At 64.8% G+C, this 54,932-nt stretch carries 61 protein-coding genes (2 of these 61 cut by a window edge); 33 read left to right on the top strand and 28 right to left on the bottom strand.

The window, feature by feature from the left end:
- From AB0362_RS09015 to AB0362_RS09005, 3 genes are all read left to right on the top strand, one after another.
- On the top strand, positions 1 to 373 hold the end of the coding sequence (locus tag AB0362_RS09015) for a diiron oxygenase (protein WP_366235624.1). The gene continues 560 nt to the left of window position 1, outside the view; the window shows 373 of its 933 coding nt (coding positions 561-933); the start codon falls outside the window, past its left edge; its stop codon occupies positions 371 to 373.
- Positions 370 to 1,233, top strand: coding sequence for a diiron oxygenase (locus tag AB0362_RS09010; protein WP_317784516.1), 864 nt, complete (start codon positions 370 to 372; stop codon positions 1,231 to 1,233). The genes AB0362_RS09015 and AB0362_RS09010 overlap by 4 nt, the downstream gene beginning before the upstream one ends.
- Before the next feature lie 103 nt (positions 1,234 to 1,336).
- Complete coding sequence (locus AB0362_RS09005) at positions 1,337 to 2,182, top strand: SDR family NAD(P)-dependent oxidoreductase (protein WP_317810312.1); 846 nt, start codon at positions 1,337 to 1,339, stop codon at positions 2,180 to 2,182.
- A 46-nt stretch (positions 2,183 to 2,228) separates the two neighbouring features.
- Here AB0362_RS09005 and AB0362_RS09000 read toward each other — a convergent pair whose 3' ends face one another.
- Both AB0362_RS09000 and AB0362_RS08995 read right to left on the bottom strand, forming a co-directional pair.
- Entirely contained in the window at positions 2,229 to 2,993 is a 765-nt protein-coding gene (locus tag AB0362_RS09000) for a methyltransferase domain-containing protein (RefSeq protein WP_317810311.1), read from the bottom strand.
- Entirely contained in the window at positions 2,990 to 3,550 is a 561-nt protein-coding gene (locus tag AB0362_RS08995) for a carboxymuconolactone decarboxylase family protein (protein ID WP_317810310.1), read from the bottom strand. The genes AB0362_RS09000 and AB0362_RS08995 overlap by 4 nt, the downstream gene beginning before the upstream one ends.
- A 90-nt stretch (positions 3,551 to 3,640) precedes the next feature.
- On the opposite strand from AB0362_RS08995, the gene AB0362_RS08990 reads away from it, so the two are divergent.
- Positions 3,641 to 4,570 (top strand): iron-siderophore ABC transporter substrate-binding protein, encoded by a 930-nt coding sequence (locus tag AB0362_RS08990; RefSeq protein ID WP_317810308.1) that lies wholly within the window; start codon positions 3,641 to 3,643, stop codon positions 4,568 to 4,570.
- 4 nt (positions 4,571 to 4,574) lie between these two features.
- Here AB0362_RS08990 and AB0362_RS08985 read toward each other — a convergent pair whose 3' ends face one another.
- The 6 genes from AB0362_RS08985 to urtA all read right to left on the bottom strand — a co-directional run bounded on the left by AB0362_RS08985 (position 4,575) and on the right by urtA (position 10,089).
- Entirely contained in the window at positions 4,575 to 5,243 is a 669-nt protein-coding gene (locus AB0362_RS08985; protein ID WP_317784520.1) for a GntR family transcriptional regulator, read from the bottom strand.
- Between the two features lie 11 nt (positions 5,244 to 5,254).
- A complete protein-coding gene (urtE, locus tag AB0362_RS08980) occupies positions 5,255 to 5,947 on the bottom strand; it encodes an urea ABC transporter ATP-binding subunit UrtE (RefSeq protein ID WP_317548368.1) in 693 nt (230 codons plus the stop codon).
- On the bottom strand, positions 5,940 to 6,770 hold the full coding sequence (gene urtD / locus AB0362_RS08975; RefSeq protein ID WP_094613984.1) for an urea ABC transporter ATP-binding protein UrtD: 831 nt from the start codon (positions 6,768 to 6,770) through the stop codon (positions 5,940 to 5,942). The genes urtE and urtD overlap by 8 nt, the downstream gene beginning before the upstream one ends.
- Positions 6,767 to 7,858: an urea ABC transporter permease subunit UrtC gene (gene urtC, locus AB0362_RS08970; protein ID WP_094687888.1), complete on the bottom strand. Its 1,092-nt coding sequence runs from the start codon at positions 7,856 to 7,858 to the stop codon at positions 6,767 to 6,769. The genes urtD and urtC overlap by 4 nt, the downstream gene beginning before the upstream one ends.
- Positions 7,855 to 8,739, bottom strand: a complete 885-nt coding sequence (gene urtB, locus AB0362_RS08965; protein ID WP_037186827.1) for an urea ABC transporter permease subunit UrtB — start codon at positions 8,737 to 8,739, stop codon at positions 7,855 to 7,857. Before urtB ends, urtC begins: the two co-directional genes overlap by 4 nt.
- Positions 8,740 to 8,811: 72 nt before the next feature.
- Positions 8,812 to 10,089: an urea ABC transporter substrate-binding protein gene (gene urtA / locus AB0362_RS08960; protein WP_149406616.1), complete on the bottom strand. Its 1,278-nt coding sequence runs from the start codon at positions 10,087 to 10,089 to the stop codon at positions 8,812 to 8,814.
- Positions 10,090 to 10,270: 181 nt separating this feature from the next.
- Here urtA and AB0362_RS08955 point away from each other — a divergent pair, with 181 nt between their 5' ends.
- The 3 genes from AB0362_RS08955 to AB0362_RS08945 all read left to right on the top strand — a co-directional run bounded on the left by AB0362_RS08955 (position 10,271) and on the right by AB0362_RS08945 (position 11,658).
- Complete coding sequence (locus tag AB0362_RS08955) at positions 10,271 to 10,483, top strand: helix-turn-helix transcriptional regulator (protein WP_068046235.1); 213 nt, start codon at positions 10,271 to 10,273, stop codon at positions 10,481 to 10,483.
- Positions 10,480 to 10,998 (top strand): hypothetical protein, encoded by a 519-nt coding sequence (locus AB0362_RS08950; RefSeq protein WP_317810307.1) that lies wholly within the window; start codon positions 10,480 to 10,482, stop codon positions 10,996 to 10,998. The genes AB0362_RS08955 and AB0362_RS08950 overlap by 4 nt, the downstream gene beginning before the upstream one ends.
- 333 nt (positions 10,999 to 11,331) lie before the next feature.
- On the top strand, positions 11,332 to 11,658 hold the full coding sequence (locus AB0362_RS08945; protein WP_366235466.1) for a hypothetical protein: 327 nt from the start codon (positions 11,332 to 11,334) through the stop codon (positions 11,656 to 11,658).
- 11 nt (positions 11,659 to 11,669) lie between these two features.
- Here the strand turns inward: AB0362_RS08945 and AB0362_RS08940 are convergent, their stop codons facing one another.
- Both AB0362_RS08940 and AB0362_RS08935 read right to left on the bottom strand, forming a co-directional pair.
- A complete protein-coding gene (locus AB0362_RS08940) occupies positions 11,670 to 12,716 on the bottom strand; it encodes an agmatine deiminase family protein (protein ID WP_317810304.1) in 1,047 nt (348 codons plus the stop codon).
- Positions 12,713 to 13,699: a nitrilase-related carbon-nitrogen hydrolase gene (locus AB0362_RS08935; RefSeq protein ID WP_317533384.1), complete on the bottom strand. Its 987-nt coding sequence runs from the start codon at positions 13,697 to 13,699 to the stop codon at positions 12,713 to 12,715. The genes AB0362_RS08940 and AB0362_RS08935 overlap by 4 nt, the downstream gene beginning before the upstream one ends.
- A gap of 82 nt (positions 13,700 to 13,781) precedes the next feature.
- Here AB0362_RS08935 and AB0362_RS08930 point away from each other — a divergent pair, with 82 nt between their 5' ends.
- From AB0362_RS08930 to AB0362_RS08920, 3 genes are all read left to right on the top strand, one after another.
- Positions 13,782 to 14,399, top strand: coding sequence for a TetR/AcrR family transcriptional regulator C-terminal domain-containing protein (locus AB0362_RS08930; protein ID WP_317533385.1), 618 nt, complete (start codon positions 13,782 to 13,784; stop codon positions 14,397 to 14,399).
- Positions 14,400 to 14,463: 64 nt separating this feature from the next.
- Positions 14,464 to 15,675, top strand: a complete 1,212-nt coding sequence (locus tag AB0362_RS08925) for an MFS transporter (RefSeq protein ID WP_317533386.1) — start codon at positions 14,464 to 14,466, stop codon at positions 15,673 to 15,675.
- An 18-nt stretch (positions 15,676 to 15,693) separates the two neighbouring features.
- Positions 15,694 to 16,461 carry a MerR family transcriptional regulator gene (locus AB0362_RS08920; RefSeq protein WP_317533387.1) on the top strand — a complete coding sequence of 256 codons (768 nt, stop codon included), beginning with the start codon at positions 15,694 to 15,696 and terminating at the stop codon, positions 16,459 to 16,461.
- Between the two features lie 17 nt (positions 16,462 to 16,478).
- On the opposite strand, the gene AB0362_RS08915 is transcribed toward AB0362_RS08920, so the two are convergent.
- The 4 genes from AB0362_RS08915 to AB0362_RS08900 are packed head-to-tail and all read right to left on the bottom strand — an operon-like array spanning position 16,479 to position 22,245.
- On the bottom strand, positions 16,479 to 17,996 hold the full coding sequence (locus AB0362_RS08915; RefSeq protein ID WP_068046212.1) for an APC family permease: 1,518 nt from the start codon (positions 17,994 to 17,996) through the stop codon (positions 16,479 to 16,481).
- Positions 17,989 to 18,843: a universal stress protein gene (locus AB0362_RS08910; protein ID WP_317533388.1), complete on the bottom strand. Its 855-nt coding sequence runs from the start codon at positions 18,841 to 18,843 to the stop codon at positions 17,989 to 17,991. Before AB0362_RS08910 ends, AB0362_RS08915 begins: the two co-directional genes overlap by 8 nt.
- Positions 18,844 to 18,871: 28 nt before the next feature.
- Entirely contained in the window at positions 18,872 to 20,809 is a 1,938-nt protein-coding gene (locus AB0362_RS08905; RefSeq protein WP_317533389.1) for a primary-amine oxidase, read from the bottom strand.
- Positions 20,806 to 22,245: a gamma-aminobutyraldehyde dehydrogenase gene (locus AB0362_RS08900; RefSeq protein ID WP_317533390.1), complete on the bottom strand. Its 1,440-nt coding sequence runs from the start codon at positions 22,243 to 22,245 to the stop codon at positions 20,806 to 20,808. Before AB0362_RS08900 ends, AB0362_RS08905 begins: the two co-directional genes overlap by 4 nt.
- 160 nt (positions 22,246 to 22,405) lie before the next feature.
- Between AB0362_RS08900 and AB0362_RS08895 the strand changes: the two genes are divergently transcribed.
- Positions 22,406 to 23,401: an MBL fold metallo-hydrolase gene (locus AB0362_RS08895; protein ID WP_317810300.1), complete on the top strand. Its 996-nt coding sequence runs from the start codon at positions 22,406 to 22,408 to the stop codon at positions 23,399 to 23,401.
- A 6-nt stretch (positions 23,402 to 23,407) separates the two neighbouring features.
- Here the strand turns inward: AB0362_RS08895 and AB0362_RS08890 are convergent, their stop codons facing one another.
- Complete coding sequence (locus AB0362_RS08890) at positions 23,408 to 24,196, bottom strand: LLM class flavin-dependent oxidoreductase (protein ID WP_317810298.1); 789 nt, start codon at positions 24,194 to 24,196, stop codon at positions 23,408 to 23,410.
- A gap of 18 nt (positions 24,197 to 24,214) precedes the next feature.
- Positions 24,215 to 25,627, bottom strand: a complete 1,413-nt coding sequence (gene ramB / locus AB0362_RS08885; RefSeq protein WP_068046182.1) for an acetate metabolism transcriptional regulator RamB — start codon at positions 25,625 to 25,627, stop codon at positions 24,215 to 24,217.
- A gap of 147 nt (positions 25,628 to 25,774) precedes the next feature.
- On the opposite strand from ramB, the gene AB0362_RS08880 reads away from it, so the two are divergent.
- Entirely contained in the window at positions 25,775 to 26,179 is a 405-nt protein-coding gene (locus tag AB0362_RS08880; RefSeq protein WP_068046179.1) for a hypothetical protein, read from the top strand.
- 173 nt (positions 26,180 to 26,352) lie between these two features.
- Here AB0362_RS08880 and AB0362_RS08875 read toward each other — a convergent pair whose 3' ends face one another.
- The gene (locus AB0362_RS08875) at positions 26,353 to 27,309 is read right to left on the bottom strand and encodes a DUF559 domain-containing protein (RefSeq protein ID WP_317810297.1); all 957 of its coding nucleotides are present in this window, start codon (positions 27,307 to 27,309) and stop codon (positions 26,353 to 26,355) included.
- Between the two features lie 531 nt (positions 27,310 to 27,840).
- Here AB0362_RS08875 and aceA point away from each other — a divergent pair.
- The 4 genes from aceA to AB0362_RS08855 all read left to right on the top strand — a co-directional run bounded on the left by aceA (position 27,841) and on the right by AB0362_RS08855 (position 31,668).
- A complete protein-coding gene (gene aceA / locus AB0362_RS08870) occupies positions 27,841 to 29,130 on the top strand; it encodes an isocitrate lyase (RefSeq protein ID WP_317533394.1) in 1,290 nt (429 codons plus the stop codon).
- Positions 29,131 to 29,289: 159 nt separating this feature from the next.
- Complete coding sequence (locus tag AB0362_RS08865) at positions 29,290 to 30,165, top strand: 3-hydroxybutyryl-CoA dehydrogenase (RefSeq protein ID WP_149406627.1); 876 nt, start codon at positions 29,290 to 29,292, stop codon at positions 30,163 to 30,165.
- Between the two features lie 90 nt (positions 30,166 to 30,255).
- Positions 30,256 to 30,531, top strand: a complete 276-nt coding sequence (locus tag AB0362_RS08860) for a hypothetical protein (RefSeq protein WP_068046176.1) — start codon at positions 30,256 to 30,258, stop codon at positions 30,529 to 30,531.
- Between the two features lie 96 nt (positions 30,532 to 30,627).
- Positions 30,628 to 31,668, top strand: coding sequence for an NAD(P)-dependent alcohol dehydrogenase (locus AB0362_RS08855; protein WP_068046175.1), 1,041 nt, complete (start codon positions 30,628 to 30,630; stop codon positions 31,666 to 31,668).
- Positions 31,669 to 31,747: 79 nt separating this feature from the next.
- On the opposite strand, the gene AB0362_RS08850 is transcribed toward AB0362_RS08855, so the two are convergent.
- Positions 31,748 to 32,605 (bottom strand): PPK2 family polyphosphate kinase, encoded by an 858-nt coding sequence (locus AB0362_RS08850; protein ID WP_317533395.1) that lies wholly within the window; start codon positions 32,603 to 32,605, stop codon positions 31,748 to 31,750.
- 33 nt (positions 32,606 to 32,638) lie between these two features.
- Between AB0362_RS08850 and AB0362_RS08845 the strand changes: the two genes are divergently transcribed.
- Entirely contained in the window at positions 32,639 to 33,100 is a 462-nt protein-coding gene (locus AB0362_RS08845; protein WP_068046196.1) for a PPOX class F420-dependent oxidoreductase, read from the top strand.
- Between the two features lie 68 nt (positions 33,101 to 33,168).
- Here AB0362_RS08845 and AB0362_RS08840 read toward each other — a convergent pair whose 3' ends face one another.
- On the bottom strand, positions 33,169 to 34,164 hold the full coding sequence (locus AB0362_RS08840) for an iron-siderophore ABC transporter substrate-binding protein (RefSeq protein ID WP_317533396.1): 996 nt from the start codon (positions 34,162 to 34,164) through the stop codon (positions 33,169 to 33,171).
- A 16-nt stretch (positions 34,165 to 34,180) separates the two neighbouring features.
- Entirely contained in the window at positions 34,181 to 34,726 is a 546-nt protein-coding gene (locus tag AB0362_RS08835; protein ID WP_317533397.1) for a type 1 glutamine amidotransferase domain-containing protein, read from the bottom strand.
- 62 nt (positions 34,727 to 34,788) lie between these two features.
- Between AB0362_RS08835 and AB0362_RS08830 the strand changes: the two genes are divergently transcribed.
- Complete coding sequence (locus AB0362_RS08830; protein ID WP_156516042.1) at positions 34,789 to 34,965, top strand: hypothetical protein; 177 nt, start codon at positions 34,789 to 34,791, stop codon at positions 34,963 to 34,965.
- Here AB0362_RS08830 and AB0362_RS08825 read toward each other — a convergent pair.
- A complete protein-coding gene (locus AB0362_RS08825) occupies positions 34,962 to 35,675 on the bottom strand; it encodes a TetR/AcrR family transcriptional regulator (protein ID WP_231893698.1) in 714 nt (237 codons plus the stop codon). The two genes, AB0362_RS08830 and AB0362_RS08825, sit on opposite strands and share 4 nt — an antisense overlap.
- Before the next feature lie 100 nt (positions 35,676 to 35,775).
- Between AB0362_RS08825 and AB0362_RS08820 the strand changes: the two genes are divergently transcribed.
- The 5 genes from AB0362_RS08820 (at position 35,776) to AB0362_RS08800 (ending at position 39,842) form a co-directional block, all read left to right on the top strand.
- Positions 35,776 to 37,050, top strand: coding sequence for a DUF445 family protein (locus tag AB0362_RS08820; protein ID WP_188078706.1), 1,275 nt, complete (start codon positions 35,776 to 35,778; stop codon positions 37,048 to 37,050).
- A 73-nt stretch (positions 37,051 to 37,123) separates the two neighbouring features.
- A complete protein-coding gene (locus AB0362_RS08815; protein ID WP_052047273.1) occupies positions 37,124 to 37,591 on the top strand; it encodes a helix-turn-helix transcriptional regulator in 468 nt (155 codons plus the stop codon).
- Complete coding sequence (locus AB0362_RS08810; protein WP_149406630.1) at positions 37,584 to 38,372, top strand: heparin-binding hemagglutinin; 789 nt, start codon at positions 37,584 to 37,586, stop codon at positions 38,370 to 38,372. The genes AB0362_RS08815 and AB0362_RS08810 overlap by 8 nt, the downstream gene beginning before the upstream one ends.
- A 67-nt stretch (positions 38,373 to 38,439) precedes the next feature.
- Positions 38,440 to 38,733, top strand: a complete 294-nt coding sequence (locus AB0362_RS08805) for a DUF2516 family protein (protein ID WP_068046153.1) — start codon at positions 38,440 to 38,442, stop codon at positions 38,731 to 38,733.
- A gap of 77 nt (positions 38,734 to 38,810) precedes the next feature.
- Complete coding sequence (locus AB0362_RS08800; RefSeq protein ID WP_188078707.1) at positions 38,811 to 39,842, top strand: alpha/beta hydrolase; 1,032 nt, start codon at positions 38,811 to 38,813, stop codon at positions 39,840 to 39,842.
- Positions 39,843 to 39,845: 3 nt separating this feature from the next.
- Here the strand turns inward: AB0362_RS08800 and purU are convergent, their stop codons facing one another.
- Both purU and AB0362_RS08790 read right to left on the bottom strand, forming a co-directional pair.
- Complete coding sequence (gene purU / locus AB0362_RS08795; RefSeq protein WP_094641049.1) at positions 39,846 to 40,730, bottom strand: formyltetrahydrofolate deformylase; 885 nt, start codon at positions 40,728 to 40,730, stop codon at positions 39,846 to 39,848.
- A 13-nt stretch (positions 40,731 to 40,743) separates the two neighbouring features.
- Positions 40,744 to 41,586, bottom strand: a complete 843-nt coding sequence (locus AB0362_RS08790) for a class I SAM-dependent methyltransferase (RefSeq protein ID WP_317533398.1) — start codon at positions 41,584 to 41,586, stop codon at positions 40,744 to 40,746.
- Positions 41,587 to 41,636: 50 nt separating this feature from the next.
- Here AB0362_RS08790 and deoC point away from each other — a divergent pair, with 50 nt between their 5' ends.
- Positions 41,637 to 42,299, top strand: coding sequence for a deoxyribose-phosphate aldolase (deoC, locus tag AB0362_RS08785; protein ID WP_317533449.1), 663 nt, complete (start codon positions 41,637 to 41,639; stop codon positions 42,297 to 42,299).
- A 61-nt stretch (positions 42,300 to 42,360) separates the two neighbouring features.
- On the opposite strand, the gene AB0362_RS08780 is transcribed toward deoC, so the two are convergent.
- Entirely contained in the window at positions 42,361 to 43,107 is a 747-nt protein-coding gene (locus AB0362_RS08780) for a DUF2993 domain-containing protein (RefSeq protein WP_317533399.1), read from the bottom strand.
- A gap of 110 nt (positions 43,108 to 43,217) precedes the next feature.
- On the opposite strand from AB0362_RS08780, the gene AB0362_RS08775 reads away from it, so the two are divergent.
- The gene (locus tag AB0362_RS08775) at positions 43,218 to 43,805 is read left to right on the top strand and encodes a hypothetical protein (RefSeq protein WP_317533400.1); all 588 of its coding nucleotides are present in this window, start codon (positions 43,218 to 43,220) and stop codon (positions 43,803 to 43,805) included.
- Positions 43,806 to 43,857: 52 nt separating this feature from the next.
- Here the strand turns inward: AB0362_RS08775 and AB0362_RS08770 are convergent, their stop codons facing one another.
- The 3 genes from AB0362_RS08770 to AB0362_RS08760 form a co-directional block, all read right to left on the bottom strand.
- Complete coding sequence (locus tag AB0362_RS08770; protein ID WP_317533401.1) at positions 43,858 to 44,556, bottom strand: class I SAM-dependent methyltransferase; 699 nt, start codon at positions 44,554 to 44,556, stop codon at positions 43,858 to 43,860.
- Between the two features lie 143 nt (positions 44,557 to 44,699).
- Entirely contained in the window at positions 44,700 to 45,203 is a 504-nt protein-coding gene (locus AB0362_RS08765) for a DUF2505 domain-containing protein (RefSeq protein ID WP_032380350.1), read from the bottom strand.
- Between the two features lie 11 nt (positions 45,204 to 45,214).
- Positions 45,215 to 45,724 carry a DUF2505 domain-containing protein gene (locus tag AB0362_RS08760; RefSeq protein WP_317533402.1) on the bottom strand — a complete coding sequence of 170 codons (510 nt, stop codon included), beginning with the start codon at positions 45,722 to 45,724 and terminating at the stop codon, positions 45,215 to 45,217.
- A gap of 57 nt (positions 45,725 to 45,781) precedes the next feature.
- Between AB0362_RS08760 and AB0362_RS08755 the strand changes: the two genes are divergently transcribed.
- The 3 genes from AB0362_RS08755 to AB0362_RS08745 all read left to right on the top strand — a co-directional run bounded on the left by AB0362_RS08755 (position 45,782) and on the right by AB0362_RS08745 (position 49,692).
- Positions 45,782 to 46,798, top strand: coding sequence for a UDP-N-acetylmuramate dehydrogenase (locus tag AB0362_RS08755; protein WP_317533403.1), 1,017 nt, complete (start codon positions 45,782 to 45,784; stop codon positions 46,796 to 46,798).
- 62 nt (positions 46,799 to 46,860) lie between these two features.
- The gene (locus AB0362_RS08750; protein WP_317533404.1) at positions 46,861 to 48,411 is read left to right on the top strand and encodes an MBL fold metallo-hydrolase; all 1,551 of its coding nucleotides are present in this window, start codon (positions 46,861 to 46,863) and stop codon (positions 48,409 to 48,411) included.
- A gap of 84 nt (positions 48,412 to 48,495) precedes the next feature.
- Positions 48,496 to 49,692 (top strand): Ig-like domain-containing protein, encoded by a 1,197-nt coding sequence (locus AB0362_RS08745; RefSeq protein ID WP_366235465.1) that lies wholly within the window; start codon positions 48,496 to 48,498, stop codon positions 49,690 to 49,692.
- A 67-nt stretch (positions 49,693 to 49,759) separates the two neighbouring features.
- Here AB0362_RS08745 and AB0362_RS08740 read toward each other — a convergent pair whose 3' ends face one another.
- Positions 49,760 to 50,515 carry an SDR family oxidoreductase gene (locus tag AB0362_RS08740; RefSeq protein WP_366235464.1) on the bottom strand — a complete coding sequence of 252 codons (756 nt, stop codon included), beginning with the start codon at positions 50,513 to 50,515 and terminating at the stop codon, positions 49,760 to 49,762.
- Positions 50,516 to 50,845: 330 nt separating this feature from the next.
- Here AB0362_RS08740 and AB0362_RS08735 point away from each other — a divergent pair, with 330 nt between their 5' ends.
- The 5 genes in view from AB0362_RS08735 to AB0362_RS08715 are tightly spaced (at most 57 nt apart) and all read left to right on the top strand, a layout consistent with a single transcriptional unit that may run on beyond the window.
- Positions 50,846 to 52,120 carry an ROK family protein gene (locus tag AB0362_RS08735; RefSeq protein ID WP_366235463.1) on the top strand — a complete coding sequence of 425 codons (1,275 nt, stop codon included), beginning with the start codon at positions 50,846 to 50,848 and terminating at the stop codon, positions 52,118 to 52,120.
- Between the two features lie 11 nt (positions 52,121 to 52,131).
- Positions 52,132 to 53,010: an alpha/beta hydrolase gene (locus AB0362_RS08730; RefSeq protein ID WP_366235462.1), complete on the top strand. Its 879-nt coding sequence runs from the start codon at positions 52,132 to 52,134 to the stop codon at positions 53,008 to 53,010.
- A gap of 48 nt (positions 53,011 to 53,058) precedes the next feature.
- A complete protein-coding gene (gene mshA, locus AB0362_RS08725) occupies positions 53,059 to 54,387 on the top strand; it encodes a D-inositol-3-phosphate glycosyltransferase (protein ID WP_176460405.1) in 1,329 nt (442 codons plus the stop codon).
- Positions 54,384 to 54,872 carry a YbjN domain-containing protein gene (locus AB0362_RS08720; protein WP_366235461.1) on the top strand — a complete coding sequence of 163 codons (489 nt, stop codon included), beginning with the start codon at positions 54,384 to 54,386 and terminating at the stop codon, positions 54,870 to 54,872. The genes mshA and AB0362_RS08720 overlap by 4 nt, the downstream gene beginning before the upstream one ends.
- Before the next feature lie 57 nt (positions 54,873 to 54,929).
- Positions 54,930 to 54,932 carry the beginning of a nucleobase:cation symporter-2 family protein gene (locus AB0362_RS08715; protein ID WP_366235460.1) on the top strand. Its footprint extends 1,446 nt past the window's final position, so 3 of the gene's 1,449 nt are visible here — the first part of the coding sequence; the start codon lies at positions 54,930 to 54,932; its stop codon lies beyond the right edge, outside the window.

The following is a 54,932-nucleotide window of genomic DNA, read 5'->3' as shown; positions in this document are numbered from 1 at the left end:
GCAGCCGCACCTACGCCAGATGATGCGAATCCACGTCATCGAAGAATCACGTCACATCACTTACGCGCGTGAGGAAATGGTGCGCGCGATGAACGCGACGAACCGGGTGAACCGTGCCGTCCACCGCGTCATCCTCGCGACGATCGCCAATTTCACGTACTTGGCCCTCATCAACCCCAAGGTGTACAGATCCGTCGGTATCAACCCGATTCGCGGAATCGTCACCGCGATGGCCAGCCCCACCTACAAGACCAACATGCAGTTCTTCTCCGAGCCCATGATCCGCTTCTTCGCCGACGCCGGAATGTGCGACGGTGTCGTCACCCGTCGCCTGTGGAAGATGACCCGCGCCATGCCGGACGATCTGGCATGAGTCCGAGATCGTCGGCGGTGCAGTACGATCCCCATGTCGATATCGACTGGGAATCCCCCTGGCAGAGTGATGATTTCGCACTTCCCCTCGATTCGGTGACGTTGCACGGCACTCGGCTGTGGGCGAGGCTGGCCCAGCAGGACAAGCGCACCCTGGCCCTGCACGAGGCGGTGAGCAGATGGAGCACGGTGGCGTACCTGACGGCGATGCTGACCGGTAACCAACTCAGGCGGGCAGCGGAGGAGGGGCTCAACAGCGCTGCGTCTCGCAATGCATTCGACGAGGTCGCGGGCAGTTCACGAACCACGATCACCTTCGGACGGCTGGTGCGCGCCACGGACCTGGCTCCCTACAAACCGCCACGGGGCACGACCACTGCCGTCAAACTGTTGGGCTTCCTGCCGCTCGGTGCGGCGTCGCACGCATCCACCCTGCTGGTCGAGGAGACCTTCTCCCGGTCGATGGCCGCTGCGGTGACGGATCCCGGCATCGAACCCCACGTTCGGCAGGCGGTGAAGATCCACCGGCTCGAGAGTGCCGACCGTTTTGCCTTCGCCCGCTCGGAAGTGGTTGCAGCTCAGAGCAAGTCGAATGCAGTGGCGCGCGCGTACAACCGCGTCCTCCTGGCCGTCCTGGCCAACGTGATTCTCCGTCTCGGTGTGTCGTTCGAGGTGTACCGCTCCATCGGCATCGGCCCCGTTCGGGGCGCGTTCGCGTCGCGGCGTCGACGAGTGGAGATCCGACGACGGGACTCCGCGAACACCGTCGCCTTCCTGCAGTCGGCCGGCATGCTCGACGGCACCGTCACCGCGGCGCTGTGGAGGCTGACCGGAGTCGTGCCGCCGAACGATCGGCGATGAGGAGTCACTGGCTCGGCACGGAGAAGTTCGACCCGGCCGAGTATCAATCCCTGCTCCCGACCGGAGCCGGTACCGACAAGCAGAACGCGGAAGAAGTGCGGACATGAAGAATTTCGAGAACAAGGTAGCCGTCGTATCCGGTGCAGGTTCGGGGATCGGTCGGGCGCTCGCGCTGAATCTGGCGAACCGTGGAGCACAACTCGCGCTGTCCGATATCGACGGAGAAGGACTGGGCGAGACCGTGGTCCTGTGCGAGAAGATCGGGGCCAGGACGGTGCCGTACCAGTTGGACGTATCGGACCGGGCTGCGGTCTACTCGCATGCCGACGCCGTCATCGCAGATTTCGGTCGGGTCAACTTCGTCGCCAACAATGCCGGTGTCGCATTGGGTGCCGACGTGGTGGACATGACCTGGGACGATTTCGAGTGGGTCATGAACATCGACTTCTGGGGAGTGGCCAACGGCACCAAAGCTTTTCTGCCGGCGTTGATCGATTCCGGTAACGGCCACCTCGTCAACGTCTCGAGCGTGTTCGGCCTGATGGGTATTCCCGGCCAGAGCGCGTACAACTCGGCGAAGTTCGCCGTTCGAGGCTTCACCGAGGCGTTGCGTCAGGAGATGAAGGTCGCCCGACATCCCGTCGGAGTGACGTGCGTTCACCCGGGCGGCATCAAGACCAACATCGTGGCCAACGCCCGCGGAATGGACGATCTCGGCACCCCGGACGAGGCCTCGCGCCGCTTCCAGCAAATCGCGCTCACCACCCCGACGCGAGCCGCCAAGGTGATACTCGCAGGCGTCGAGCGAAACAAGCCCCGGGTGCTGATCGGCCCCGATGCCCGTGTGTTCGACGCGATTCCGCGCGTCTTCGGTCCGCGGTACCAGGACTTGGTCGCACCGCTCAATCGCCTCGGGGCGGCAGCCGGCAAGAAGGCCGCGAGAAGATGACCCCACCGGCCGGCTGAATTGGGGTCGTCCGGTTCGTCTCTGCCCGTTACTGTTTCGTGGCACTGACGAACTGGGCCAGCCCCCGGACGTCCTGCTGGACTTCGGTCAGTCCCGACGCCTCGAATACGTCGACGAACAGGTTCTTCGGGAACATCCTCACACCGGCCAGGCCGGTTCCGAAGCCGACGACGGTACCCAGCGGTGCCGGGCGAGGCTCACAGCTGGTCATGATCGCGATGCGTCCACCCGGGCGCACGACGCGAATCAGCTCGTCCAGCACCGTCATCGGCTGCGGAACGAGATACAGGGCGGCGTAGCAGCACACGGCGTCGAACGCGCCGTCGGCATAGGGCAGTCGGGCGGCATCTCCCCGCACGTACGCTGCGCGGGGGCCACGGTTGTCTCGCACGGCGCGGGCGATCATCGCCTCGGAGATGTCGAACCCGACGGCGAGCCCGTCACCGGTGAGAGCCCCCGAGAGGAACCTGGTGAAATTGCCCGGCCCGCATGCGACATCGAGTACCCGTTGCGGGCCGTTCAATCGAAGGTCGGCAACGGCTTTCGCGCGCTCTTCCGACATGGACATGCCGGCGACGCCCATCATCGATACACCGAACGGGCGCCACACCTGCTCGTAGATCGCCGCCACCACGCGGTTGTTCATCGCAATGCTGGCCGGCGACGGATTCGGTGCGGGCACGTTCGGTAAGAGTTCGACGTACCCGCCGTCGGTGCGCGCCAGCCCCCGCAGCACCTCGGGCTCGATCATCTCTAGTGCGCGGTGCAATGCGGTCTCGGCAGAGTCGATCATGGTCGCGGAGGCCGGTCGCCGTAGTCCCGCTCCACCCGCAGAACGCCGAGAGTGGTTGCCAGGCCGTCGTATTGAGTGACCAGCAGGACGAATTCGATGAGTCGTCGCTCGTCGAACTGGGTGGCGAGTTGATTCCAGGTCGCGTCGGAGAGAATTTTGGTGGCGATGAGTTCGTCGACCGCAGCGAGGATGGTCCGATACCGCGTCGACAGTCCCGGTGCGTCCGGTCCGGTCTTGATCAGCTCGAGCAGATCCCGGTCGATGCCCGCCCGCTTGCCCAGCCGGATGTGATGGTCCATCTCGTACGCGGAATCGCGCAGGTGCGCCACGCGCAGGATCACCATTTCGGTTTCCTTGCGTGAGATCTTCCCGCCGGGCATCAGGTGGCCGCTGTAGAACAGCCATGCCCGATACAGCCCACCGGTGCGCCCGAGGGTGGTGAACAAGTGAGGATTGGGCACCCCCGCACCCTTGGCGATCACCTTGCAGATGACCCAGTTGATGGGCCCGAGGGTTCTGGCGGTACCGGACGGAATGCGTGGTGTGGTCACAGCCACACCGTACCGACTGCCCGGCCGCACGTCACCGGGGCGTAGAAGGCTAGGCTACCCTTTTGTCATCCAGCACAAATCTTCCTCGGAGGACCCTTGACGAAGTCCCATGCCCGCATCACGGCCCTCGCGCTCACCATCGCCGCCCTCGGAGTGACTGCGACGGCGTGCTCGTCCACCGACGCCGCCCCCGACAGCGCAGGCGGCGCCACGAGATCGATCGAGACCGTCCGGGGAACGGTCGACGTTCCCGAGACCCCGCTGCGCATCGTCACCCTCGAGCCGGTCGAGCTCGACACCACCGTCGCCCTCGGCGTAATGCCCGTCGGCACCGCCGTGCTCAGCGAGACCAGCGGCGTGCCGTCGTACCTCGGTACCGAAGCGGCGAACATCGCGACCGTCGGTACGGTTGCCGAACCGACCATCGAGGACATCGCGGCCCTGCAACCAGATCTGATCCTGGGCACGCAGACTCGGCACGCCGAGTACTACGACCAACTCGCCGCCATTGCACCGACGGTGTTCATGGCATCCCAGTCCGATCCGTGGCGCGAGAACGTCAGGTTCGTCGGGCGCACTCTCGGCAAGGAGAACGACGCCGAGGAACTGCTCACCGCCTACGACGACCGGTGTGCGGAGATCGCCGAGGAATTCGATACTGCCGGGCAGACGGCACAACTCATCAGGCCGCGCAACGGTGAGCTGACCCTGTACGGGCCGTCGTCGTTCGCCGGGAGCACCCTCGAATGTGCCGGCTTCACCACTCCGCCGCGGCCGGAATGGGCGGACGAGATCTCGGTCGACCTCTCGCCCGAGCTGGCTGCCCAGGCGGCAGCGGATCTGATCGTCGTCACCGCCACCGACCCGTCGGACCCCGCGGCAATTCCGGCGTCGATCACCGCAAACGCAGCGATCCTGCCGAACCCACACGCGGTGGACATGTCCTACTGGATCACCGGGGTCGGGCCGATGGGTGGGCAGACCGTGCTCGACGACATCGATCGGATTCTCTCGGGTCGCGGCTGACGCATCAGATCCGGACCGCGCCGGCCAGCGCCGCCGCCTGCTGCGCCCGCGCGACCACTCGATCGCGTGAGGAATCGATATGGGCGAGTAGCAGTTCCAGTGCCGAGTCCAGGGTCCCGGCGAGCACGCGTTCGACGATGTCGATGTGTTGATCGATCGCCGAGACCACGGCTGCGGCGTCGAGTCCGCCGAGTATCCGAACCGGACGTACCTTGGCGTTCACGGTGCACAGCGCCTCGGTCAGAGCCGGATTACCCGACGCGGCCAGCAAGGTGACGTGAAAGTTCTCGTCCAGGGACACCAGATCGTCGGTGGTGCCGGGAGGGTCGTCCCGCAAACCGATCCAGGTGTCCAACAGGTTCGACAGCGACGCCCGGTCGACGGACTGGGATGTCGAGCGCGTGATGCCGCGAGCCTCGAGAGTGGAGCGAAGCTCGTACAGATCGGGCAGGTCGCTCAGTCGCGGACGATAGGCGTGCAGCCCGGCGTCGTCGCGAGTGACGAGACCATCGGCCTGCAATCTGGCCAAGGCCTCACGCACCGGAGTGCGCGAGACACCGTACAGCTCGGCGAGACGCTCCTCGCCGAGCCGTTCGGTGGAACTGATGGCACCGGAGATCAGATCCCGGCGCAGTGACGAATAGACCTTCTCGCGAAGGTCCTTGCGCGGCACGATGTGTCCGGTCAGATCGCCATGGCTGCGCGGACGTCCGCCTCGGACTCGGCTCCGCCCACGCCGGTGGACGTGATGCGGCCGGCCTCGAGGATGTAATAGTTCTGCGCCGACTCCAGAGCGAAGCCGATGTGCTGCTCCACCAACAACACTCCGAGACCGCCGCGTCGAGTGAGTTCGATGACGGTGCGTTCGATCTCGGCAACCACCGACGGCTGGATACCCTCGGTGGGCTCGTCCAGGATCAACATTCGCGGTTCGGTGATCAGGGCCCTCGCGATCGCCAGCTGCTGGCGCTGCCCACCCGAGAGCAATCCCGCTCTGCGACCGAGCAATTCCTTCAATGCCGGAAACAGATCGAGTGCCTCGTCGATCAGCGCCTTGCCGCGCTTGCGGCCGTCGGCGACCACCTGCAGATTCTCGGCCGTCGTCAGCTGGCCGAACGACTGCTGGCCCTGCGGCACATAGGCGAGCCCGCGGGCGACCCGGGCGCTGGGGCGCAGCGCGCTCACGTCCTCGCCGTCGAACATGACCTTGCCGGAATTGACCTTGAGCAACCCGACCGCTGCCCGCAGCAGGGTGGTCTTGCCTGCACCGTTGTGTCCCATCACCGCCGCGACACCGTCGGCCGGAACCGTCAGCGACGCACCGTGAATCACTTCGCTGCGGCCGTAACCGGTACGCACATCGACCAATTCAAGCATGACCGGCTCCCTCTTCTGCGATTTGATCGAGTTCCTCGCCCGCAGCCGCGGTACCGAGATAGACCTCCTGGACCTTCGGATCCGCCTGCACCTCGGCCACCGTGCCCTCGGCCAGGACCCGTCCGGCTGCCAACACCGTCACCGAGGTGGCGAACATGCGCATGAAGTCCATGTCGTGCTCGACCACCACCACCGTCCGCTCGCCGCCGATGCGCTGCAGCAGCTGTCCCGTCTCTTCACGTTCCTCGTGACTCATGCCGGCGACCGGCTCGTCGAGCAGCAGCACGTCGGCGTTCTGCACCAACAGCATTCCGATCTCGAGCCACTGCTTCTGACCGTGCGCGAGAATTCCTGCCGGCTTGTCGCGCTCGGCCGTCAGGCCGATGGTCTCGAGAGCCTCCTCGATCTGCGGCAGTACCGATCCTCGACGACGCAACATCGTCAGCACCGATCGACCGGACCCGGCGGCGATGTCCAGGTTCTGCAATACCGTCAGATTCTCGAAGATGCTGGCCGTCTGGAAGGTTCGGCCGATGCCCAGGCGGGCGATCTGATGCACCTTCTTGCCGAGCAGTTCCACGCCGGATTTGGTGACCGAGCCGGTCGCCGGGACGAGGCCGGTGATGGCGTCGATCAGCGTGGTCTTGCCTGCGCCGTTGGGCCCGATGAGGAAACGCAGATCGCCCTGCATCAGCGTCAGATCGACGTTGGTGTTGGCCTTGAAGCCGTCGAAACTGACTGTCAGGTCTCGGACTTCGAGGTACTGACTCGACATGCCGGCGTTGCCGCCGAACGTGGGTTGTGGACCTTCGACGTGGATCATCGTGCGAGTTCCTTCTCTGGCTCGTCGCTCGACTCGGGTTGGGGATCGGGTTGCTTCTTGCGTTTGCGCAGCGCGAACACACCGGCGACACCCGCCGGGAAGAACCCGACGACCACCACGAACAGCAGCCCCTGCGCGTACGTCCAGCCGGACGGGAACTGCTCGGACAGCGTGGTCTGAGCCCAGGCGACGCCGAGCGCGCCGAGAACCGGGCCGAGCAGGGTGGTACGACCGCCGATCGCGACACCGATGAGGAACGCGATGGACGGGACGATGCCGACGTCGTTGGGGGAGATGATGCCGACGATCGGAACGAACAGCGCGCCTGCGAGACCCGCGAAGAACGCCGCCGCCACGTAGGCCACGATCTTGACGTTGGCGGGGTCGTAGCCGAGGAACCGCACCCGCTCCTCCTGGTCGCGTACCGCCACCAACAGTTCGCCGTAGCGCGAGTACATCAGCTGGCGGGTGATAGCGACGACAACGAGGAGTACGCCTGCAGCGATGAAGAACAGCATCTGCTTGTTGGCCGGGTCGTTGAGGTTGAACCCGAAGAAGGTGCGGAACCTGTTGAGGCCGTTGGATCCACCGGTGGTCTGCTGGCCGATGAGCAGAATCGCGAACGCTGCGGCCAGTGCCTGGCTGAGGATCGCGAAGTACGCGCCCTTGACCCGACGCTTGAACACGCCGAGACCGAGCACCAGCGCCACCAGGGCCGGCACGAACAGAATGCCCAGGATCGTGGTGATCGGCGAGGTGAACGGCACCCAGTACGAGGGCAGTTCACGGATACCGGCGATCGACATGAAGTCCGGTACGTCGTCGCCGCGGAGATCGGCGTCGGAGATCTTCAGGTGCATGGCCATGATGTAGGCACCGATACCGAAGAAGACACCCTGACCGAGGGTGAGCATTCCGCCTCGGCCCCATGCCAATCCGATTCCGACGGCCACGATGGCGTAGCAGATGAACTTGCCCAGCAGGTTCAGCCGGAAGTCGCTGAGGACGGCCGGAGCGACGGCGAACAACAGAATCGCGGCGAGCGCGAATCCCAGTAGAGCGCCGCGCTTGGCGATGAACTCGCTCATACCAGGCTCCTTGTCTTGACGGCGAACAAGCCCTGCGGTCGGGCCTGCAGGAAGATCACGATGAGCACGAACACGATGACCTTGGCGATCGACGCCGTGGTGCTGTACTCGATGAACGAGTTGAGAATTCCCAGAGCGAAGGCCGCGATGACCGCGCCCTTGATCTGGCCGAGGCCGCCGACGACGACCACCAGGAAAGCGTCGATCAGATAGCTCTGTCCCACAGTGGAACTGGTGGAACCGATCAGGGTGAGTGCGACACCGGCGACGCCGGCGAGACCGGAGCCGAGGAAGAACGTCGAGATGTCGGTCCTGCGGCTCGAGATACCCGAGGTCTCTGCGAGATCGCGGTTCTGCACCACCGCGCGGATGCGTCGACCCATCGCGGTCTTCTTCAGCGCGATCGACAGCGCAACAACGGCGACCACCGCGAGGACGAGGATGAAGATTCTGGTCTTGGGCACCACGGCACCGAGGATGTCGACGCCGCCGGTCAGCCAACCCGGGGACACGACGTTGACCGCCGGTGCCCCGAAGATGTCGCGAGCGAGCTGCTGCAGGATGAGCCCGACGCCGAACGTGACGAGCAGAGTGTCGAGTGGTCGGTGGTACATGCGCTGAATCAGCGTGACCTCCAACAACACTCCCATGGCGCCGCCGACGAGGAAGCCGACGATCAGAGAGATGAACAGTGATGCGCCGCCGGTGGAGACGATCTGCTGCACCACGTAGGCCGTGTACGAACCGGCCATGATGAACTCGCCGTGCGCCATGTTGATGACGCCCATCTGACCGAACGTCAGTGAGAGCCCGAGGGCGGCGAGCAAGAGAATGGATCCGATCGACAGGCCGGTGAACAACTGTCCGATCACGACGTCCATAGGGGAGCTCCTTCGGAGCATGTGAGTGGAACTTCGTAGCAGGCTACGAAGTTCCACTCACATGGGTGGTGGTCAGTTGAGGTCGGAGGCCCAGTCGTAGGTCTCGAGGAACGGGTCGGGTGCGATGGGCTCGGGGGACTCCCACACCGTGTAGATCAGTCCGTCGGCGCGGATCTCACCGATGCGGGCGGTCTTGGAGATGTGGTGGTTGTCGCCGTCGATGACGACCTCGCCCTCGGGAGCGGCGAAGCTGACTCCGTCGGCCGCGGCCTGAACGTCCGCCACGGCAAAGGAATCGGCCTTCTCGACGGTGTTCTTCCACAGGTAGACCGAGGTGTACGCGGCTTCCATCGGGTCCGAGGTGGGCTTGTCGGCACCGTACTTCGCCTTGTAGTCGGCGACGAACTTGGTGTTCTCGGGGCTGTCGACGGTCTGGTAGTAGTTCCAGGCGGTCAGCTGGCCCTCGATGTTGGCCGCACCGATGCCGGCGACTTCTTCCTCGGCGATGGAGACCGAGATGACCGGCATGTCAGCAGCTTTGAGGCCGGCGTTGGTGTACTCGCGGAAGAACGCGACGTTGGAATCGCCGTTGAGGGTGTTGAACACCGCGTCCGCGTCGGCCGAGCGGACCTTGTTGACGATGGTGGAGAAGTCCGTCGAGCCGAGCGGGGTGTAGTCCTCGCCCTTGATCTCGATGTCGTTCGCGGCCGCGTAGGCCTTGATCTCGCGGTTGGCGGTCTGCGGGAAGACGTAGTCGCTACCGACGAGGTAGAGGGACTTGACGCCCTGTTCCTTGAGGTAGTCCAGGGCCGGAATGATCTGCTGGTTGGTGGTGGCTCCGGTGTAGAAGATGTTGTCCGACGCCTCGAGTCCCTCGTACTGCACGGGGTAGTAGAGGAGAGCGTCGTTGTCCTCGAACACGGGCAGCATCGCCTTGCGGCTCGACGAGGTCCATCCACCGAAAACCGCTGCGACACAGTCGCTGCTGATGAGCTTCTCGGCCTTCTCGGCGAACACCGTCGGCTCGGACGCGCCGTCCTCGGCGACGACCTCGATCTGCTTGCCGTTGACGCCGCCCGCTGCGTTGATCTGCTCGACGGCCAGTGCGATCGAATCACGCACCGTCACTTCGCTGATCGCCATGGTGCCGGACAGGGAGTTGAGCGAGCCGACCTTGATGGTGTCACCGGAGGTGTCGACACACGAGGCGGCAGAACTGCCGCCGCCGTCGGCAGAGGCGGTATCGCTCGCCTTGCTTCCGCAGGCGGTGGCAACGAGGCTCAATGCAGCCAGCGCTGCGGGAACGACCATGACGCGCTTGAAGGACATGCGCTTCGAGACAGCAGGCATCTACGGCCCTTTCGGAGGTTTTGTATACGGAGTTGTATTCGCGATTGCGAACAGTAAAGGGAAGTTATTGCGTCGGTATGTTCTGCGGTCACGAGTCTGTTTCCCGCGTTACGTGGACGTAAATGCCGCAGGATGACAACTCCTCTTGACATTTTATGACAAGCAGAGTTGACTTTCCGGCATGTCCGGAACGAACAACGTTCGCGCACATCGCAAACAGGCACGGATCACCCAGGCCGAACTCGGCAAAATCTGCGGGGTGAGCCGACAGAGCATCGTCTCCGTCGAGGGCGGCGACTATGCGCCGAGCGTCTACCTGGCGCTGCGATTGGCCCGTGCACTCGATACGACGGTGGAAACACTGTTCGGAAACGAAGGAGAGGCAGAATCATGAACGCATTCGTCAGAGCAGCCCGATTCGTCGGCGACCTCGACGACGAGTTCTACGCCGACGAGCTGCAACGCGACATATGGAACGAGGCCTCGGCCGTCGGATTCCAGTCGCTGCTGTGGATCGGGCTGATCGTAGGCGCAGTCTTGCCCTATGCGGCAGGCGTGACCGGAGCATGGGTGGCGTTGGGGATTCTGCTCGCGTTGATCGTCGCGTCGACGGTAGTGCAGGGATATGCCCGATCGAGGGGCGTCGAGGTGTATTCCGCGCAGGAGTTTCGCCGCCCGCGCCTCGCGATAGCCGTCATTCTTTACCTCGTCGGTAGTCTCGGTGCAATCGTTCGACTGTTCGACACGTTCGGTGACGGGAGTCTGGCGACGTGGGTGGGTCTGGCAACCGGTGCGGCCGCAGGAGCCTGCGTGTCCATCGTGATCGTCAAGCTGAGGCAGCGTCGGGTACGCAAAGCAGAGCTCGCCGCCGAGAAGGCCGAACTACAGGGCTTCGAGGAAACGGACTGACTCTCGTGTCCTTGATCACTCGCGCCGAGTATTACAGGGCGCAAGGATACGTAAAGATATCGTTTCGAACAGTCCGCTCGCAGATCGGAGGAGCGAGAGGTATGTTCTGACCGATGACATCGAGATTCCCTGGATGTTCGCGGCTGTGGGTGGGCTGGTCGGAGGCGGGTTCGTAACGCGGACGATTGCGCCCCCGATGTAAAGAGAGGCTCGGGGTCGAGGCCGATGACGACGTGTGAAACCAATCCGTCTTCCATCGCGCCACGAAGCACCAACGAGACCACGTCGGACGTCCACCTTCTGGTGGAGCACGCTAACAGGGAAGTCGAGGCCGTGCGCAGAGACAAGAGTTACCTCAGACTCGTCGGGTCGAGCACGCCGCAGCCCACCATCGAGGTTCTCGGCGGACCGAAGACCATCACGGTTCACGTGGACAACGTGCTGCCGGGTCAGATGTGCGAGGTTCTGCACAACGGAATGCTGTCGTTGAGTCACCGCGTGATCGTGGACGAGAACGCCACCAGCATCACCATCACCACGTTCAACCTCAAGCCGGGCGAATACAACGTCTCACTGCGTCTCGACGGACGGCTGGACTGCGTGACCGAATCGCTCACCGTCACCGTCGGCGAGGAGCTCGAGGTTCGTCGCAGCTCGTAGGACCCCACGTCTCACTGAAGATTCTTCGCCGCAGGCTGGTGCTGGGTGATGCAGTGGATCCCGCCGCCTCGCTCGAACAGTGGCCTCGCATCCACGGTCACCACATCCCGGCCCGGGTACGCGTCGCGCAGGATCGCTGCCGCTTCGGCGTCGGACGGGTCGTCGTAACTGCAGGCGATCACGCAGCCGTTGACGACCAGATGATTGATGTAGCTGTAGTCGACGAATCCGTCGGCATCACGCAGTGTCTGCGGAGCCGGCACCTCGACGATGTTCCAGTCCGCACCCGAGCCGTCGTGGGTGGCCCGCAAGGTGTCGACGATCAATGAACTGACCTCGTAGTCGGGGTGAGCCCGGTCGTGTTGCCGATGCACCAGCACGGTTCCCGGTGACGGAATGGCCGCGACGATGTCGACGTGTCCTCGGGTACCGAAACGCATGGAATCGCGCGTCAGTCCGCGCGGCAGCCAGATGACGTGCTGCGCACCGATGGTTCGTGCCAGTTCTGCTTCGATGTCGGCTTTCGACAGTCCGGGGTTGCGCCCAGGATCGAGCTGTACGGTCTCGGTCACCAGCACGGTGCCTGCGCCGTCGACCGCGATGCCGCCGCCCTCGTTGACTATCGGCGACGTGATTCGCGGTACCGCAGCCTGATTCGCGACGAACTCGCCGATACGACTGTCCTTGTCCCACTGCGCCCAGTCCTGCGCACCCCAGCCGTTGAAGACCCAGTCGACGGCGGCGACCGAACCGTCCTGTGCGTGAACGAATGTCGGACCGATGTCGCGCATCCAGGCGTCGTTCAACGGTGCTTCGACGATGTCGATGTCGCGCGAGAGGTACGTCGCAGCCACGGCGCGTTCGGCCGGATCGACGACGACGGTCACCGGCTCGAACGCGGCAACAGCGTGTGCGACGGCCGCCCACGTGGAGCGGGCCTCGTGCTTGGCCGCCGGGTCGTCTCCGAGGGAGTAGCCCTCGCACGGGAACGCCATCCACACCTTGTCCTGCGGAGCGGTCTCGGACGGCATCGTGAATGTCGCTGCAGTGGTTGTCATTTGATCACCGGAGTCGCGGGATGTCCGTCACCGTACGGGGCGTCGGTGTTCACCGGCTCGGTGAGGCGGCCGTACGTGTCGGGTCTGCGTGTCAGTAGGAACGGAAAGAGCTCCAACCATTCTCGACGCTGATCGAGGTCGAGATCCGCGACGAGGACGGCCGATTCGTCTCGGGGTGCCTGAACCAGGATGCGGCCGAACGGATCGGAGATGAACGACGAACCGTAGAAGGTGATCTCGCCTTCGTTTCCGCAGCGGTTGGGTACCACCATGAACAGGCCGTTCGAGATGCCGTGGCCGACGATGACGTGTTGCCACAGCGGTTGGGTGTCGAAGGCCGGGAACGACGGCTCGGACCCGATGGCCGTCGGATACGCGAGAATCTCTGCGCCGCCGAGCGCGTAACTGCGCGCGACCTCGGGGAACCACTCGTCCCAGCACGTGGGTAGGCCCACTCTCGCTCCGCCGAGTTCCGCGGGGGAGTACACGGGATACGGGTCCTCGGCCGGACCGGCCCGGAAGTAGGTGTCCTCGTAATAGCCGGCCGAGATGGGGATGTGCAACTTGCGGGTTCTCGCCAGCAGTTCTCCCGTCGGCGAGACCATGATGGCGCTGTTGAACCCCAATCCGTCTGGGGCTTCGGACTTCTCGTACAGCGAGGCATGAACCACGATGCCGTTCGCGGCTGCGGCCTCGGCAGCGAGAGTGAACGTTGGCCCGGTCAGCAGATCCTCGGCTTCACTGCCCGGGTTGGCTCCGGCGCGGGTGTCGGCGGGGTAGCGCAACAGGGTGATCTCGGGCAGGAAGACGACCTTCGCCCCGAGGTCCGCGGCAGCGGCGATGGCGTCGAGCAGTTCGGCCTTCAACGCTGCGGCATCGGGATTCCAACGATGCTGCACCAGTCCGACGCGGAGCGGCGCGCGATCGGTCGGGGTGGTTCGGGTCAGGGCCTCGGGGGCCGAGAGATTGGTGAGTGTCAGCATGCTGATCTCCTGTTAAAACGAATGTGATTCGTTAAGTATCGTGGATGTCTGCCTCGAACGCAACAGATACGGGAGAAATGCTGTGGGACGACCGTCGGCACCCCTTCTCGACCTCGATCGCATCACTACGGCGGCCCTGACTCTCGTCGAAGAATCGGGTGGATTCACCATGCCTCAGCTGGCCAAGAAGCTGAAGGTCAGTCCGTCCTCGCTCTACAACCACGTGTCCGGACGTGACGAGATCATCGAGTTGCTGCGGGGCCGGGCGATGTCCGAGGTGGCGATGCCGGAGGTCGGTATGCCGTGGCGTGAGGCGCTCGCCTGGATCGCACGCGGCTACCGAAACAGCTACGGACGCTACCCGCGGCTGATTCCACTGCTGACGGCTCAGGCCGTGAACAGTAGCGCTGCGTTCGGGATGTACAACACGCTGGCGCGGGTGCTGACAGACGCCGGCTTCGTGCCCGCCGACGTGCTCCGCATCATCACCGTGCTCGACAGTTACGTGTTGGGTTCGGCGTTGGATCTGGCAGCTCCCGAGGCACCGTGGCTCAGCAGTCGCGACGTGGAACCGGAACTGAGAGCTGCCCTGGACACCGCGGGAGATCTGCGCGAGCGATCCGAGGATGCCTTCGAGTACGGACTCCGAGCGCTGCTGGCCGGATTCGATCCCACGCCTGCGGACATGCTCGACGGTTAGGTCATCGGCAACAACTGCAGGCGCACCTTGACCTTGACGCAACGTCAATGCCGATCATCGAAGCATGAGTCGAATCCGTCTTGCTGTCCCTCTGTACATCGGTGGCGCTTCGTTGTCGCTTTTCGGCAACTCGGCGATCACGATCGTCCTGCCCTGGTTGGTGCTGGCCACGACCGGAAGTCTGTCGTCGGCAGGTCTGATCGCTGCGGCAGCGGGCATTGCGGCGGTACCGGCAACATTCGCCGGTGGTCGTCTGATCGATCGATTCGGGGCACGCAACGTGGCCGTAGTCTCCGATCTCGGTAGTGCGACTGCGGTTCTCGGCTTGATCGTGGTGAGTGCGACGGTGGGGTTGTCGGTGCCGTGGTTCGTGGTGCTGGGTGTTGCAGGCGCGGTCTTCGATGTTCCGGGGATGACGGCTCGTCAAGCGATGCTCGCCGACGTCGCGTCGATCTCGGGAACGTCGGTCACCGCGGTGGCCGGGTTCTTTCAGACCGGGTTCTCGCTGGCGTTCCTGGCCGGACCGGCTCTGGCGGGCCTGCTGTTGAGCGTGCTGAATCCGATCGACGTCGTTGCCGTCACGGCCGCATCGTCGGCGGCCGCAGCGGTGCTGACCGCGTTGGTACCGGTCATGGGGCAGGCATTCCCGACTGCCGCCACGGGCTCCGGGAGTGCCCTCGACCTGATCCGTGCCACGCCCGCACTGCGGGCGATGCTGATCTTCGCGTTCCTCGCGAGCCTGGTCACCCCGCCGATGATCAGCCTGCTGCTGCCCGGCCACTTCAACGAGATCGGCGAACCCGGGCAGCTGGGCCTGGCGATGTCGGCGTTCGCGATCGGTGCGCTGGCGGGGTCGGCACTGTTCGCTGTGTTGGCCGCCCGATCGCGACGGGCCACCTTCGTGACGGGAATGGGGGCGATGACGGCCGGCATCTGGCTGTTCGCACAATTGCAAGGGTTCTGGATCGGCGCAGCGGGGATGCTGGTCATGGGTCTCGGATCCGGGCTGTTCGGTCCGATCTGGAACGTCTACGTCGCCGAGCGTGTCCCCGCAGACGTTCGGGGGCGCGTCCTCGGCTGGCTGAACATGGGCGGGCTCGTGGCGGGTCCGATGGGGTTGGGGCTGATGTCGGTGGTGCTCGTCGGCGGAGATCTCGGTCTCGGGGCTGTCGTCATGGGCGTCGGATGGACCGCTGTCGCCGCCTATGCGGTCCTGAGTCCGGGTGCACGTGAGCTGACCGAACCGCTGCCGCAGTCTGCCCGGGTGGACGATTGATCGGCCAGAATGGTTGCCATGCTGCGCATCGGTGAGCTGGCTTCCTACGTGGGAGTGACAACCCGAACCGTGCGGTTCTATCACCAGCAGGGTCTGTTGGACGAGCCGCAGCGCACTACATCGGGCTACCGCCTCTACGACGGGGAGGCCGTCCTGAGGCTGTCACGCGTCGTTGCTCTTGCCTCCGCCGGCGTGCCACTGGCGCGCGTTCACGAGCTACTCGACGCCTCGCAGCAATCGCTCGACCTCGCCTTGGCCGAGATCGACGCCGACCTGAGCAACAGGATCGAACGTCTGGAAAAGGATCGCGACAGACTCCGGCTGTTGCGTGCGGGCGACGCGCTTGTCCTTCCAGATGTGATCGTCGGCCTGATCGAGCACCTGCGCGAAGCGGGTATCGACCCCGACGTTGTCGATCACTATCGCGATGCCTGGGTGCTGACGTATGCCGTCTACCGGCCCAGACTTGATCCCTGGCTGAAATCGGTAGGCGGCGTCATGCTCCGGGACCCGGGCTATCTGGAACTCATGGTGCGCTCTTTCCGAGCAGCCGAGCTCGAACCCGAGGACCCACAGATCCAGCAGCTCGCGGACGACACGGTCGAGTGGATGGTGAACGCCTGGGACAGTGACGCCCTCGAGTGGTCGTTCGAGCGCGGTCTCGACGACCCGGCGGCCAACTCGCTGCTCGAGGCGCAGTGGGCCGATCGGCCCGCCTGGGTGCGCGTCACCGAACTGATCGTGCAAGGGCTGCAGGAGCGCGGCATCGAACACCCTCGACCCTGACGAGGGCCGAGGGGCGGTCAGTCTTCGACGATCAGCGACGGAGTATCACGGCGGAGAATGTTGCCCTTGAAGAATTCCGGCTTGCGCAGTGCAACCACTGCCATGACGACCATGCCGAGAACGATGATGCCGACGCCGATGAGGAACACCATACCGATGCCGAACAGTGATGAGCCACTGCCGAATTCGGGGTCCCAAGCATCGACCGAGGTCTGTACGAACACCACTGCCATGCCGACGCCACCGAGCAGCGGAGCCAAGAACTTGAAGAACACGTTGCGTGTGCTGGTGAACAGCTCTTCGCGGAAGTACCAGACACAGGCGAATGCAGTGATGCCGTAGTAGAAGCAGATCATCAGTCCGAGCGCGGCGATGGTGTCGGTGAGAACGTTGTCGCTCACCACCCGCATCACGGCGTAGAAGCCTGCGGACGCTCCTCCTGCCACCAGCGTCGCGAAGCCCGGGGTGCTGAATCTCGGTGTGATGGAAGCGAACCGCTTCGGTAGGGCCTGGTAGTGCCCCATCGCCAGCAACGTGCGGGCCGGCGAGATGAACGTGGCCTGCAGCGAGCTGGCGGAGCTGCTCAACACGGCCAGGGACAGCAGGATCGCGAACGGACCCATCACCGGCCCGGCGAGGGCGGCGAACACGTTGTCGGTGGTGTCGGGATTCTGCAGTCCGTTTCCGGTGTCACCGGTGCCGGCGAAGAGCAAGGTGGCCACTGCGGTGAGCAAGTACAGCACGATGATGAAGAACACTGTGACCAGCGCAGCGCGTCCGGGAATCTTTGCGCTGCCGGAGGTTTCCTCGTTGACGGTCAGACAGACGTCCCAACCCCAGTACATGAAGATCGACAGCGACAGGCCGGCCGTGAACGCCGAGAAGCTCGGAATGCCGAACGGATCGAACCAGTCCAGGCTGAACGAGATGTCCTCGGCCCCGTCGCCTGCACCGACCTTGACGAACGCGGCCACGATGAACCACGCCATGACCAGCAGTTGGAAGCCGAGCATCGTGTATTGGACACGCTTGGTCTCCTGCATGCCGCGATAGCAGAGCCACGCTGCCAGCGCCATGAACACCAGGCAGGTGACGATGTTGACGAGCTTGTTGCCGGTCAGGTCGGCCAGTGAGTCGTTGCTGGTGACCTGGGCGAGAAAGAGGTAGAAGAAGTCGACGGCCACTCCCGCCAGGTTCGAGAGCACGATGATGGTGGCCGCGATCAGGCCCCATCCGCCCATCCAGCCGACGTACGGGCCGAAGGCCTTCGACGCCCACGTGAACGACGTGCCGCTGTCGGGCTCGGCCGCGTTGAGTTCTCGATAGCCCAACGCCACCAACAACATCGGGATGAAGCCGACGATGAAGATCGCGGGCAGGTGCACCCCCACCTCGGTGACCGTCGGCCCGAGCGAGGCGGTGAGCGCGTACGCGGGTGCGATGGTCGAGATGCCCAGGACCACACTCGCGAGCAACCCGAGCTGGCCGGCCGACAGGCCCTTGGACTCGACGTCCACTACCTTGTGCTCATTCATCGCCGGCCTCTCTCGGAACAACGATCATCGGAACGGGAACGACCCGAAGCATCTTGGCGGCAACAGATCCCAAGAACAGGCGGTGAGGTTGGGCCAGTCGCGACGACCCCACCATCAACACGTCGCCGTCGTGCCAGTCGAGCGAGGAGGCGGCCTTCTCGATGCCGGAGCCCTCCGCCACTCGCAGCTGCACGTCCGATCCCGCGGGCATTTCCGCTTGCACGGTGCGCAGCACTTCCTCGGCCTTGGCGAGACCACTCTGTCCCCGTGCCGATTGGTCTTCGGCGGACACGAGGGAGAGCAGGCGCAGCGGCAACTCTGCGGTGACGGACAGGTCGGTGGCTGCCTCGATGAGCTCCGCTGCCCCTGGACGATTTCCGATGGCGCAGGTGATCTCGCGAATGCGTTGCGGCGGAGAATGTCGATACCCCCGCGGAGCCAGCGCGAGCGGCACATGAGCCACGTGCAGCAGATCGCTGGTGACGGTACCGATCGAATGGCGTCCGAGCAGACCGTCACCGGCCGCACCGACCACGATCATGTACGCGTCGAACTCACGGACGGCGTCGAGCAGGCCCTGAGCGAAGGACTCGTCGAACAACAGGTGCGCGCGTGCCTGCACGTCCTCGGGTACGAGGGTGAGTGCCTCGTCGAGCCAGCCGGTGGCCCGATCGATCAGGATGTCGTCGTATCCGGCCTCGACCGGCGCTTTGGACGGCACCGGACGCTCCTGCGGCAGCACCAGACAGATGTCCAGCGACGCCTGCAGCGAACGCGCAAGCGTTGCCCCCAGGGCGATTCCGTCAGCGCCACTCGGTGTTGCCTGGTACCCCACGATCAGACGCATGGGCGGACCTTCCCTGAGGTTGGGCGAGCTAATGGCAGGTGCTACCGGGATCGGTGTGGCACGACTTCGGTTCCGACGGTGCGACGTCGAGCGAGGGGTTGCGATCGAAGAACCCGAACGGCTTGAGCCAGAACGAGACCGTGTCCGCGGGCATCACCGGCCAGTCCTCCGGCCGAGTGATGTGGTGGATGCCGAAGGTGTACCAGACGACGACATCGGTGTTCTCGATGCTGCGATCCTTCTCGGTCCACTCCGGAAGCCCGTGGTCGACGCCGCTCTGATTGACGAACTCGCCGCTGGGCCAACGCTCGTCGGGTGAGTTCGGGGTGACCCAGACGGTGTGGCCGATCACCTGGGCGCGCTGGAAGATCGGCGACGCGGGATCGAACATCGACGGAATCGCCGCTCCCGGAACCAACTTGTAGGCGGGCCGGGTGCCGAGGCCGTTGGTGACGTTGTCGTTGACGACCTTCCACGCCTTCTGGGTGTTCCAGTCGTAATCCTGCTTGCCCTCGGACTCGGTGGTCAGGGGAGTGTTGACCTGAGTCAGTGCGAGACCGTAAGGATTGTCCGGACCCATCGGAACTCGTTGCGTCTCACTGGCATACACGGTGTTCTCGGTGCCGTCGATGTCCAGATCGAGTCGGGCGACCAGGAAGTGCTGGTGGTAGGGCGCGTAGGTCCGGTTGTCGACCAGAGTTCCCGACGGATGCGTGCCGCCCTCGGCAAAGTGCGTGACGACCATGATGCCCGTAGCACGAACCTCGCACTCGATGTTGCCGTCCTGATAGAACCGCCAGTAGACGAGGTACTCGTAATTCGCCACGGTGGCATGGAAGCTGACCGTGAGGCGACGCATCCGCCGCACCTCGGCTCCGGCGTCGTGATCGACGTGCTTCCACAGCACGGCGTTGTCTTCCTCGTGGATGCAGATCGCGTTGGTGATCGTGTACGGCTCACCCTTGCTGTTGTGCAGCACCGCGTCGAGGTAGCGGATCTCGCCGAGGCAGTCGCACCCGAGCTCGAGGGAGGTGGTCATGAAACCGAGACCCCACTCGCCGATGTCGAACGCGGTGCGTCGATAGTGATCCTCGGTGTGATCGCGATAGGGAACCACCATCTCCGCGAACGACATTCGATTGGCGACGGACCGCACGTTCCCGTTGTCGTTGTAGCTGACGGCGTGCAGCGTCATGCCCTCGCGGTAGTTGAAGCCGACTCGCAGCGACCAGTTCTGCCACGTCAACTTGTTGCCGTCGAGCTCGAACGATGGCCCGTCGGACTGAGTGATCTCGAGGCGCTTCAAGGGCGGGCGTGTACTCGCGTTCCTGATTCGCTCCGGAATATGGCGAGGGACGTACTCGCCCATGATCTCCGGCCGCTCGACGCGATACGTGTCCTCGATCTCGAGCAGTTCCATCGTGTTCACGTCGATCACGCAGTGGAATCCGCCCACCGGTCCGGCGTAGGGATTGGCACCCTCGGCAGCTTTGACCCACGTGTCGGACCAGCCGAGGCGTCGACCCTTGTACTTCTCGGGCGTCACCGCCTCGCCGTAGGTCCAGGTGTCCATGAACACCAGATCCAGATCGGTGATACCGCGATCGGCAAGGGCGGCAATCACATCGGGGTGGGCACGGAGGGCCGCATCGGCCTCCTCCCACTCGTCGACGGTGAAGTTGGGCTGCACATCCGGGATGTGCGTCCACGATTCGGTGGTGCGATCGTCCAGCGACACGACGGCCTTGAAGGTCGTGTTCTCGGTGCGGTTCAACACCACCGAGACAGCTCGACGCGCAGGCACTGTTCCGTCTGCGTCGAACGCGGCGATCTCGGACTTCGCGGGTTCGATCATCTCGATCGAGGCGTAGCGCCAACCGTCGCCGACGCCGTGATCGCGGCCGAGAACCTCGGCTACGGCGGCGAATTCGTCGCTGGACAGGGGATCGAGGGGATGAAAGGTCATCGAAGAGTCTCCGTCGAGCTCATGACGTGCTTGATGCGGGTGTAGTCCTCGACGCCGTACGCCGAGAGGTCCTTGCCGTAGCCGGAGTACTTGAATCCTCCGTGCGGCATCTCCGCCACCAGTGGAATGTGACAGTTGACCCAGACGGCACCGAAGTCCAGCGCTGCCGAGATGCGCAGTGTGCGTCCGTGATCGGAGGTCCAGACGCTCGACGCGAGACCGAAGTCGACGTCGTTGGCGAGCGCGATGGCCTCCGCCTCGTCGCTGAATTTCTGCACCGTGAGCACCGGGCCGAAGGTCTCCTCCTGCACGATGGGATCGGACTGCTGCACGCCGGTGATGATGGTGGGCTCGAAGAAGAAGCCCTTGACGCCGATGCGCTTGCCGCCGGTGACGACGGTGGCATGAGCGCCGATGCCGTCGACCTTTGCGCTCACCTGACCGAAGTGGTTGACGTTGTTCAGTGGGCCGAGGAAGGTATCGGGGTCGTCGGGCAGGCCGACCTTCAGCGTCTTCGCCTTGGCGACAAGGGCATCGACGAGGGCGTCGTGTACCGACTCGTGCACCAGGACACGGGTGACGGCGGTGCAATCCTGGCCGGCGTTGAAGAACGCAGCCTCGGCAATTCCGTCCGCGGCCTTGCTGATGTCGACATCGTCGAACACGATTGCCGGTGCCTTGCCGCCCAATTCGAGGTGGGCCCGCTTGAGCTGCTTGGCGGCGGCCACGGCCACCGCGATGCCGGCGCGGACAGATCCGGTGATCGAGACCAGTCCAGGAGTCTTGTGTTCGACGATCGCCGCTCCGGTGCCGCCGTTGCCGAGAACGACGTTGAACACTCCGTCCGGAACGATGCCCTTGGACAGCTTCGCCAACACCAACGTGCTCTCGGGAGTGGTGTCACTTGGCTTGAGCACGATGGTGTTTCCGGCGGCCAGCGCGGGACCGATCTTCCAGATCGCCATCATGAACGGGTAGTTCCACGGCGTCACCTGGCCGACGACACCGATCGGTTCGCGTCGAACATAGGAGGTGAAGCCGTCCATGTACTCGCCCGCCGACTTGCCCTCGAGCATCCGGGCCGCGCCGGCGAAGAATCGAATCTGATCGGCACCGACGGTGACTTCCTCGGCGGCGATGGTGGCTTTGGGTTGGCCGGTGTTGCGGCTCTGCGCCTCGACGATCTCGTCGCTGTGCGCCTCGATGGCGTCGGCCAGCTTCAACAGCACCTTCTGCCGTTCGCCCGGCGTCGTCTTGCCCCAGGTCTCGAACGCGCTGGCAGCGGCCGACATCGCGGCCTCCACATCGGCGGCGTCGGACACGGGGGAGTGGGCGACAACCGACTCGTCCACCGGATTCACCACATCGAGCATCTCGGTGCCCGAGGGCGTCACGAACGCCCCGTCGATGTAGTTCTGCAGGACAGGCACCGTCATCACTGAAACCCCTAGCGTCGACTGTTTCGGTTCTGCAAAGCCTGCACCTACGGACGAGACTTCGCCACCCGACAAGATGTCCAATGCGTCCCTTCGAATCAGGACGAGATGTCGGGCTGTCTCGCACCCGAGCGAGCTGCTCACCGGCTAGCCTGTGGCGGTGGCAGACACAGAGGTGGGGTACCGACAGATCGCCGACGACACCTGGGCATTCATGCGGCCGCCCGGAAGTTGGGGCCAGACGAACACCGGTCTGATCGTGGGGCCGGGTTCTGCGTCGATGCTGATCGACACGGTGTGGGACGTGAACTGGGCAGAACGCGTCGTTGCCGACACCGCCGAGCTGGTGGCCGACGCGCCGATCACCGAAGTGCTCAACACCCACTCCGACGGTGATCACTGGTGGGGAAACGACACCGTCCCCTCCACGGCTCGCATCACCACCAGCGCCGCTTCACTGCACGCCATGAAGGAGGAAACACCTCCGAAAGGTGTGCACGCGTTCGCCTCCCTCGGTGCGAAGATCGGCTGGGTGCCGGGACCGGTCGGTGCAATGGGCTCCTACATGAACCGGGTCCGCGGTGACGCCACCTTCCCCGGAGCTCTGCCGCGGCTGCCGGACCACACCTTCGAGACCACCGAGACCATCGATGTGGCAGGACGATCCGTACACCTGCGATACCTGGGCCCGGCGCACACCGAAGGCGACCTCATCGCACACGTACCCGACGTCGGAGTGGTGTTCGCCGGCGACCTGTTGTTCATCGACGCCACCCCGGTGCTCTGGCACGGTCCGCTGCAGAACTGGATCGACGCCCTCGACCACCTCCTCGAGCTCGATGCCGCCGTCTACGTCCCGGGCCACGGACCCTTGTGCGGCACCGCCGAGATTCGCGCCCTCCGCAACTACTGGACCTGGGTGTCCGAGGCCGGGCGCAGCTGCTTCGACGCCGGACTCGCGCCTACCGAAGCCGCCCAGAACCTGCTGAAGTCAGGCGAATTCGGACAGTATGCGCACTGGGACTCACCCGAACGACTCATCCTGAGCATGAGCACCCTCTACCGCCTGTGGCGAGGTGAGCCGCCTGCGCCACCCACGCTGACGCGTCGAGCACGTGCGTTCGCGGACGCGGGGAGGTACTTGCGAGAGCACTAGGTGTGCTCACCGCGAGTGCGGCTCCGGCGCACCGAACTGCTGTGTCAACGATGCCGCGTGGGCGAACAGTGTGGTCGGATCCGGTTCGGCCGCAGAGGGTTCCAGTACGAGGGTGGTAGCACCGGCGTCGATCCAGCGTTGCAGGTTGCTCGCCGCGGCATCGGAATCGGAGCCCGCGGCCACGTAGACGACCACATCGTGGGCGGGCCCACCACCGATGTGCCCGATGGCCGTTCGCACCTGATCCGGTGACGTCTCGCTCGTGAGGATGGTTCCCACAGCGGTGCGGCCGCTCAGTGCGAGAGTCTTCGGCCCCGTCGCACCGACGAACAGCGGCGGCGGTTGCAGCGGCGGCCAATTCAGTTGCACGTTGTCGAGTGAGACGTACCGACCCTGCACGGTGACGCTCTCGCCCGCCAACAGTGCGGTGAGCGCGGTCATCTGCTCGCTCAGCAACGTCAGCGGCGACTGCACGCGCGCCCCGATCTGACCCATCCACGACTGCACACCGTGGCCGAGCCCGACGCGCAGCCGTCCCGGATGGAGTCGGGCGACGGTAGCGATCTCCATGGCGGTGGCTGCCACGTTCCGCATCGGAGTAGGTAGCACCCCGATGCCGACGTGCACGCGTTCGGTGTTCGCGAGAACCAGTGCAGCGGTGGACAGTCCGCCGGAGTAGAAGCAGTCTTCCCACAACCACACTTCGTCGACGCCTGCACGGTCGGCTGCACGTGCCGCCTCGACGAGGTCCTCCGGCGCAAGTTCGGGTCTGAGTACGACGCCGATTCGTGTCATTGCAGTCTTCCTTCCTTCTCAGCGAACGAGGTAGGGGGACACTGAACTTCGGTGCTCGTCGATGTCGAGGTCCTTACCCAATGGCGGGAATGCGCGTTGCGGGCAGTTCGAGCGCTCGCACACCCGGCAGCCCGCTCCGATCGGCGTCGCCGCTGCCGAACCCTGCACGTCCAGACCGTCCGCGTACACCAGCCGTCCGGCATGGCGAAGTTCGCAACCGAGGCCGATGGCGAAGGTCTTGCCGGGCTGACCGTATCGCGCGGCGCGTCGCTCCACAGTGCGCGCGATCCACAGGTAGCTGCGGCCGTCGGGCATCTCGGCGATCTGCGTCATGATCTTGCCCGGATACGCGAACGTCTCGTACACATTCCACAGCGGGCACGTGCCGCCGCTGGACGAGAAGTGAAAACCAGTGGCGGACTGACGCTTCGACATGTTTCCGGCGCGGTCGACGCGCACGAACGAGAACGGCACACCCCGCAACTCGGGTCTCTGCAAGGTGGAGAGTCGATGGCAGATGGTCTCGTAGCTGACCGAGAAGAAGGCCGAAAGTCGCTCGATGTCGTACCGGAAATCCTCGGCCACGTCATGGAACTGGTGGTAGGGCAACACGGTCGCGGCCGCGAAGTAGTTCGCGAAGCCGAGCACCGCCAACTTCTTGGACGACTCACTGGTGAAATTGCCTTCGTCGGCCATCTTCTGCAGCAGGTCCCCGCATTCGAGATAGGCGAGTTCGGCGGCGTACTTGAACACCTTCTGCCCGCCGGAGAGATGCGGTGAAATCTCCAGTACTCGCGTCTGGGGATCGAATCGGTGCAGCACGTTCTCGCCGAGGTCGATCCGATTGACGATCTGCACGTCGTGGACCGTCCGCAGCCGCTTGGCGATCTCGCCACCGATGTCGGCGCGATGGAACCGGATCCTCGAGGTCAGAGCCTCTGCCGCAGTGTCCAGTTCGTGCAGATAGTTCTGCCGCTGATAGAAGTAGTCGCGCACTTCCTCGTGCGGCTTGCTGATGGAACCGCTGCCACTGCCGTCGGAGAAACGCTCCTCGGTAGCGGCCAACAGCTGAGCCGTCGTATTGCGGTATCGGCGGTGCATGTTGACCATCGCCCGCGCCAGCTGCGGGTGCGAGCTGACCATCTGCGCGATCTCGTGCGCGTCGGCGTCGATCCCCATGTCCTGATCGAGCGCCACCTCGCGGAGTTCGGCAACCAGTCTGGTGTCGTCCTCGGAGGAGAAGAACGACGTGTCGACACCGAACACCTCGGAGATCCGCAGCAGCACCGGCACCGTCAGTGGACGCACGTCGTGCTCGATCTGGTTGAGATAGCTGGCCGAGATTCCCAGCTTCTGCGCCAGCGACACCTGACTCATGCTGCGTTCGCTGCGGAGCTGCCGAAGCCGCACGCCGACGAAGGTTTTGGACATATCGCCAGGCTACGCCTGCGAAGAATTGCCTTAACAGCATTGGCAATCGGCTGCTGAGTCACAATTCGGCGTTCATCGGGAACATTAGCCGAAGTAAAGGCGTATACCGGTATACGAGCTATTCACCACGCACCACGAGGAGCGGTCATGTCCAACCGTCAACGCACATCGGAAATTTTCAGGGACGTCGTCGTATTCGTCACCGGAGCCGTACTCGTCGCATCCACCGTCTGGCTTCCCGTCCAGGGCGACCAGGAAGTCACCGGAGCCATCCTGGTGCTCGGCATTCTCGCTGCATCGACCGCGCTGTGGGCCATCGGATCGTCGTCGAGGCAAAGCCACTGGACCCATGTCGGCCTCGGCCTGCTGCTCGCGGTCTCGCCCGCACTGATGGTGTTCCCGTCCGGATTGCTGGCTGCGGACCTGTTCGCCATCATCGGCGGACTCGTGATCGCCGCGATGGGTGCGCTCGGGGTGCTCTCCTCGCGTCGGACACCGACCACGTCGCGAGTGGTTGCGTCCAGTGACGAGCGCAGCGGCGTCCGTATCTGAGCTTTCTCTGCAACCGGTGCTCCACTCCCGAGGGTATGTGCGATGAATGTCGTGCACGGCTCCGGGAGTGGAGCATTCTGTGCAGTCAGTGCCCGGGGCAACAGGCGCTCCACTCGATGCGGCAGATCCGCTGGATCCCGCATCCGAGCACGGGAGTGGAGCACCGTGTGCAGTCATCGCCTAGATTCCCGACGTCGTCGGATCACCGACGCAATCTCGCTGGCGATGACGTCCGGTGCGGCCAGTACGTCGAATGCCGAGTAGCGCAGCACCAGCCAGCGATCGAGCACCAGCGCGTTCTGCCTGCGCCGATCCTTGCTGAATACCCCAGCTGCACTGTGGAATTCGCGTCCGTCCACTTCGATGATCGTTCGGCTGCGACGGTCGACGAGGTCGCAGATGTACGGACCGACTGCCGCATTCATCTCCAGGTACAGCCCGATCCGGTGCAGCGCACGTCCCAGTGCCCGCTCCGGTTCCGAGGCGAATCTGGTCACTGCCAGCCGAACTTGGCGAGCCAACTCTGTGTTGCCGCGTCGACCCGGGAATCGTTCGAGCAGGCGGAGCAGCGACGCGGGGTCGAGTCCGAACTTCAGGCGTTCGTCGATCAGCAACTCGGCCTCGGCACGGGGGAGCACCGCCAGGCAATCGAGAATCGTCTGTGCGGGAGTGGTGCACGGCAGGGTCTCGACCTCGTCGACGAGCCTGGAATCGAGTGTCCGACGGTGCAGCCGAAGCCAGGGCGGTGGCCGCAACCTCGCCGAGCGAGGGACCGTGGCGTCGAGGGTGGTCGGTTCGGTCGTCCAGCCCCGTAGGTATGCGGCCGACCGGTGGCTGAGCACGGCGTCCGGTCGCCACAGCGAAACGGCCCGACATCGATCCATCGTCGACGGTTCCCCGCGCATGTGGACCGTCGGCAGAACACGGGTGAAGCGTCGCGAGACGGTGCTGGGGTGGAGTCCGGAGGCCAGGAGCTGCTGAAAGGTGGCGGGGCCGGGAGTGGAGCCTGCGGAATGACCCTTCGGTCCGGGAGTGGAGCCTGCGGAATGACCTGTGGGTCCGGGAGTGGAGCCTGCGTAATGACCTGTGGGTCCGGGAGTGGAGCCTGCATCGGTGTTGTCGGGTGTCATGGGTGCAGCGTCGGGGATGGTGCAGATGTCCCCCAAAGCTCGACCTGGGGGAATGGAATGCCCTGTGGATAGCTGCGTGTCTGTGGATGAGTGCACGTTGCGCTCCACTCGGGGGCGTCGGACGCGTGATTCCCGCGGCAGAGGCGTCGAGTGGAGCACCCGGTGCATGTCCACATTTTGAGATCGGAGTACTGTGATGTCGGTCACAGAAGCGTCGGTTTCTGACTCGATTCAGACGGCTGCGTCAAACCGTACAAGCGTCCTGTATGAGTTTTTGTTCATTGCGTTCATCAACTGGGGATTCATCGCTACTGGCGAGTAACCATGGCGTCCGATCCGAGAGGTTTGCGTCGACCAAAACTTTGCAACATTAGCAAGGTGCTCGGGAAAGCTAGCCAAGATTGGCACTAACAACTGGTAGACGCATGTTTTCGGTTGTGCCATTGTTTTGGAGTACACCAGAAGGGCCTGGCAACGATGTGAAGATTCGTCTCGAGGCAGGCCGAGAAGCAGAAGAGACTGGAGCTGAAGATGTCGACCACCGGCACCCCGAAGACCATCGCCGAGATCCAGCAGGATTGGGACACCAACCCCCGCTGGAAGGGCGTCACCCGTAACTTCACCGCACAGCAGGTCTCCGACCTCCAGGGCACCGTCGTCGAAGAAGCGACCCTCGCTCGCCGCGGCAGCGAGATCCTGTGGGACCTCGTCAACAACGAGGACTACATCAACTCGCTCGGTGCCCTCACCGGCAACCAGGCCGTGCAGCAGATTCGCGCCGGCCTCCAGGCGATCTACCTCTCCGGCTGGCAGGTCGCAGGCGACGCCAACCTCTCGGGCCACACCTACCCGGACCAGAGCCTCTACCCGGCCAACTCGGTCCCCTCGGTCGTCCGTCGCATCAACAACGCACTCCTGCGCGCCGACGAGATCGCCAAGATCGAAGGCGACACGTCCGTCAAGAACTGGGTCGCCCCGATCGTCGCCGACGCCGAAGCCGGCTTCGGTGGCGCACTGAACGCCTACGAGCTGCAGAAGGCCATGATCGTGGCCGGCGCCGCAGGCGTGCACTGGGAGGACCAGCTCGCATCGGAGAAGAAGTGCGGCCACCTCGGCGGCAAGGTTCTGATCCCCACCCAGCAGCACATCCGTACCCTGACCTCGGCACGCCTCGCGTCCGACGTCGCCGACGTCCCGTCGGTCATCATCGCCCGCACCGACGCCGAGGCAGCCACGCTGATCACCTCCGACGTCGACGAGCGTGACCGTGAATTCCTCGACGGAACCCGCACCGCAGAAGGCTTCTTCGGCGTCAAGAACGGCATCGAGCCCTGCATCGCCCGTGCGAAGGCCTACGCCCCGTACGCAGACCTCATCTGGATGGAGACCGGCGTGCCGGACCTCGAGGTCGCCAAGAGGTTCTCCGAGTCGGTTCGCAGCGAGTTCCCGGACCAGCTGCTCGCCTACAACTGCTCGCCTTCGTTCAACTGGAAGGCGCACCTGGACGACGCGACCATCGCCAAGTTCCAGAAGGAACTCGGAGCCATGGGCTTCAAGTTCCAGTTCATCACCCTCGCAGGCTTCCACTCGCTCAACTACGGCATGTTCGACCTGGCACACGGCTACGCCCGCGAAGGCATGACCGCGTTCGTCGACCTGCAGGAGCGCGAGTTCAAGGCTGCCGAAGAGCGCGGCTTCACCGCCATCAAGCACCAGCGTGAGGTGGGCGCCGGCTACTTCGACCGCATCGCCACCACCGTCGACCCCAACACCTCGACGGCAGCACTGAAGGGCTCCACCGAAGAAGGCCAGTTCCACTGAGCCGCCTCTCCTGATCTTCAGCGCACTAGTCAGGCGGCCCCAGCGTTTCGCTGCGGGCCGCCTGTTCTGTATCACGAAGGTCTTGGGCGTTCCCCCGAAGAGTTACCCTCATCTCGCTTCAATCTGTTGTGCTGCAACATTATTCGCTAGGAGTTTGCCTTGACGGTCGAGAGGGTGGGGATCGTCGGAGCGGGGCAGATGGGGGCAGGAATAGCCGAGGTTTGTGCCCGCGCCCATGTCGACGTGTTGGTCCACGAACAGACCCGCGAACTGACCAGCGCCGGACGCACCCGCATCCTGAGGTCCCTCGATCGCGGAGTGAGCAGCGGCAAGATCACCGAACGCGAGCGGGAGCACGCCGCGGCCAGGCTGCGATTCACCTCCGACCTCGCCGACTTCGGCGATCGCCAACTCGTCGTCGAAGCAGTACTCGAAGACGAGAAGATCAAAGCCGACATCTTCGCCGAGCTCGACTCGGTGGTGACCGACCCCGACGCCGTCATCGCCTCGAACACCTCCTCCATTCCCATCGTCAGCCTGGGAGCCGCGACGACGGCACCCGGCCGCGTCGTCGGTCTGCACTTCTTCAACCCGGTCCCGGTACTGCCACTCGTCGAACTCGTCACTACCGACCTGACCGCACCGGCAGTGGCCGACCGCGCCGAGCGCTTCGCAGGCGACGTTCTCGGTAAACAGGTCGTGCGCTCGGCCGATCGCTCGGGCTTCGTCGTCAACGCGTTGCTCGTGCCGTATCTGCTCTCTGCGATTCGCATGGTCGAATCCGGATTCGCCACCAAGGAAGACGTGGACAAGGCGACGGTGCTCGGTCTGGCGCACCCGATGGGGCCGCTCGCGCTCGCCGATCTCGTGGGGCTCGACACGGTCAAAGCCATTGCCGACGCCATGTATTCGGAGTTCGGAGAACCTCTCTTCCTGGCGCCGCCGCTGCTGCTGCACATGGTCGAATCGGGGCACGTGGGCAAGAAGGCCGGAGCCGGGTTCTACCGCTACGAGAACGGCCGGATCGCAAAGTAGACGCCGCAGCGGGCGGGTTGCCCCGCGTCGGTCGTCGGAGCGCTATTGTCGGTCTGCGAACGCAGTCACTTCGATCACAGGAGCGTGTCAGTGAGCAAGTCCACGAAGTCGAACGGTGTGGTTCCCAAGGCATTCGGGATCGGGTTGGCCGCAACCGGTGCCGCCCACTTCGTGGTGCCGGAGGCGTTCGAGGGAATCACCAAGCTCCCGTTCCCCAAGGACACTCGAACTTGGATCAGTCGCAACGGAGCCACCGAATTGGCCGTCGGCGCGGCGATCGCATACCCCGGGACGCGTAAGATCGGACTTGTCGGTCTGGTGGCGTACGTTGGGTGGCTCGGCATCAATATCGCCAAGAACAGCTGACGTTACTGTTGCGAACGACTCGTTTAGAGCAGGAATAGCCTGGTCGAGGCGGTAGCTGCCTTGCGCTCGCACTGATGCGTAGGTAGCAATATAGATATGACTTCAGCTACCGCTTACCAGGCCACCGCTCCGGACGCCCCGCTCGAGAAGGCGACGATCGAGCGACGCGCCGTCGGACCGAACGACATCCTCATCGACGTCAAGTTCGCCGGCATCTGCCACTCCGACATCCACACCGCCCGTAACGAGTGGGGCGGCACCACGTACCCCGTCGTCCCCGGGCACGAGATCGCCGGCATCGTGGCCGAGGTCGGCTCCGAGGTGACCACCCGCAAGGTGGGCGACCGCGTCGGCGTCGGCTGCTTCGTCGACTCCTGTGGCGAGTGCGAGGCGTGCAAGGACGGCGACGAGCAGTACTGCACCAAGGGTGTCGTACAGACCTACAACTCGGAGACCTACGAGGGCGAGTTCACCCACGGCGGCTACTCCACCCAGATCGTCGTGACGGAGAAGTTCGTCCTCGGCATCCCGGAAGGCGTCGAGCTCGACGTCGCCGCGCCCCTGCTGTGTGCAGGCATCACGCTGTACTCGCCGCTCAAGCACTGGGGAGCCGGCCCCGACAAGAAGGTCGCCATCATCGGTATGGGCGGCCTCGGACACATCGGCGTCAAGATCGCCCACGCCATGGGTGCCCACGTCACCGTCCTGAGCCAGACCGACGCCAAAGAGGCCGACGGCAAGGCCTACGGTGCCGACGAGTACTACGCAACCAAGGACACCACGGCGCTGAAGGATCTGCAGGGCAAGTTCGACCTGATCCTCAACACCGTCTCGGCGAACCTGCCCATGGGCAAGTACCTCGGACTGCTCGCCCGCAACGGCACCCTCGTCGAGCTCGGCGTTCCCGAGAAGCCGCTCGAGGTGCCCGCCTTCAACCTGCTGGCCAACCGTCGTTCGTTCGCAGGATCCATGGTCGGCGGCATCGCCGAGACCCAGGAAATGCTGGACTTCTGCGCCGAGCACCACATCGGTGCCGAGATCGAGGTCATCCCGGCCGAGAAGATCAACGAGGCCTACGACCGCGTCATCAAGTCCGACGTGCGCTACCGCTTCGTGATCGACGCAGCCACGCTGTAACCCTCTCCTTGGACGAGTGAATGGTCCGTTGACCTGCCCAGACGGGGGTCGATGGACCATTCACGCTTTCGAAGTGGGTTCAGCTCTCGGCCAGTCGCTTCTTCTCGTGCTCGACGTCGAAATCCGCAGCGGGCCAATCGAGATCGAGCTTCTCCAGAGTGTCGATCAGAATCTCCGTGACGGCCAAGCGGCTGTACCACTTGCGGTCGGCAGGGACGACGTACCAGGGCGCATGATCGAAGTCCGTGCGATCGAGAACCCGCTGATACGCCGCCCGGTACTGCGCCAGGAATCCACGCTCGGTGACGTCGCCCGGGTTGTACTTCCAGTGCTTCTCGGGTCGGTCGAGTCGCTCCTGCAGTCGCTTCTTCTGCTCGTCGGCCGAGACGAACAAGGCCACCTTGACCACGACGGTGTCCTCGTCGACCAATTCCTTCTCGAAGGCGTTGATCTCGTCGAAACGCTTCTCCCACACCTGCCGCGGCACCAGATCGTGCACCGCGACGACGAGAACGTCCTCGTAGTGGGACCGATCGAACACCCCGATCCGGCCGGCCCGCGGAAGTGCCTTGCGGATGCGCCACAGGTAGTGGTGCTGCTTCTCTTCCTGAGTCGGCACCCCGAACGAGGCGAGGTCGACGCCCTGCGGATCGACCATCCCGATGACGTGTTTGACCATGCCGCCCTTGCCTGCGGTGTCCATGCCCTGCAGCACCAGCAGAACCGACTTGGTTCCGCCTGCGCGCCCGTGGGCATAGAGCTTCTCCTGCAGCGCTGCCAGCACTGCACCGCGCTGCTCGAGCACGTCGTTGCCGTGCGCTTTCGCGCCGTCGAAACCCGGAGTTGCCGTGAAGTCGATGTCCTCCACACGGGGAGAGGAACTGGCCCGCAGCACATCGACGGGAGAAAGAGTCCACAGTTTCGACTTGTCGGCCATAGGCGAGAAGACTACTTCTCTACCATGGGATTCATGGCCCCCACCATTGCAAAAGCAGAGACCGTGTCGCGTGAGCAACTGCTCGAATTCGTATCTCCGCGGCACCACCACACCCTGATCACCCGCAAGCGCGACGACGGTCTGCAGGTCTCCCCGGTCTCGGCCGGAGTGGACTCGGAAGGCCGCATCGTCATCGCCACCTATCCCGAGCGCGCGAAGGTGCACAACATCCGCCGTAATTCCGCCGTCACGGTGCTGGTGCACAGCGACGACTGGAACGGCGACTACGTCCAGGTCGACGGCACCGCCGAGATCATCGATCTTCCCGACGCCGTCGAGCCGCTGGTTGAGTACTTCCGCAGCATCGCCGGCGAGCACTCGGACTGGGACGAGTACCGCGCGGCGATGGTGAAGCAGGGAAAGTCGTTGATACGCATCGTGATCGACACCTGGGGCCCGATCGCCGCGGGTGGATTCCCACCAGGGAGAGTGTGAACAAGCCCCCGGGAAGGGTGTAACAAGCCCACCAGGGAGGGTGTGACGATCCCCGGCGGGCTTGTGATCTAGCCCTTCAACGGTGCCGCGAACAGTGGCACTGCGTTTTCCAGTGCGTATCGGGTGCCTGCGACCGAGGCGGCTGAGAATGCGTTGGACAGGTCGGTGTTACCGAGGACCACGAGGCGTCCGTCCCGTGCCGACGGCAGGCCCTGGATCGACGGGTTGTCGGTGATCACCTCGGGTCCGGTGCCGATGGGAAACATGACGGTGAGGTCGGCGTCGAGAGCGGAGATGTTCTCCTCGGACAGTTCGATGCTGAACGCTCCGGGCTCGGCGCGGTCCTGGACGGCCGGTGTGTTGGTCAGGCCGAGCGATTCGAGGAAGTCGACGCGGGTGTCGCCGCGGACGTAGGCACCGACCTGTCCGCTGTAGAGCGTGCCGACGGCGACGGTCTTGTCGGCGAATTCGGGGTTGGCCGCGATGGTGTTTTCGAACAGTGCCCTGGTGTCGTCGACGAGTTGCTTGCCCTCGTCGACCTTGCCCAGCGCCTGCGCGACGATCTCGGTCTGCCCGTCCCAGGTGGTGCCGTAGGCGACGTCGGTTCCCGGAGGTGCCGCGACGGTGGGCGCGATGTCGGACAGGTCGTCGTAGACAGCCCTGTCGTTGGTGCTGCGCGTCCACAGAATCAGGTCCGGTTCCAGAGCCGCCACCGATTCCATGTTCACGTCGAAGGTGCCGACGATCGTGGGGTCGGTGTCGTAGGACTCGTCGACCCATGGACCGAGGCCGTTACCGCCGACGCCGAGCCAGTCACTGGCTCCGACGGGTTGTACACCGAGGGCGAGCGCAGTTTCGGCATCGGACCAACCGAGTGCGACCACTCGCTGCGGGTTCGCAGGGACTTCGACGTCGCCGAACATGTCGGTCACGACGACACCGCCGGCCTCGGAAGGGTCGGCGCTGTCGCTGTCGCTGTCGCCGGCGTCGGAGCTGCATGCGGTCAGGGTGAGAGCGAGGGCGAGGACTGCCGCAGGCAGAGCCAAGGAACGAGAAATGCGCATAGGGCACGCTAACCTATCAAGCGCTGAAATGCTCCACGATCTTCGCGCAGAAGGCGGGCAGGTCGTCCGGGTTCCGGCTCGAGATCAGATTGCCGTCGACGACCACTTCCTCGTCGACGACCGTGCCACCGGCGTTGCGAATGTCGGTTCGGATGCTCGGGTAGGACGTCAACGTCCGGCCCTTCAGAACGTCGGCTTCGACGAGTGTCCAGGCACCGTGGCAGATCACGCCGACGGGCTTGCGGGCTTGTACGAACGAGCGGACGAACTCCACGGCGTCCGCGTCGACGCGAAGTTGATCGGGATTGGTGGTTCCGCCGGGCAGGATCAATGCGTCGAAGTCGTCGGCCGAGACGTCGGCGACGACGCTGTCGACGGTGAAGGTGTCTGCGGCATTGACGTCACCCTCCATGGCTTGGATGTTGCCGTGGTCGAGCGAGACCAATGTGACTGAGGCCCCGGCCTTTTCGACTGCTTCGCGGGGCTGCACCAGCTCGACCTGCTCGACGCCGTCGGTGGCGAGAATCGCGATGCGGCGTCCGGTCAATGTTTCGGTAGTCATACCTTCTCGGATGTCCGACCGGGCCTGATCTCAAACTGACGAGCGATGGTACGAATGGAGACATGAGCGACTCACCCATCGAAACCCCGACCGAGGATCGCGTCGAACAGAATCTGCCGATCGCGGACGAGCCCGACGAGCCGAACGCAGATGATCTGCCCATCGAGGCCGACGCCCGCGACGTGCTGGATCAACGAGCAGAAGTGCCCGTGGACGACGACGGGTACGACGAGCGCTAAGGCGTGTTCGGCTCCTCGTCGACCAACGGATGCGGCTGTGACTTGAATTTTGCGGGGGAGCCGTCGGCCATCGCGACCCCGTGGATTCCGCCCCACATCATCATGCAGAGGTAATCGATCAGATCGTCCGCGGACATCGACTTGTTGGAGATCCACCAGTGCGTGGCCAACTGGACCGCGCCGACGATGGCGAAGGCCCACGGCACCGAACCACCGGAATCCATTTCGCGTTGCCGTAGGCGTTCGCCCAGCACCGTGGAGAGCAACTCGGCGATCATCCGCTCGGACTCGGCGACGACATCGCGGTTGTTGCCGGCGTTGTTCGCCATGACGTAGAGGTAGACCTCCGGATCGGTGGCCACCGTCTCGACGTAGGCGGTCACGACGATGCGGGTGAGCTCGTACTCGTCGAGTTCGTGTGCGATCGCCGAGTAGATGCGCGGGGCAAGCGTGGTCTCGACGTACCGAGACATGGTGGCGCTCGTCAGATCGTTCTTGTCGGTGAAGTAGCGGTAGAGCACCGTCTTGGAGATACCGATCTCCGACGCGATCTCGTCCATTCCGATCTCGCGGCCGCGCAACCGGATCGCGGCCAACGTGCCGTCGACGAGCTCTTCGCGGCGGGCGATCTTGTGCTCACGCCAACGACGTTTTCGGCCGTCCGGCTTCTCGACCTTCGGCTTGTCCTCGCTCGGCTCGGACTCGTCCAGCTTTGCCTCCGTCGTATTTCTCGCCACAACCCCACCCTATGCGCCTTGTCCGACACCATTGCAGGCTGCGTCCGGTTGGTCTGCCGAGATTCTGGGCACAATGTCGGTTGTGCAGCTCATGAACTTCGACGACGAGACCAAACGTCGCGACCTCCGCAAGATGAAAACAGTGGCGACGGGCTTTCTCGTCTTCGCATCGATCGTCTACCTCTTCTGCCGGTGGCAGGAGTCGACGGGTGCCGGTGCATGGGTCGGATACGTGCGTGCGGCGTCGGAGGCGGGCATGGTCGGCGCGCTCGCGGACTGGTTCGCGGTGACGGCGTTGTTCAAGCATCCGCTCGGTATTCCGATCCCGCACACGGCTCTGATCAAGAAGAAGAAAGATCAGCTCGGTGCCAGCCTGAGCTCGTTCGTCGGCAGCAACTTCCTCGCGCCCGAGGTGGTGTCCGAGAAGGTCGCGTCGGCGCAGGTTCCGTTGCGGCTGGGTACCTGGCTCGCTCAGCCCGACAACGCCGAACGCGTCGCGGCCGAGGCGGCGACCGTGTTGCACGGCGTCGTCGACGTGCTCAACGACGAGGACATCACCGCCGTCATCGACAGCACCATCGTGCGGCGTCTCGCCGATCCTCAGTGGGGCCCGCCCATCGGCCGGATCCTCGACGAGTTGCTCCGCGAGAACCGTCAGCTGCCGTTGATCGACATGCTCGCCGAGCGCGCCCACCAATGGGCTCTCGGCAGCCAGGAGATGATCGATCGCGTCGTGGCGCGAGATTCCCCGAACTGGTCGCCGAAGTTCGTCGACACTCTGCTGGGGGAGAAGGTCTACAAGGAACTCGTCGAGTTCACCTGGAAGATCAGGTCCAACCCCGAGCACGACGTGCGTCTGGCCGCCAACAAATTCTTGGTCGACTACGCCAACGATCTGCAGCACGACCCGACGACCATCGAGAAGGCGGAGAAGCTCAAGGCGCAGATCATGGGGCGCGAGGAGATCACCGGGCTCGCGGCAGCGACGTGGAAGGTGGCCAAGCGGCTGATCACCGAGTCGGTCGACGATCCGACGAGCACGCTGCGCACCAAGATCAAGGAGAACACCGTCAACCTCGGCGTGCGGCTCCGCGACGACGAGGAACTGCGCGGAAAAGTGGACGGTTGGCTGCTCGGTGGGGCGAGCTACATCGCCGCGAACTACGCCGACGAGATCACCACGATCATCGGTGACACCGTCGCTCGGTGGGACGCCGAGGAAGCGAGCAAGAAGATCGAACTGCAGGTCGGACGCGATCTTCAGTTCATTCGAATCAACGGAACCGTCGTCGGTTCCATCGCCGGACTGGCCATCTACACGATCTCGGATCTGATCTTCGGGCACTAGTGCTAGCAGAGTGCTTGCAATAGTTAGCACCCTTCGGTACCGTCCAGTAGGACACCGAAAACAGGAGGCCGAGATGGCCGATGACGAGGGGGATCTGGTCGCCAAGGCGACCGAGGCGACGCAGGTCGTCGCCGAGGCGGGGGATCTTGTCGCCGCAGTCGTGACGACTGCAGCTCAGGACATCGGAAGCTACATCCGGTCGCAACGGGAAGCCGCGCAGGTATCGATGCGGCAACTCGCCAGCCGAGCCGGAGTGAGCAACCCCTACCTGAGCCAGATCGAACGCGGACTGCGCAACCCGTCCGCAGAAGTGCTAGCGCAGATAGCCAAGGGTCTGCGCGTCTCCTCGGAGGTGCTGTACGTCCGGGCCGGGATCTTGGAAGCGCGTCCCCACGGTCCGGTGCGCGAAGCTCTGCTCGGCGATGAGCACATCACCGAACGGCAGAAGCAAGTGCTGATCGAGATCTACGACTCGTTCTGTCGTGAGAACGAGTCGACGCAGGAGCCCGAACCCGACGAACAGGAGACACCCGATGTCTGATTCCAAGAACTTCGAGAACGTCAAGACCCCCATCTTCGCCGCCGTCGGCGCAGGCGACGCCGTCGTCCAGGCAGTAGCGGACGTCGTCGCTCAGGTGCGTTCGCGCGCCGAGAGCCGCACCAGCGAGGTCAACGCCCGCATCGCCGACCTCTCCGAGGACGTCACCGAAGGCGTCGAGAGCCTGCGCGAGCGGCTCGCGAACCTGCCCGCAGAGCTTCCCGACGAGATCGCCGAACTGCGCGAGCGCTTCACCCCCGAAGAGCTCCGCAAGGTTGCCGAGGCATACCTCAAGGTCGCCTCCGACCTCTACACCTCGCTCGCCGAGCGCGGCGAAGAGACCGTCGAGCGCATCCGCCGCACCCCGGCCGTCGAAGAGGGCCTCGAGCGCGCCAACACCGCAGCCAACGACGTCGTCGACCTCACCGAGCAGGCCCTCGGAACCGTCGCCTCGCAGACCCGCGCAGTCGGCGAGCGCGCCGCTGCTCTGGCCGGCATTGCGTCGGACAAGGTTCGTGAAGGTGCCGAGGAGATCTCCGAGGCCGCCGACGAGCTCGCCGAGAACATCGACGAAGCAGGCGACGAGGCCAAGGACAAGGCCGTCGAGGCTTCCGACAAGGTGAGCGGCGTGGCAGGCAAGGTCGAGGCCAAGACCCGCAGCAGCGCGAACTCGCCGATCAAGAAGACCCCGGCTCCGGCCAAGAAGACGGCTCCGGCACCGGCTGCCAAGAAGACCGCCCCGGCTCCGGCCAAGAAGGCTCCGGCGAAGAAGACCACTCGCTAAAGCATTCGTAAAGAAAACGACCCCTGCGCCGCGCGGCGCAGGGGTCGTTTCTCGTACACTGGCGCACGTGAGCATCGCCGGCAGCTTCAGCTACTACATCCTGACCTTTCTCCAGATCCTCGGAGTGGTGGGCGCAGGATTCGCGATCTTCCATGCACTGCGCCAGCGCCCCGACGCCTTTCCGGCAGTGGACAAGCTGACGAAGACCAAATGGCTGGCCATTCTGTTCATCGGTCTACTGCTCATTCTCGTCTCGGGTGTGATCGGCTTCCTGGGTATCATCGGCGTCGTCGCCGTGTGCGTGTACCTCGTCGACGTCCGTCCCAAGGTCGACAGCATCCAGCGCGGACCCCGCTGGTAGGTAAGTCGCATCGACGCCAACTCCTGTGTGGGCGTACCCTCTACCGCACCCGCTCGGGGGGATACAGGTAGAGGGGAATGTCAGTGGTTTCACGCAAGGTAATCGAACGCGCGCTGCTCGGAGTGGGCAGCGCGGCCGCGGCGGCCTCTGTCGGTGCATTCGTCGTCCGGCGGCGTCGCCTGCACTCGTTCACCAAGACGACCGACGTGCAGCCCGACGAGTTGCTCGAGCGCCCCACGTTCGAACCGCACATCACCGAGGTGGTCACCGACGACGGTGCGCACCTGCACGTCCGTAGCTACGGGGACGCCGATGCCGAACCGATCGTCTTCAGCCACGGGTGGACCTGCTCGGCCGACTACTGGTACCCACAGATCAATGCACTTGCCGGCCGCTACCGCGTCGTCACCTACGACCAGCGCGGCCACGGTCGAAGCGACGTCGGGACGCGACCGCTGAGCCCCGACGTGCTGGCCGACGACCTCTCCGCGATCCTTTCCGCCACGGTGGCCGAGGACAACAAGGCCGTCATGGTGGGTCACAGCATGGGCGGCATGTCGATCATGGCCTGGGCCGGCAACTATCCCGAACAGGTCGACCGACTCGTCAGCGCTGTGCTCCTCGCCAGCACCGCGACCGACTCCCTGATTCGCGAAACCACCGTCATCCCGCTGCCGCAACGCTTTCCACGGGTCCCTACCCCGGTAGGGCGCGCAGTACTCGGCTCGGCACTTCCGTTGCGGCCGTCACCGGTGGTGCGCCAAGCCATCAAGTACATCTCGATGGCACCCGGAGCGACACCCGCCGAGGTGGCGTTCTGCGAGAAGATCGTCCTCGAATGCGCCCCGCGCACCCGCGGTATCTGGGGTGCAGCGCTCACCGACCTCGACATCCGCGAGGCCCTGGCGAACATGTCCGTCCCCACCAGCGTGCTCGTCGGATCTGCCGACCGCTTGACCCCACCGGTGCACGCCCGCAAACTCGCCCGCGCCCTGGACGATCACGATCACCTGAGCAGACTGATCGTCATCCCCGGCATCGGACACATGAGCTCCGTCGAGGCGATCGACGAATTCAACACCGAAGTGGTTCGGCTCCGGAATCTCTAGATTTCAGCTGAACACCACGGTCTTGCGGCCGTGCACCAGGACACGATCCTCCAGGTGCCACCGCAGACCGCGGGAAAGCACAAGCTTCTCGATGTCGCGACCCTGACGCACCATGTCGACCACCTCGTCGGAATGATCGACGCGGATGACGTCCTGCTCGATGATCGGACCCGCGTCGAGCTCGGCCGTCACGTAGTGGCACGTCGCACCGATCAGTTTCACACCCCGCGCGAATGCCTGGTGGTACGGACGAGCGCCGACGAACGACGGCAGGAAGCTGTGATGGATGTTAATGGCGCGGCCAGCCCAGTGCGCGCACAGTGACTCGGGGAGAACCTGCATGAACCGTGCCAGCACCACCGCGTGCGGGTCGTAGGAATCGACCAGCGACCGCACCTCTTCGAAGGCAGGACCGCGCTCGGCCGGATCCTTCGCGAACTCGACGTGATGGAACGGTGTGCCGTGTGCGGCGGCGATCGGCTCGAGTGACTTGTGGTTGCCGATCACCGCGGAGATCTGAGCGGGCAGCTCGCCGCCCGCGGCGCGGCCGAGGAGGTCGTGCAAGCAGTGTGCTTCCTTGCTGACGAGCAGGACCACGCGCTTGGGCTCGCCCGAATCATGAAGTGTCCATTCGGTTTCCGGGCCGAGTTCGGCGGCCACCGCGGCGAAACGTGTGCGCAGCTCCTCGATGCTCATGTCCACTGACGACGCGCGTACGGCCTGCCGGGTGAAGAACCACCCGGTGTCGGGATCGGCGTGATAGGCGGCCTCGACGATCCATCCACCGACCTCGGCGAGGAAGGTCGAGATGCGGGCGACGATGCCCGTCTTGTCGGGGCAACCGAGCGACAGAACGTAACGGCGATCCTCGGATACGGAAGAACTCATAGCGCCGATTGTCTCAGGGCGTCCGCACCCCGGTTGCCACCAGTGTCCCGAGATCGATCGAGTCGATTCCACGCTCGGTCAGCAGCGCGGAGAACTCGGCACGGATCCGCGTCCGGGTCGCCTCGTCGAACGGTGTCAGCGCGCCCCGCATCGCGCTGCCCAGCACGAGATCCCACACGAACGACTCCGTCGCGGGAACGTGGTTGGACAGCTCCACGACCTCGACATCGGTGGTGCCTGCCGCGGTGAGCCATGCGGACAGAAGCTCTGCCGTCTCCATCCGCCGGATCGGGTGCTTGTCGTAACCGTCCTGCGGGAGCGGCCCGTCGTGCTCGCTCGGCGGCGAATGCCCGCCGATCACCTCGAAGTACGTGCCCGCGAACGCCTCGATCGCACCCTTGCGCCACACCGTCACCCCGACGCGACCGCCCGGACGAACCAGAGACACCAGACGAGCGAAATCCCCCTCGGGATCGGGCAGAAAGAAGATGCCGTACGAACAGGCCAACGCGTCGTAGCCGGCATCGGGAACAGTCGACGGCGGCTCCCACTCGGTGGCGTCGGCGAGGACGAAGTCGATGTTGCGCAGTGCACGGTCGGTGGCTTTCACCCGGCCCACCTCCAACAGGTCGTCGGCCAGATCGATGGCATGCACGAGACCGTCGGGGCCCACGGCCGCCGCCGCGGGAATCGCCGACGCCCCGGTGCCGGAACAGACGTCGAGAACCGCGTCCCCGGTGGCCAATTCGAGCGCGAAGGCGAGCGACTGCCCGGCCGGGCCCCACACCTGCGGCGTCAGGCCGTCGAACTCCCTGCTGGTGGCGTTGAAGGTGGCGGCGAGCGACGCTGCGGTCATGACCGAAAATCGTAGACCGACAGGGTTACGAATGGCAGAGCTGTGAAAAGCTGGACCGCATGACACTCACCCGCGCCGCCCTCGCCGGAATGGTCGACCACACGCTGCTCAAGCCCGAAGCCACCCAGGCCGACGTGGCCGCCCTCATCGAGGAAGGCCGCGAACTCGGAGTGCTCGCGGTGTGCGTATCGCCCTCGATGCTGCCGATTCGCGCCGAAGGAATGCTCACCGCCGTCGTCGCGGGATTCCCGTCGGGCAAGCATCACTCGTTGATCAAGGGATCCGAGGCCAGGCTCGCGGTGCAGCAAGGTGCCGACGAGGTCGACATGGTGATCGACGTCGGCGCGGCCATCGCGGGGGACTACAACGCGGTGCTGGCCGACATCGTCACCGTCCGTGAAGGGATCGCCGGAAACGCTGTCCTGAAGGTGATCATCGAATCGGCAGCACTGTCCGACGAGGCGATCGTCGAGGTGTGCCGCGCCGCCGAGAAAGCCGGTGCCGACTTCGTCAAGACGTCCACCGGATTCCACCCGGCCGGCGGCGCGAGCGTCGAGGCCGTGCGACTGATGGCAGAGACCGTCGGCGGACGACTGGGCGTCAAGGCCAGCGGCGGCATCCGCACCACGGACGCCGCCCTGGCCATGATCGACGCGGGCGCAACACGATTGGGACTGTCGGGAACACGCGCGGTACTGGACGGTCTGGGCTAGAGCGACTGCGTCGCATGTGCACGGAAACTCGTAGCAGGCTACGAGGTTCCGCGCACATGGGTTATGCGACGAGCGAGCAACCCTCGGGAGTCGGCTGGCTCTGATCCTGCTGGGTCACCGGAATCGTGTACTGCCCGCCCTCGAGGGTGAGCTCGATGCCGCTGTCGGTGACGGTCAGCGACGTCGGAGCCATGTCCAACGGGTAGGCCTGCAGGCTGTCGGTCAGCACGCCGACGACCGAGTCGACCAGATCGGTGGGGATGCCGAGACCCAGGATCGACGCGTCGACGGTCTGGAAGTCGACCCTGCCGTCCACGACCTCCGGCTTGACGGTCAGATTCGCCAGAGCGCCGACGGCGAAGTCGAGGGTGCCCGCCGATGCGTCCGAGGTGACGCCGGAGACGATCGCGCCGATGCCCTGGCTCTGCAGGGTGCGGGTGATGCCGTCGGTGGACCACGAGATGTCCGCACTCGAGCTGCCGATGGTGCCGCCGGAGTCGGCGGTCTGCGTCAGATTCAGGTCACGTGCCTCGGCCTGGACGACCATGCCCTCGGCGGGTCCGAAGCGCGCGTCGTTGCTGTCGACGGTCACCGAGGAGACCTTCTTGTCCACCAGTGAGAGCAGGACCGGCTTCAAGCCGAGACCGACCTCGACCTGGCTGCCGAGCTCGGATTCGAGCTGACCGGCGAGGCAGGATTTGATCTGCTGACGCACGAACAACTCGCCACCGATGACGGCGACGAGGAGGACGACAACGACGGAGACTGCGATCAGCGGTGCTGTGCTGCGCCTGGCTGTGGATGACATTCCTGGCAGTCTTCCCGATGATTCTGAGCAAGCTCTGTGAAACTCGCCGAACCTGTGTAGCCGGTACCAAAGTTTGTGACCTGTAACACATTGTGACGTACTCTTGCGTTATGAGTACGACAGGACCGAGCGTGCACGAGCTGCACTCGTTGGCCACTCGTCAGGACGGCTATTTCACTGCCGAGCAGGCCGCTGAGCTCGGCTTCGATCCTGCGATGGTGCGCGTCAATCTGGCCACGAACACGTGGACTCGCGTCGAGCGCAACCTGTTCCGACTCGGCCAGTGGCCCCACAGCGAACTCGAGGTGTTCGCCATGTGGTGCGCCTGGTTCGGCGGCGAGGCCGTGATCTCGCACCAGAGCGCGGCCGAGCTACACGGATTCGGGCACCTCCACCCGCAATTCGTGCACGTCTGCGCATTCGGCGACCTACGACTGACCGACACCAGGCTGGCGGTTCATCGTCTGCGGCTCGAGCCGCGGGACGTCGAATCGGCAGGCACGTTCAACCTCACCACCCCGGTGCGCACGGTGCTCGACCTCGCCGCAGGTGGCATCTCGCAGATCACCCTCGACGAGGTGGTGTGCGACGCCGTCGCGATCGGTCGCGTCGACCCGCACACGCTGTACACCGAGGCCGGAAACAGCACCGATCGAGTGGCCGAACGCGTCGAACTGGCGCTGTCCGCCTGCACTTAGCCGCGAAATCGGGTGCAACCGACCGCGCTCAGCGCGGTCAGCTGCACCCGATTCACGGTGCAGGTGCGACCGAGGACCACGGGACCGTGAGCACGTTGTCTCGCATTCGTCGGCGGGGGAGTGTGATCGGAAGGCCTTGGTCGGCAAGCACTTTCATGGCCGCGCGCCATCGAATTCGAGGCCCGAACGGTGCCAGCGGTGCCGACACCGACCACGCTCTGTCGGCCCGTCGAAGCAGATCGTGCACGAGCTCACCCTCGATGTTGCGATGAATCAACACCTTCGGTAGCCGCTCCGCGATGTCCGACGGCATCTCGACGTCGAACGGATCCCATGCCAGCGTCAGTGAACGTGGCCCATCGGCGTCGAGCAACACCCAGGCGCAACGTCGACCGAGCTCGTCGCAGGTGCCGTCCATCAGCAGGCCGCCCGGTGCCAGGCCCGACAGAATGCGTTGCCAGGCAGCAGGTACCGCGTCCTCGGGATACTGCCGCAGTACGTTGAACGCCCGGACCAGGTTGGGGCGCAATCCCGCCAGCTCGAAACCGCCGCGGGCGAACTCGACGCCGTCACTCCCCGGAACGACGCGTGCGGGGTCGATCTCCAGACCGGTGACTCGAAGATCGGGCCGGACGGTGCGCAGCCGCCCGGCCAGCTCGAGGGTCGTGTTCGGCATCGCCCCGTACCCGAGGTCGACGACGAGGGGATCGGGCGAGCCCTGCAGAACGCGTCGAACATCGGGACTGTGCATCAGCCACCGGTCGCTACGACGCAGCCGATTGATGCCGGTGGTGCCGCGGGTGATGGCGCCTTCGGGGGCAGGAGTGGAGCCTGCGGAACGACCCAGATGGGGAGTGGAGCCTGCGGAACGACCCCTGTTCGGCTTGCTCAGGGCTAGGCGTTCTTTTCGAGCCAGTCGGCGGTTACTTCGCCTTCACCGCGCCACAGGTCGATGAGGTTGACGAGCATGAGCTGCTCGAGCTTGCCACCGATGAACGGTAGGAAGACCTTGGCCTCGGAGGAGGTGCGCAGCGTCGAACCGCCGTTGGTGGGGAAGAGCGAGGTGGTGCCCTTCAGCGAGCCGGGTCCGGCCGGAATCGACGCGTCGTAGTGGCCCGCGGTGACTTCCTCGTAGGCGTCGAAGTGCACGTTGCGGGTGATGACCATGTCTTTCTTCATCACCGTCTGCGCGATGTCGGGCAATTCGGTGCGCGGGATGACGTGGTGCATCACGATGTCGATTCCGGCGTCGGACACCTCGAAGCTCTTCAGCTCGTTCTCCGAGTACTTACGCATCTCCTCGATGCGCGCATCCCAGTGATCGCGACTGGAGAGCGCTGCATAGACCTGCTGCGTCGAGTGGGTGAACCGGGCGGAGTAGTTCATTCGGCGAGCCATAGTGCGCCAGGCTAGCCGTTGCCCTGCGCGGCGATCCAGTTACCGGTGAAGTCCTGCTCGTTGTCGATGAGCGAGAGCACCTGCTCGCTGATCATCGCTTCGATCTTGCCGCCGAAGATCGGGACCTTGACCTCGGTGGTGCCGGCCAGCGCGATGGTCGTCGCCTCGCCGGTGGCGTCGAGCGTGGTGGTGCCGGTGATGCGGGCCGGTGCGCCTTCGACGGTCGCTCCGAAGGTGCCGGCGGCGTGGGTACCGTCGAACGGTCCCCAGCTCTCGGTGCGTTCGATGATGAGGTCGCCCTTCTTGAACGCAGTCACCGCGGCCGGCAACTCCTCTTCGGGGACGGCCTGGGTCATGACGACGTCGATGGTGCCGTCGCCGACGGTGATGCTCTTCACGCTGGCGCTGGGGCCGCCGATCTGCTCGATGCGGTCCTTCCAGTACTGCTCGGACGTCAGTGCGGCGTGGACCTTGTCGGCGGAGGCGGGCACAGTCGAGCTGTGCTCAATGGGGCGAGGCATCCCCGCAGGTTACCGGGTGGGTCCGACGCTTGTGCGCGACCGGTAGCGTGAGAGTCCGTGCCTACTGCAATTTCGGAGCTCACCACCATTCGGGTGGGCGGCCCGGCCCGTGAATTCTGCGTCGCGACGACCGGCGACGAGTTGGTCTCCCTCGTGCGCGACGCGGATCGCGCGGGGACCGATGTGCTGGTCGTCGGCGGTGGATCCAATCTGGTCGTCGGCGACGAGGGGTTCGATGGCCGGGTGATTCGGGTGACCGGTTCGCGGCTGGAGATCGACGGCGAGATCGTCACGGTCGACGCGGGCGTCGAGTGGGATGCCGTCGTGCAGGCGACGATCGATGCGGGACTGTCCGGCATGGAGGCGCTGTCGGGCATTCCAGGAACCACCGGTGCGACGCCCATCCAGAACGTGGGCGCGTACGGCGCGTCGACGTCGGAGTTGCTGCACGCTCTCACCGTCTACGACCGACAGACCCAGGAGACTTCGGTGTGGACGCCGGAGCAGTGCGGATTCGGAACGCATCGATCGTCGGTGTTCAAGCGGTCCTCGCGGTACGTGATCTTGGATGTGACGTTCGCGCTGAAGAAGACGACCGAGTCGCTTCCGGTGCGCTACGCGGCGTTGTCGGAGCGACTCGACGTGCAGATCGGTGACGTCGTACCGGTGCCGGACGTGCGCGCGGCCGTGCTGGCTCTGCGCGGCGAGCGGGGGATGGTGCTCGACGCGAGCGATCACGACACGTGGAGCGTCGGATCGTTCTTCCTCAACCCGGTACTGCCCGAGGTGCCCGAGGCCGCAGCGCACGCGCCCAGCTTCCCCGACCCCGCGGGAACCAAGATTCCGGCCGCATGGCTGATCCAGAACGCGGGCTTTCCGCGCGGTTACGGCACCGAATTCGGGCGCGGCACTGCGGCGTTGTCGTCCAAGCACGTGCTGGCCGTCACCAACAGGGGTGGGGCCACCGCGTCGGACATCATGGCGCTGGCTGCGCACGTGCGAGACGGCGTGCAGGAGAAGTTCGGCGTCACGCTCACGCCCGAGTGTGACCTCGTCAACTGCGCGCTCGGTTAGGGCAGGTCGAAACGGCGCATACGATGGAGCTTTGCAAGTGAAAGCTCGTAGGAGGTAAATCAGTGCAGGTCACCAGCGTGGGACATGCGGGATTCCATATTCGGACCGACGCCGGAAGCATCCTGTGCGACCCGTGGGTGAACCCGTCGTTCTATGCGTCGTGGTTCCCGTTTCCCGACAACTCGGGCCTGGACTGGGACGCTCTGGGTGATTGCGATTACCTCTACGTCTCGCACCTGCACAAGGACCATTTCGACCCGAAGAACCTGGCCGAACACGTCAACAAGGATGCGACGGTTCTGCTGCCGGACTATCCGGTGCTCGATCTCAAGCACGAGCTCGAGAAGCTCGGGTTCCACAAGTTCTACGAGACGACGGACTCGGTCAAGCACACGATCTCCGGGCCCAAGGGCGATCTCGACATCATGATCATCGCGCTGCGTGCGCCCGCCGACGGTCCCATCGGTGACTCGGGTCTGGTCGTCTCGGACGGCAAGACCGTCGCGTTCAACATGAACGACGCGAGGCCGGTGGACCTGGACGTGATGACCGAGAACTTCGGTCCCGTGGACGTGCACATGCTGCAGTACTCGGGCGCGATCTGGTACCCGATGGTCTACGACATGGTCTCGCGCGCGAAGAAGAACTTCGGCATCCAGAAGCGTCAGCGTCAGATGGATCGGGCGCGCCAGTACATCGAGCAGGTCGGCTCGACGTGGGTGATTCCGTCCGCAGGCCCGCCGTGTTTCCTCGACGACGAGCTGCGTTCGCTCAACGACGTCTACGGCGACCCGGCCAACGTGTTCCCGGACCAGATGGTGTTCCTCGAGCAGATGCGTCTGCACGGGCACGACAAGGGCCTGCTGATGATGCCCGGAACGACGGCGACGTTCGAGGGCTCGGACCTGAAGTCGCACGAGCACCCGATCCCGACGGCCGAGGCCGAGGCCATCTTCACCACCGGCAAGGCCGACTACATCGAGGCCTACGCCCAGCGTCAGGCGTCGGTCATCGCTGCCGAGAAGGCAGCCTGGGCTCCGGCCGAGGGCGAGCCCCTGCTCGAGCCGATGCGAGGCCTGTTCGAGCCGATCATGGCCCAGACCGATCTGATCTGCGACGGCATCGGCTACCCCGTCGGAATCACGATGGGTGACGAAACCGTCGTACTCGACTTTCCGAAACGAATTGTGCGCGAACCGATTTCGGATGAGAAGTTCCGCTACAGCTTCACCATCCCGCCGGAGCTGGTACGCACCGCCATACGCGACCAGGAGCCGGACTGGGTCAACTCGATCTTCCTGTCCACCCGCTTCCGGGCCCGACGCGTCGGCGGCTACAACGAATTTCTCTACACGTTCTTCAAGTGCCTCACCGACGAACGCATCGCCTACGCAGACGGTTGGTTCTCCGAGGCGCACGACGACACCGCCACGATCACGATGGGCGGCTACGAGATCCAACGCCGCTGCCCACACCTGAAAGCGGACCTGACGAAGTTCGGCATCGTCGAGGGAAAGAAGCTCACCTGCAACCTGCACGGATGGGATTGGAACCTCGAGACCGGCCGCTGCCTCACCTCGAAAGGCCACGAACTGCGCACGCGCAAACTCTGAGTCATTCCGCAGGCTCCACTCCTGCACCTGTGAGACTGCCCCCAAAAATCGGGGTAGTTCGCAGACGCAGGTACGTTGGACAACGTGCATGAGCAGGTAGAACAGACAAAACGGACGCGCACGGTGTGGTTGATCGCCGTGCTCGTCGCCTTGGTGGCACTCGTGGCAGGCTGCACCGTCGGATCGGGCGATGGCAGCTCGGGTGCCGCGGCCCCGACCACCGAGGCAGCTCCCGTCGCCCAGGTCACCGAGAACCCGGTCGCAGGTGCCGTCGACGTCAGTCCCGTCGCGCCGATCTCGGTCTCGGTCGCCGACGGAACGCTCACCCAGGTCGCCTTGACCAACCCCGACGGCAAGGTCGTCCAGGGGGCGCTCTCACCCGACAAGACCTCGTATGCCGTCACCGAGCCCCTCGGCTACGGCGTGCAGTACACGTGGTCGGGCACCGCCCTCGGCAGCGACAACAAGACCGTCGACATCACCGGGGCCTTCACCACCGTCGAACCCGACAGTCGAACCTCGGTGAGCACCAACATCGGCGACGGCCAGGAAGTCGGCATCGCCGCGCCGATCATCCTGCAGTTCGACTCGGCCATCGCGGACAAGGCCGCCGTCGAGAAGGCATTGACGGTGACCACCAACCCGCCGACGCCCGGCGCGTGGGCCTGGTTCCCGGACGACAACGGCTCGCGCGTGCACTGGCGTCCCACCGACTACTGGGCTCCCGGCACGACGGTCTCGGTGGACGCCAAGCTCTACGGCGTGAGCTACGGCGACGGCGCGTACGGTGCCGACGACGTCACCCTGAACTTCAGCATCGGACGCAGCCAGGTGGTCGTCGCCGACGCGACCAGCCACCGCATGCAGGTGGTGCGTGACGGCCAGACGATCATGGACATCCCCGTCAGCTACGGCGAGGGCAACGAGGACCGCAACGTCACCCGCAGCGGCATCCACGTCGTCACCGAGAAGCACGAGGACTTCCTGATGTCCAACCCGCCGTTCTACGAGAACGTTCGCGAACGCTGGGCGGTGCGCATCTCCAACAACGGCGAATTCATCCACGCCAATCCGCTGACCACCGGAGTGCAGGGCGCGTCGAACGTCACCAACGGGTGCATCAACCTCTCCGACGCCGATGCGCAGGAGTACTTCCAGACGGCGATGTACGGCGACCCCGTCGAGGTCACCGGAACTCGAATCGACCTCTCGGCAGCCGACGGTGACCTGTACGACTGGGCCATCGACTGGCCGACGTGGGAGTCGATGAGTGCGGTGTGAGCGCTGCGCGCAGGTGAGCGGAAACTCGTAGCAGGGGTCGAGTTTCCGCTCACGTGCGGCGAAGCCGCTACGTGCGGGAGAAGCGCCCCGGACCGGCCTGATCACGTGGCTTGATGATGATCTGGTCCAGGTTGACGTGCGAGGGGCGCGAGGCCACGAAGCCGATGACCTCAGCGATGTCGCTCGCCACCAGTGGTGTGATGCCCTGGTAGACCGCATCGGCCTTGTCGGCGTCGCCGTCGAACCGGACGAGCGAGAACTCGGTTTCCACGGCACCCGGGGCAACCTCGGTCAACCGCACCGGCTGGCCCAGCAGTTCGCCGCGCAGCGTCCGGTGCAGCACGGCCTGAGCGTGTTTGGCCGAGGTGTAGCCCGAACCGTTGTCGTAGGCCTCGAACGCCGCGACGGATGTGATGGTGACGATCAGGCCGTCACCGGAGTCGATCAGCTTGGGCAGCAACGACTTCGTCACCCGCAATGTACCGAGGACGTTGGTCTCCCACATCCAGCGCCAATCGTCTAGGTCGGCGTCGATCACCGGGGCCAAGCCCTTCGCGCCACCGGCATTGTTGATCAGCACGTCGACGCGGGGAATGACGGCGGTGAAGGCGGCGACCGAATCCTCGTCCGTCACATCGAGTTCCAGGGCAGTACCACCGATCTCCGACGCCAACTCCTCCAGCCGGTCGAGGCGGCGGGCTCCGATCACGACGTGGAATCCGTCGGCGGCGAGTTGGCGGGCGGTGGCCGCGCCGATGCCGGAGCTCGCTCCGGTGACGACGGCGATTCGGGCATCGGGGGAAATGTGTTCGGACGAGGTCATGGCGAAATTCTATGCCCGGCGTACACCGTGCTTTCCGACGCCCGATTGGACATCGGACGCGAGGGTGCTAATTTTGGACTCATGTCCGCCAGTGAGACCACCGCGATGCGGGTCACCTATGTGACCGCGTCCCTCGGTTCTCGCTTGCCGCTTCCTCGGGAACTGTGTTGTCCCGGCCAAGGAATCTGTCTCTAGCCTTTCGAGCTACGGGCAGTCGATTCGCGTGCCGTGGTCCCTTCGTGGCCGCCGCACTCACCCTTGACCTGCATCACTTCGCTCTTCTGTCGTTGTCCATTCACGGCGGAGGTCTGCCACTGAGGACCACAACGGATGTCCGTATCAACGCTGCACCACCACTCCGGCCCCACCTCCCTGAGGTCTCTGCCGAGGCCTCGATCGCGCGGCCAACTCGTCGCACCCGATCTGCGGATCGCCGACAGTCCCGCCGCGTCGGTGCTTCGAGTCGCCTGCGTCGAAGGCCCCATCTCGCGCGAACGTGCCGCTCGCGCAACCGGTTCGAGTATCGCCACGGTCAACCGTCAGGTGTCGGCCTTGCTCGCTGTCGGACTGCTCCGTGAGCGCGCAGACCTGACGGCACCCGGCGCGATCGGACGCCCACGGGTGCCGTTCGAGGTCAACCACGAACCGTTCTCGACCATCGGCATCCACATCGGAGCCGTCGTCACCGGCATCACCGTCAGCGATCTGCGGGGGCGCATCCTCGGTGCCGTCGAAATACCCACGCCCGCCGGCTCTTCCGAGACAGCTCTTGCCTCCGTCACCCGTAGCGCACATGCCTTTGCCGGACGCTGGCATCGCCGCACCCCACTGTGGGTCGGGGTGGCGATCGGTGGACGCGTCGACACCACGAGCGGCACCGTCGACCACCCGCGGTTGGGATGGGAGAACGGCCGAGTCGCCGGCATCATCGGCGGTGGCCTGGGGCTGCCGATCTCGGTCTCCGGCCACGTCGAGGCCATGGCGGCGTCGGAGCTGCTCCTTGCACCGCGGCTGTCGGACAGCGATGTGGCGCAGAGCACCAGCGGAACGTCGCTGTACTTCTACGCCCGTGAGACCGCGGGCATGGCGCTGACCATCGACGGCCGCGTGCACACCCCCACGAGCGGACCGGGCTCCATCGCGCATCTACCCACCGGATCATCGGCGCTGTGCGACTGCGGAAATCGCGGATGCCTCGAGGCGTCCGTCAGTGATCGAGCGGTGGTCGCCGCAGCCGTGGACCGCAAAATTGTTGCGCCGCAACCTCGTCCGAGTATCAGTGCGGTGTATCGAGCAGCGCAGAGCGGCTCGGAGGCGGCGCGGGAGCTGCTCGTCGAGCGGGCGCAGATTCTGGGTCGGACGGTGGCGCTGCTGCGCGACATGTTCAATCCGGATCGCGTCGTACTCGGAGGCCAGGCGTTCACGGCGTACCCGGCCGGAATACCGCACGTGGGACGGGCATTCGCTGCCCATTCGACGTTGGAGCGCAGAGACATTCGGGTGACCGGCTTCGGTGACAAGGTGCAGGAGTATGCCGCGACCGTGGTCTCCCTCAGCGCCCTGTACTCCGATCCGCTCGCCTCGATGCGCAGGGCCGCCGCGTAGGTTCAGCCACTATGAGCAAGCCCGATACAAGCATCCCTGCAGCAGGACCGGTTCGTCAGGCCACCGGCATCGACGGAGTCAACATCGTCTACCGCGTCAGCGGTGACCCTGCGGCGCGGCCACTGATCCTGCTGCACGGGTGGGCGCAGAGCTCGGCCTGCTGGGGCGAGGGACTGCTGGCCGACCTGGCGGAACGCTATCGCGTTCTCGCGGTGGATCTACGCGGACACGGCTACTCCGACGCCCCGTCGGCCGGTTACGAAAACCCGAAGAACTGGGCGGGAGACGTGGCTGCCGTGCTGGCCGCCGAGAACATCACCGCCGACGCGGTGCTGCTGGGTTGGTCGTACGGCGGACTGGTGATCTGCGACTACCTCGCCGAACACGGCACGGGTGCGGTGGCGGGCATCGTGCTGGTCGGCGCGATCACCAGCATCGGCAGGGGAGAGGCAGGCGGCCGCGTCGGGACGGCGATGCGAGCAGCGATCCCCGGGGCGATGGCCGAGGAGCCTCGCGTCGCGATCAAGGCGCTCGTGAGTTTCGGGCACGCGCTGACCGGGCCAACCGACGGTAAGGGCACGGAAGCGCAGGCGCTGTTCGGGCTGACACTGTCCACGAGGCCACGGGTTCGCGCCGCCCTGTTCGATAGAGCGGTCGGCCACGACGACCTGCTGCGCAGTCTCGACATCCCCGCGTTCGTGCTGCACGGAACCGAGGACACCGTCGTCGACGTCTCTGCCGGACGGCACGCTGCGGAGCTGATTCCCACGGCGGTGGCGTCGTACTGGGAGGGCGTCGACCACGGCCCGTTCGTAGCCGATCCGCAGCGATTCCTCACCGAGGTGAGCGAGTTCGTCGACGGTCTCGGTGTGACGCAGGGCCAGCCGTGAGAAGGGGTAGTTATCGAGACGTAATGTGGAGGCGTGCACACTGAAGAAGTGACTGGACGCCAGCTGAACAGGGTCGCTGTGTTGTCCTTGCATACCTCCCCGCTGGCGCAGCCCGGAACGGGCGATGCGGGCGGCATGAACGTCTACGTGCTGCAGAGCGCTAAAGAGCTGGCCAAACGAGGTGTGGAGGTCGAGATCTTCACCCGCGCGACGGCGTCGACCGATGCTCCCGTCGTAGAGGCAGCTCCCGGTGTGCTGGTGCGCAACATCGTCGCGGGTCCGTTCGAGGGCCTGGACAAGCACGACCTGCCCACGCAGCTGTGCGCCTTCGCAGCCGGGGTGCTGCGCGAGGAAGCGCGCCACGAACCCGGCTACTACGACCTGGTGCATTCGCACTACTGGCTCTCGGGGCAGGTCGGCTGGCTGGCGCGCGATCGCTGGGGAGTACCGCTGGTCCACACCGCGCACACTCTCGCCGCCGTCAAGAACGCGTCTCTGGCGCAGGGTGACTCGCCCGAGCCCGCCGCGCGTCAGATCGGTGAGCAGCAAGTGGTGGCCGAGGCGGACCGGCTCATCGCCAACACCACCGAGGAAGCGAAGTCCCTCGTGGAGATCTACGGGGCGCAGCAGGGTTCGATCGACGTGGTTGCTCCGGGAGCCGATCTGGCGCAATACAATCCGGGGGACAAGCTGGCGGCGCGCGCCGAACTCGGGTTGAATCCCGACGAGTCGATCGTCGCATTCGTCGGACGCATCCAGCCGCTCAAGGCCCCCGACGTGCTGATCGCCGCGGCTGCCGAAGTGCTGCAGCGCAATCCGAGAACACCACTGCGCGTCCTCATCGTCGGCGGCCCGTCCGGCAGCGGACTGGATCGACCCGACAGCCTCATCGATCTGGCCGAGAACCTGGGGATAGCTGCCCGGGTGACGTTCATGCCGCCGCAACCGTCGGCGCGACTGGCCCAGATCTACCGCGCCGCGGACATCGTCGCCGTGCCGAGCTACAACGAATCGTTCGGCCTGGTCGCGATCGAAGCCCAGGCCTGCGGAACTCCTGTCCTGGCCGCCGATGTGGGCGGACTCGGCGTGGCGGTGCGGTCGGGCGAAACCGGACGCCTGGTGCAGGGCCACCGCACCGACGATTGGGCGGATGCGCTGTCGTCGATGCTGTCGGACCCAGTTGCGTTGGCCGACATGGCGACCGCAGCACCGCTGCACGCCCGCAACTTCTCGTGGGAGCACACCGCCGACGGACTCATCGAGAGCTACCGGCAGGCCAAGTTCCACTTCGACCGAGGTGAGGGACCGAGCGAGTTCTCGCCGCGCCGCGTCCGAGGATTGTCGAAACTACGCAGATCAGGAGCTGTGACTGCATGAGCGAGACTGCCGAACTGATCGACCGGGCACTGAAGGACCGCGAGCTGGACTACACCCGGCGCGGTGACGTGTTCACCGTCGAACTGCCCGGGGAACGCAAACTCAAGACGACGACGATGCTGACCGTCGGGTATCACGGGGTGCGCATCGAGGCGTTCGTCTGCCGCAAGCCGGACGAGAACTTCGAGGGCGTCTACAAGTATTTGCTGCGACGCAACCGCCGCCTGTACGGAGTGCACTACACGATCGACAAGGTCGGCGACATCTACCTCGTGGGCCGAATCTCGTTGCACGCCGTCACCGGTGACGAACTCGATCGCATTCTCGGCCAGACCCTCGAGGCCGCCGACGGCGACTTCAATGTGCTGCTCGAACTGGGATTCGCCGAGTCCATCAAACGCGAATGGGCATGGCGCGTCTCGCGCGGCGAATCGTTGGCGAACCTGAAGGCATTCGAGCACCTGGTGGACAAGCGGGAAGCGTAACTCGCCGGAAATGGGACGGCGTTGCTGCCGGTAACGTCCGGTTCCTAGCCTGAAGCCATG

The sequence above is a fragment of the Rhodococcus sp. NPDC079359 genome, assembly GCF_040702585.1.
In the GTDB taxonomy this organism is placed as follows: domain Bacteria; phylum Actinomycetota; class Actinomycetes; order Mycobacteriales; family Mycobacteriaceae; genus Rhodococcoides.
The sequence above is the reverse complement of the archived record's forward strand: the minus strand, read 5'-3'. Positions and strand labels throughout refer to the sequence as shown.

Coding starts and splice junctions, on each gene's coding strand:
- AB0362_RS08890 (WP_317810298.1), bottom strand. CDS start 24,196: ATGACACGAATCGGCGTCGTACTCAGACCCGAACTTGCGCCGGAGGAC.
- AB0362_RS08765 (WP_032380350.1), bottom strand. CDS start 45,203: ATGGCTCGCCGAATGAACTACTCCGCCCGGTTCACCCACTCGACGCAG.
- AB0362_RS09010 (WP_317784516.1), top strand. CDS start 370: ATGAGTCCGAGATCGTCGGCGGTGCAGTACGATCCCCATGTCGATATC.
- AB0362_RS08830 (WP_156516042.1), top strand. CDS start 34,789: ATGAGCGACTCACCCATCGAAACCCCGACCGAGGATCGCGTCGAACAG.
- AB0362_RS08920 (WP_317533387.1), top strand. CDS start 15,694: ATGCTGCGCATCGGTGAGCTGGCTTCCTACGTGGGAGTGACAACCCGA.
- urtD (WP_094613984.1), bottom strand. CDS start 6,770: ATGATCCACGTCGAAGGTCCACAACCCACGTTCGGCGGCAACGCCGGC.
- AB0362_RS08820 (WP_188078706.1), top strand. CDS start 35,776: ATGTCGGTTGTGCAGCTCATGAACTTCGACGACGAGACCAAACGTCGC.
- AB0362_RS08910 (WP_317533388.1), bottom strand. CDS start 18,843: ATGCGTCTGATCGTGGGGTACCAGGCAACACCGAGTGGCGCTGACGGA.
- AB0362_RS08850 (WP_317533395.1), bottom strand. CDS start 32,605: ATGGCCGACAAGTCGAAACTGTGGACTCTTTCTCCCGTCGATGTGCTG.
- AB0362_RS08810 (WP_149406630.1), top strand. CDS start 37,584: ATGTCTGATTCCAAGAACTTCGAGAACGTCAAGACCCCCATCTTCGCC.
- AB0362_RS08735 (WP_366235463.1), top strand. CDS start 50,846: ATGTCCGTATCAACGCTGCACCACCACTCCGGCCCCACCTCCCTGAGG.
- AB0362_RS09005 (WP_317810312.1), top strand. CDS start 1,337: ATGAAGAATTTCGAGAACAAGGTAGCCGTCGTATCCGGTGCAGGTTCG.
- urtE (WP_317548368.1), bottom strand. CDS start 5,947: ATGCTTGAATTGGTCGATGTGCGTACCGGTTACGGCCGCAGCGAAGTG.
- ramB (WP_068046182.1), bottom strand. CDS start 25,627: ATGTCCAAAACCTTCGTCGGCGTGCGGCTTCGGCAGCTCCGCAGCGAA.
- AB0362_RS08955 (WP_068046235.1), top strand. CDS start 10,271: ATGTCCGGAACGAACAACGTTCGCGCACATCGCAAACAGGCACGGATC.
- AB0362_RS08925 (WP_317533386.1), top strand. CDS start 14,464: ATGAGTCGAATCCGTCTTGCTGTCCCTCTGTACATCGGTGGCGCTTCG.
- AB0362_RS08815 (WP_052047273.1), top strand. CDS start 37,124: ATGGCCGATGACGAGGGGGATCTGGTCGCCAAGGCGACCGAGGCGACG.
- purU (WP_094641049.1), bottom strand. CDS start 40,730: ATGAGTTCTTCCGTATCCGAGGATCGCCGTTACGTTCTGTCGCTCGGT.
- AB0362_RS08940 (WP_317810304.1), bottom strand. CDS start 12,716: ATGACAACCACTGCAGCGACATTCACGATGCCGTCCGAGACCGCTCCG.
- AB0362_RS08740 (WP_366235464.1), bottom strand. CDS start 50,515: ATGACCTCGTCCGAACACATTTCCCCCGATGCCCGAATCGCCGTCGTC.
- AB0362_RS08845 (WP_068046196.1), top strand. CDS start 32,639: ATGGCCCCCACCATTGCAAAAGCAGAGACCGTGTCGCGTGAGCAACTG.
- AB0362_RS08790 (WP_317533398.1), bottom strand. CDS start 41,586: ATGACCGCAGCGTCGCTCGCCGCCACCTTCAACGCCACCAGCAGGGAG.
- aceA (WP_317533394.1), top strand. CDS start 27,841: ATGTCGACCACCGGCACCCCGAAGACCATCGCCGAGATCCAGCAGGAT.
- AB0362_RS08915 (WP_068046212.1), bottom strand. CDS start 17,996: ATGAATGAGCACAAGGTAGTGGACGTCGAGTCCAAGGGCCTGTCGGCC.
- AB0362_RS08905 (WP_317533389.1), bottom strand. CDS start 20,809: ATGACCTTTCATCCCCTCGATCCCCTGTCCAGCGACGAATTCGCCGCC.
- AB0362_RS08875 (WP_317810297.1), bottom strand. CDS start 27,309: ATGACACCCGACAACACCGATGCAGGCTCCACTCCCGGACCCACAGGT.
- urtC (WP_094687888.1), bottom strand. CDS start 7,858: ATGAGCGAGTTCATCGCCAAGCGCGGCGCTCTACTGGGATTCGCGCTC.
- AB0362_RS08855 (WP_068046175.1), top strand. CDS start 30,628: ATGACTTCAGCTACCGCTTACCAGGCCACCGCTCCGGACGCCCCGCTC.
- urtB (WP_037186827.1), bottom strand. CDS start 8,739: ATGGACGTCGTGATCGGACAGTTGTTCACCGGCCTGTCGATCGGATCC.
- AB0362_RS08935 (WP_317533384.1), bottom strand. CDS start 13,699: ATGCTGACACTCACCAATCTCTCGGCCCCCGAGGCCCTGACCCGAACC.
- AB0362_RS08760 (WP_317533402.1), bottom strand. CDS start 45,724: ATGCCTCGCCCCATTGAGCACAGCTCGACTGTGCCCGCCTCCGCCGAC.
- AB0362_RS08950 (WP_317810307.1), top strand. CDS start 10,480: ATGAACGCATTCGTCAGAGCAGCCCGATTCGTCGGCGACCTCGACGAC.
- AB0362_RS08880 (WP_068046179.1), top strand. CDS start 25,775: ATGTCCAACCGTCAACGCACATCGGAAATTTTCAGGGACGTCGTCGTA.
- AB0362_RS08730 (WP_366235462.1), top strand. CDS start 52,132: ATGAGCAAGCCCGATACAAGCATCCCTGCAGCAGGACCGGTTCGTCAG.
- AB0362_RS08800 (WP_188078707.1), top strand. CDS start 38,811: ATGTCAGTGGTTTCACGCAAGGTAATCGAACGCGCGCTGCTCGGAGTG.
- AB0362_RS09000 (WP_317810311.1), bottom strand. CDS start 2,993: ATGATCGACTCTGCCGAGACCGCATTGCACCGCGCACTAGAGATGATC.
- AB0362_RS08840 (WP_317533396.1), bottom strand. CDS start 34,164: ATGCGCATTTCTCGTTCCTTGGCTCTGCCTGCGGCAGTCCTCGCCCTC.
- urtA (WP_149406616.1), bottom strand. CDS start 10,089: ATGCCTGCTGTCTCGAAGCGCATGTCCTTCAAGCGCGTCATGGTCGTT.
- AB0362_RS08900 (WP_317533390.1), bottom strand. CDS start 22,245: ATGACGGTGCCTGTCCTGCAGAACTACATCGACGGGGCGTTCGTGACG.
- AB0362_RS08720 (WP_366235461.1), top strand. CDS start 54,384: ATGAGCGAGACTGCCGAACTGATCGACCGGGCACTGAAGGACCGCGAG.
- AB0362_RS08775 (WP_317533400.1), top strand. CDS start 43,218: ATGAGTACGACAGGACCGAGCGTGCACGAGCTGCACTCGTTGGCCACT.
- AB0362_RS08770 (WP_317533401.1), bottom strand. CDS start 44,556: ATGCACAGTCCCGATGTTCGACGCGTTCTGCAGGGCTCGCCCGATCCC.
- AB0362_RS08780 (WP_317533399.1), bottom strand. CDS start 43,107: ATGTCATCCACAGCCAGGCGCAGCACAGCACCGCTGATCGCAGTCTCC.
- AB0362_RS08835 (WP_317533397.1), bottom strand. CDS start 34,726: ATGACTACCGAAACATTGACCGGACGCCGCATCGCGATTCTCGCCACC.